Source organism: Streptomyces sp. MspMP-M5, from assembly GCF_000373585.1.
In the GTDB taxonomy this organism is placed as follows: Bacteria; Actinomycetota; Actinomycetes; order Streptomycetales; family Streptomycetaceae; genus Streptomyces.
In genome coordinates this window covers 168,691-224,517 of record NZ_KB891918.1, presented here as the reverse complement: position 1 = coordinate 224,517, position 55,827 = coordinate 168,691, and the positions used below count along the sequence as shown (strand labels likewise).

Sequence of the window (55,827 nt, the reverse complement as noted above, 5' to 3'; positions counted from 1 at the left end):
TCCGCGATGCCCGCACCCGCCCCCGCGGTGGCGAACGTGACGGTCTGCGCGAAGATCCCCGCCATCAGGAACTCTCGGTATCCGGCGGGGCTGATGCCCGCACCGGGGATGTTGATGGAGCCGCCGAACACGTAGCTGAACAGCACCACGAACATGATCGGCTGGATGAGCCCAAAAACGAGCACCTCAGGAATCCGGGCCATGCGAGTGACGTTCCGGCGGGCGATGACCAGGGAGTCGCTGATGCCGCTCACTTCGCCAGCTCCTTCCGGGTTCCCAGCCCACTCATGCCCAGGTCTCGGCTGCTCGGCGTGCGGCCGCCGCGCCGCCGCGGGCTCTCGGGGGCGGCCTCACCCGCCGCATGACCTACCGCGCCCGCGCTCATCGCACGCCCTCCTTCGTGGTCACCGTGCCGGCCTCGTCGCCGTCGCCCTCGCCGTTCGCCGCCTCCGTTTCGGCGGCGTGACCGGTCAGCGCGATGAAGACGTCGTCGAGGGTCGGGCGGCGCAGCCCGATGTCGTCGATCTCCACGGCGCGGGTGTCCAGTTCGCGGATGACCTCGGCGAGCAGCCTGGCGCCGCCGGCCACCGGGAACGTGAGCTTCCGGGTGTGCGGCTCGACCGCGCCCTCGCCCTTGGCGACCGCGCGCAACACCTCCTCCGCCACGGCCAGTTGCCCGGGCGCGTGCACCACCACCTCGATCCGCTCACCGCCGGTGCGGGCCTTGAGCTGGTCGGAGGTGCCGCGCGCGATGACCTTGCCGTGGTCGACGACGCAGATGTCGTGCGCGAGCCGGTCGGCCTCCTCCAGATACTGGGTGGTGAGCAGCAGGGTGGTACCGCCGGCGACCAGCTCCTGGATGACGTCCCAGAGCGCCTGGCGGTTGCGGGGGTCCAGGCCGGTCGTCGGCTCGTCCATGAACATCACGGGCGGGCTGACGACCAGCGCGGCGGCCAGGTCGAGCCGGCGGCGCATCCCGCCGGAGTAGGTCTTGGCGGTGCGGTCGGCGGCGTCGGCGAGGTTGAACCGCTCCAGGAGCTCGTCGGCCCGGCGCTTGGCCGCGCGCCCGCTCATCTGGTAGAGCCGCCCGACCATCACCAGGTTCTCCCGGCCCGTCAAGTACTCGTCGACGGCGGCGAATTGACCGGAGAGGCCGATGGAGCGACGCACCGCGTCGGGGTGCGCGAGGACGTCGATGCCGGCGACCCGCGCGGTGCCCCGGTCGGGCCGGAGCAGGGTCGTCAGGACCCGGACGGCGGTGGTCTTGCCGGCACCGTTCGGGCCGAGCAGTCCGAGGACGGTGCCTTCGGGAACGTCGAGGTCGACGCCGTCCAGCGCCTTCACCTCGCCGAACGTCTTCACCAGACCTTCGGCGTAAATGGCGCCTGGCATATGGGTACCCCCATGGAGTGGGTTCGGTTCCAGGTCGGTTCGATCGGGTCGGTTCGATCAGTTCCGATGGTTCGGTTGGTTCAGGTGGTTCGATCGGTTCGATCGGTTCGTTCGGGGCGATCGGTTCGGTCGGTGCAGCCGTTGCGGCGGATATGGCAGACATGCCGAATCGTACGTTTTCGAGGCTTGCTCGGCCTGGCATTCGGGAGTCCCGCGCTTCGGCACCGCCTGTGGGGTCGTGAGGGGCCGCGGACCCCGCCCCCTCAGACCGCGACCACGTCGTAACCGGCCTCGCGCAGCGCCTCGGTCACCTCGGCGCAGTGCTCGGGCCCCTTGGTCTCCAGGTGCAGTTCGACCTCGACCTCGGTGAGGCCGAGCCGGGGGTCGATGCGGACGTGTCCGACGTCGAGGACGTTGGCGTCCGCCACGGTGAGCACGCCGAGGAGGTTGGCCAGCGCCCCCGGGCGGTCGGTGAGGCGGACCCGGAACGAGAGATAGCGGCCGGCGGCGACCATGCCGTGGCGGAGGATCCGCTGCATCAGGAGCGGATCGACGTTGCCGCCGGAGAGCACCGCGACGACCGGGCCCTCGAAGGAGCGCGGCGCGGACAGCAGCGCCGCGACCGGGCTCGCGCCGGCCGGCTCCACCACCAACTTGGCCCGCTCCAGGCACAGCAGCAGGGCGCTGGACAACTCGTCCTCGGTGACCGTGCGCACCTCGTCCACCAGCTCCCGCACGATGCCGAACGGCACATCGCCGGGCCGCCCCACCTTGATCCCGTCCGCCATCGTCGCCATCGGGTCGATCGCCACCGGGCGCCCCACCGCCAGCGACGGCGGATAGCAGGCGGCGGCCGCGGCCTGCACCCCGACCACCCGCACGTCCGGCCGCAGCGCCCGGACCGCGAGGGCGATGCCCGCGGCCAGCCCGCCGCCGCCGACCCCGACGACGACGGTGCGCACCTCCGGGCACTGTTCGAGGATCTCCAGGCCGACCGTGCCCTGACCAGCGATGATGTCGCGGTGGTCGAAGGGGTGGATGAAGACCGCGCCGGTCTTGCGCGCGTACTCCTGGGCGGCGGCCAGCGTCTCGTCCACGACCTGGCCGTGCAGCCGGACCTCGGCGCCGTACTCGCGGGTCGCGGCGACCTTCGGCAGCGGGGCGCCGACCGGCATGAAGACCGTCGAGGCCACACCCAGCAGGGACGCCGCGAGGGCCACCCCCTGCGCGTGGTTGCCGGCGCTCGCCGCCACCACGCCGGCGGCCCGCTGCTCCGCCGAGAGCCCGGCGATCCGCACATACGCGCCGCGGATCTTGAACGAGCCGGTGCGCTGGAGGTTCTCGCACTTCAGGTGGACGGGAGCGCCCACCAGCCGCGACAGATAACGGCTGCCCTCCAGCACCGTGGTCCGTGACACCCCGGAGAGCAGCTTCTGCGCCTCGCGCACGTCGTCGACCGTGATCCCGGCGAGCGCCGCCGGTGCGGCGCTCGCGGAACCCGGAGGCTGGGACGGCGTATGCGGCGTGTGGTCGGCCATGCGGCCAGTCTCGCAGTTCGGCCACCGGCGGGCCTTTTCCGGCCGGATGGCGGACACCGGGGGCCGGAAGGGCCCCCGCGGCCGTACGGAAGCGGCCGTACGCGGCAGCGCCCGTACGGGCCGGGCCGGCGCCGCGTAACCTGTCTTCCCCATCCCTGCCCCCTCCATTTGAAGCGAGCCCCGGCCATGCCCACCTCTCCGGACATGACGACCCACACCGACACTGCGCTTCTCGACGCGCTGCAGCACCAAGTCGCCGTCTTCGCCCGCCGCGCCGAGCAGAGCCGGCTCGGCGGCGTCGGGCAGGCGCGCAACTCCATGGACCGCGCCGCCTATCTGCTCCTCAACCGCCTGGACCAGGAAGGCCCGATGGGCGTCAAGGCCCTGGCCTGCGGAATGGGGATCGACTCCTCGACCGTCACCCGGCAGGTCGCGCCGCTGGTCGACGCCGGGCTGGTCAGCCGCACCACCCACCCCGAGGACGGCCGCGCCGTGGTCCTCGAACTCTCCGAGCGCGGCCACGCCCGGCTGGAGGAGGTACGGGCCTCGCGGCGCGCGCTGATGGCGATGGTGACGGAGAAGTGGACCGAGGAGGAGCGCGACGCGTTCACCACGCTCCTGACGCGCTTCAACACCTCCCTCGCCGAGATCACCGCCCTGTCGCCGGCCGGGCCTCCCACGGTGTCCTGACGGGAGGACGGACGTCCGATGTCGTCCTGACGCGGCGTTCCGGGGGCGCGCGTCGTGCCGGGCCGGGCGCGCGCGTCACACCTCCTGGCACACCTCTTGACCCCGGCCCCGGACTGCCGTGCGATGGGGGGCCTAGGGCGCTTCTGACGGGCGCGGGGGCACCGGGCGCGGGGGCGCGCCGCCGTCATGGAGTCGGGGACGCCGGACGTCCGTCATCCGGGAGGGTGCGGTGGGAGAGCGACGGGGGGCGCGGGAGCGGCGCCGGGCCCGGGAGTTCGAGGCGTTCACCGCGGGCGCGGCGGGCCGGCTGCTGCACGCCGCGGCCCTGCTCACCGGCGAACCCGCGGACCGGCCGGCCCCGGTGGCCGAGGAACTGCTGCTCGTCGCGCTGGCGCGGACGTACGCCGGCTGGGACCGGCTGTGCGGCGAGGACCCCTATGAACTGGCCCGGCGGGAGCTGGCCTCGTCGTTCGCGCACACCGCGTGGCGGCACCGCCGGCCGCGGGGCGGGCTGCTCGCCCGACTGACCCCGCGCGAACGCCTGGTGCTCGTACTCCGGCTCCACGAGGACGTGGCCGAGGAGCAGACCGCGGCCCAACTCGGGCTGCCCGCCGAGCGGGTGCGCACCCTCTGCCGGCACGCCGTCGCCGAACTGCGCAGCCACGGACCACAACCGGCCGCGGCGCTGCCATGAACGCGCCTGAGGGGGACGCGACTTGGAGGGAGGCGGCATCGAGGGCCTCGGCGTGGACGGATGCCACTGGGAGGGGCGCTGCTGGGAGCGGGCAGCGCGGGGTCCGGCCGGGCGGCGCCGGTAGGGGCACGGTCCGGCCGGGCGGCGCCGTGGCCGGGTGGAGCACTCCGCCGCAGGAGAGCGGGCGGCCGGAGTGGCGGGCGCCGGACCGCAAGGAGATCGAGGCCCGGCGGATGCTGCGGGCCGGGCCGTATCCGTCCGTCCCGCCGGACCTGGCCGCGCGGGCCGCCGCCCGGGGCCGCCGGCTGCTGGTCCGGCGCCGCCTGCTGCACCGCGGCGGATCGCTGCTCGCTCTGCTGGCGCTGCTGACTCTCCTCACCTGGGCGGGAGTCGAGCAACCCTGGCGCCCACCACCGGCCCGCACCACCCCGCCCGTAGAGGGGTATTGACGGGCGTTCGTGGGGGCGGGGTGGGGCGGCCGGACGGCCCGGCGCAAGCAGCGGACGGGCCGACGAGCGCCGGACGGCCCGGTGGGCCAACCGGCCGGCAGACAGACCGGCCGGCCGCCCAACCGCCCGCCCCGAGCCACCCCCACCCGCAGCCGACTCAGCCCAGCGCCTGCGTGAGGTCGGCCAGCAGGTCGTCGGCGGACTCGATGCCGACCGAGAGGCGCACCAGGTCGGCCGGGACCTCCAGCGCCGAACCGGCCGTCGAGGCGTGCGTCATCCGCCCCGGGTGCTCGATCAGCGACTCCACGCCGCCCAGCGACTCCCCGAGGATGAACAGCTTGGCGCGGTTGCAGACCTCCACCGCCGCCTCCTCGCCGCCCGCCACCTGGAACGACACCATGCCGCCGAAGGACCGCATCTGCTTGGCGGCGATCTCGTGGCCGGGGTGCTCGGGCAGCCCCGGGTAGTAGACCCGGGTGACCTTCTCGTGGGAGGTCAGCAGCTCGGCGACGCGCGCCGCGTTGGCGCTGTGCCGGTCCATCCGGACGGCCAGCGTCTTGATGCCGCGCATCACCAGCCAGGCGTCGAACGGCCCCGCGATCGCGCCCATCGCGTTCTGGTGGTAGGCCAGCTCGTCGCCGAGGGTGTCGTCGTTGACGACCAGCGCGCCGCCGACCACGTCCGAGTGGCCGCCCATGTACTTGGTGGTGGAGTAGACCACCACGTCCGCGCCGAGGGCCAGCGGCTGCTGGAGGTAGGGGCTGGCGAAGGTGTTGTCGACCACCAGGCGGGCCCCGGCGTCCCGGGCGACCCCGGCGAGCGCCGCGATGTCGCTGATGCCGAGCAGCGGGTTGCTGGGCGTCTCCACCCAGATCGCCTTCGTACGGGGCCGCAGCGCGTCCCGGACGGCCTGCGGGTCGGAGGTGTCGGCCACCGACCACTCCACGCCCCACCGCTCGACGACCTTCGCGAACAGGCGGAAGGTGCCGCCGTAGGCGTCGTTCGGGATCACGACGTGGTCGCCCGGCGCGAGCAGGGTGCGCAGCAGGCAGTCCTCGGCGGCGAGGCCGGAGGCGAAGGCCAGGCCGCGGCGGCCGCCGTCGAGGGCGGCGAGGTTCTCCTCCAGGGCGGTGCGGGTCGGGTTGGCGCTGCGGCTGTACTCGTAGCCGCCGCGGAGCCCGCCCACGCCGTCCTGCTTGTACGTGGAAACCTGGTAGATGGGCGGTACCACCGCGCCGGTCGCCTGGTCGGGCTCCTGACCTGCGTGGATGGCAAGGGTTTCGAAGTGCTGGTGGCGCTTGTCGCGCTGATCGCTCATGTCTGCCGAGGGTAGTCGGCCACACGGTCGAACTTTCCGGAACTTATCGCTTCACTCGATAGTGGATACATACGAGAGAACGGGAGACCGCCCGGCGGCCGGCACCGGGCCCGTACACCGGGCCACCGCCGCCCCGCCACCCGGCGGCCTCCCACCCCGCCGCCCCGCCCCTCCTACCGGGACACACCACATGGACGCTCTACTGCTGCTCTTCGCCGCGATCGCGATCGGCGGTCTGGTCTTCCTGCCCTGGATGCGGCGCCGGAGGGCCGTCCAGCACGCCGAACGGGGCCTCACGGTGGCCGCCGACCCGATGGCCGGCTACGGCTTCGTGCCCCTGGAGCAGCTCGACGCGCGGCTGCCCGGCCCCGACGAGGAGCTGGCCGGGGCGCTCGCCGAGATGCGCCGTACGCACGACTGGCGACCGGCCGCCGAGCTGCTCCGGGCCACCGGGGACGACTGGGAGCTGCGCTGGCAGCGGGTGCAGACGCTGGCCGGCGCGGCCGCGTTCGAGCTCGCCGAGACGCCCCCGGACCCCGCCGCCCCCGGCGGTGTCCGCACCGGCGGCATCTGGCTGCGCACCTGGCGCGCAGAGGCCCCCAAGGACCCCGGCGGCGCGCAGACGCACGCCCAGTTCCTGGTCGTCCAGGCGCTGCGGGACCCCGGCTCGCAGGACTTCCGCATGATCCTGGAGGAGGCCCGTACGGTCTGCCGGGAGGCGGCGCTGCTGGCCCCCGGCAGCCCGATCCCGTACATCACGGAGCTGGCCGTAGCCCGCGGCCTGGGCGAGCGCCGCGCCGACTACGAAGAGCTGTGGTCCAAGGTCCGCCAGCGGGCACCGCACCACATGGGCGCGCATCTGGCGGCGCTCCCGTACTGGTCGGAGAAGTGGCACGGCTCCCGTAAGGACGCCGAGGACTTCGCCGCCCGCGCGGCCGCCGAGGCCCCGGCGAAGAGCCTGCTGCCGGCCCTGCCGCTCTTCGCGGTCTACGAGCACCTGCCCGAGGCCAACATGGTCCGCAGCCTCTTCCAGAGCGCGGTCGTCGAGCGCGCCATCGAGGGCGCCCACTTCGCCCTCCGGGAGGCCCCCGCCGACCACCCCATGGCGCCGCACGTCCGCCATCTGCTCGTCTGGTTCCTGGTCCGCGCGGAGCGCTACGCCGAGGCGATGGAACAGCTCCGCCTCGTCGACGGCCACGTGGGCGCCGTCCCCTGGTCCTACGGCCGCAGCCCCGCCGCCGAATACGCCGCCTACCGCGCCGTGGCGATCGCCGGCTGGGAACAGCTCGGCGGCACCTCGACGGGCTTCCGCCCCCAGAACTGACCCCCACCACGCGGGCCCCACGTCACACGGGCCCACGTCACACGGCACCCCACCGGCCGGAATGCCGACCGCCCCCCGAACGTTCCCCCAACAACCGCACCCGCCCCCGCACCCGCACCTCGCCCCCTCTCCTCGTCCTCCCCTCCTCACCTTCCCTCCTCGCCTTCCCTGGAGCGCCCAGATGCTGTTCTCCCGCTTCAAGAACCACCTGCCCACCCCCGAGGAAGCGCTGAAGGGACGCCCGGAGCCGGACTTCACCGTCCCCGACCGGCACACCGTCCTCGGCAACCCGCTGCTCGGCCCGTACCCGGAGGGCCTGGAGATCGCCGACTTCGGGCTGGGCTGCTTCTGGGGGGCCGAGCGGAAGTTCTGGCAGACCGAGGGCGTCTGGACCACCCTCGTCGGCTACCAGGGCGGCCAGACCCCCAACCCCACCTACGACGAGGTGTGCAGCGGCCACACCGGCCACACCGAGGCCGTCCGCGTCGTCTTCGACCCCTCGGTCGTCCCGTACACCGCACTTCTGAAGCTCTTCTGGGAGTCCCACGACCCCACCCAGGGCTTCCGCCAGGGCAACGACGTCGGCACCCAGTACCGCTCGGCGGTCTACACCCACTCCCCCGCCCAGCAACAGGCCGCCGAAGCCTCCCGCGACGCCTACCGCACCGTCCTCCACTCCTCCGGCTACGGCGACATCACCACCGAAATCCTCCCCGCCGCCCCCCGCCCCTTCTACCCGGCCGAGCCATACCACCAGCAGTACCTCGACAAAAACCCGGCGGGCTACTGCGGCCTGGGCGGGACCGGGGTCTCCTGCCCCGTCGGCGTGGCCAAGGCCGACGGCTGACGTCACGGCGTGGGCTTCGGGGCTTGCGCGGGCCTGAAAAGAGATTGAACGAGACGTCTCGTCTCTCTTAGGGTGAGGGCATGACGAACGACGAGCGCGGCAAGCGCGCCCATATCGCCATGTTCTCCATCGCCGCCTACGGGCATGTGAACCCGAGCCTCGAAGTGATCCGGGAGCTTGTCGCGCGAGGGCACCGCGTCACGTATGCGATTCCGCCCCGCTTGGCGGAGGAGGTCGCCGAGACCGGGGCCGAGCCGGTGCTGTACCGCACGATCCTGCCGTCGCCCGACAGCGACCCCTCGGCCTGGGGGACGACGCTCCTCGACAACATGGAGCCGTTCCTGGACGACGCGATCCAGGCACTGCCGCAGCTCGTCGAGGCGTATCGAGGGGACGAGCCGGACCTCGTGCTGCATGACATCACCTCGTACCCGGCGCGCGTCCTCGCTCACCGCTGGGGCGTGCCCGCGATCTCCCTCTCGCCGAACCTCGTCGCGTGGGAGGGGTACGAGGAGGAGGTCGCCGCGTCGATGTGGGCGGAAGCCAAGGCGACCGAGCGCGGCAGGGCGTACGACGAGAAGTTCACCAACTGGCTTGCGGAGAACGGGATCACGCAGCACCCCGACCCGTTCGTCGGGCGCCCCGGCCGGTCGATCGTGCTCATCCCCAAGGCGCTCCAGCCGCACGCCGACCGGGTCGACGAGAACGTCCACTCCTTCGTCGGCGCCTGCCAGGGCGACCGCACGGCACAGGGCGGCTGGGAGCGGCCCGCGGGCGCCGAGCGCGTACTGCTCGTCTCGCTCGGCTCGTCCTTCACCAAGCAACCCGGTTTCTACCGCGAGTGCATCAAGGCGTTCGGCGACCTGCCGGGCTGGCACGTCGTGCTCCAGGTAGGCAAGCACGTCACCGCCGACGAGCTGGGGGAGATACCCGGGAACGTCGAAGTGCACCACTGGGTACCGCAGTTGGAGATCCTGAAGAAGGCCGACGCCTTCATCACGCACGCCGGCGCAGGAGGCAGCCAGGAGGGCCTGGCCACCGCCACGCCCATGGTGGCCGTCCCGCAGGCCGTCGACCAGTTCGGCAACGCGGACATGCTCCAGGGACTCGGCGTGGCCCGCCACCTCCCGATGGACCAGGCGGACGCCGCCACCCTCCGCGAGGCGGTGCTCGCGCTCGTCACCGACCCGGAGGTGGGACGCCGCCTGGCGGCCATCCAGCGGGAGATGGCCACCGAGGGCGGCACCCGGAGAGCGGCCGACCTCATCGAGGCCGAGTTGCCCGCCGGGTAAGGGCGCGGGTGCCCCGCGGGCCGAGACCCCGTCGCGCTTCGTCGTCGCGCCGGCGAAGTCCCCTGCAACACGTCTCAGAGAGATCCGCATGCCTGGCTGCACGCCGCTGGTGGAACGTCAGTTCCGCCGCCCGTGGTTGCCCGATTGCCTGGCTGCCTGGTTGCCCGGCCGGGACAGGTGGGCGCGGTCGGCGGCGGCGGTGCCCTGGTCCCAGCCGGCGGCGTCGCGGATGCCGCGGAGGCGGACCGGGGCGGTGTCGGGAAAGAGCGTGCCGGTGGTCTCCTCGACGGCGAGTTCGCGGGCGGCGAGGACCGGGAGCAGCCGGTCGGGGGCAGTGGATTCGGCGGAGGCCGCGGCCGTGGCGGCGGCGGTGGCCGCGGTGAGACGGGTGCGGATGCGGTCCGCGTAGGCCACGAGGAAGGTCCGGCGGAAGTCGCGGGTGCGGAGGGAACGGCCGCGGGCGGCGGGGGCGCCACCCTGCTCCTTGAGGGCTCGGGGGCGCTCGTCGCCCGCGCGGTTCATCGCGGTGGTGGCCTGGAGGAGCAGCGAGGTGTATAGGAGTTCGGTCGCCTCCAGGTCGGGCGGGAAGCCGACGACGGTGGAGAAGGCGACGTCGGCGGCCCAGACGGCCTGGCAGCGGTTGGCGGCCGCGACGGCGTCCAGGAGCAGGGCCTTGGCCTCTTCGTAGGGGCCCTCGACGCCGATGCGGATCGCCGAGGGGCCGTCGGCGGGGCGGTTGCGCCCGGGGCCGTGGGCCTGGGTGTGGGAGTGCGCGAGGAGGGCCTCGTCGATGCTGTGACGGGCCATCAGCTCCTGGGCCTTGGCGGACAGCGCCTCGGCCTCCTCGGCGAAGGTGGTCGCCTCCGCCTTGGCGAGCAGACCGCGAATCCGGCCGAGTATCCGGGATGCCGTGGGGGTGCCGCCGGGGCCTGCTCCGCGTGCCGCGCCGGACGCCGCGGACGGGGACGGGGACGGGGGCGGCGGCAGGGGCGTGATCCGGGGCAGCCGGGCGAGCAGCCGCAGCAGGGTCAGGACGTCGTACGCGGTCTCGAAGGCGGAGGTGCGGCGGCGGGCGGCCAGGGCGTCCAGGTAGCCGGGGTCGGAGTCCCACCAGACCCGGGCGTCGAGGCGGTCCAGCTGGGCGCGCCAGCGGGGGTCCCGGGACGGCTCCGGCGCGCGCGGCCGACGGGCCTGCTCGGCGGCGATGGCGTCGACGACCAGGGCCGCCGGCGCGGCGTCCGGTGCGTCCCGCCGGACGATGCGCTCCAGGTCGGCGGGTTGCCAGCCGCCCGTCCAGCACCGCCGGACGGCCTCCGCGGCGGCGCCGACCACGGCCGCGCTCATCGCCTCCCGGCCGGGTGCCGCGGCGGCCAGCATCGAGGCGCCGGCCTCGATGGCGTCCTCCGCTGCCGGGCCGTCCGCCGCGTAGCGGACGGTGCCGAGGATCGTGCCGAGCAGTTCGGTGGCCTCGGCGGCGCGGCGGGCGTCGGGGCGGGCGCCGGCGCCCGTTCCGCCGTCGCGTCCGCGGCCCTTCCCGCTGCGCTTCCGGCCGTCGTTCCTCGCGTGCTCACTCACCCGGCCACTGTACGAAGACGGCGAACGCGAACACGAAGGGGACGGGCGCACGCGAAGGGGGCGGACGCACACGCTCACGACGGGCGGCACACCGCAGCGCTGCAGTGTGCCGCCCGTCGTGAGCGTGCCGGTGGGGCCTCGGCCCGTGGGATCAGACCGCGCTGCCCGCGACCCACTGGGACCAGGACATGTTCCATCCGTTGAGGCCGTTGTCCGGCTGGATGGCCTTGTCCGGGGAGTTGATCACCTTGACGACGTCGCCGAGCTGCGAGTGGGCGAAGAACCACGCGCCGTCGGTGGACGGGTCGTTGCCGCCCTTGACGTCCTTCAGGCCGATGCAGCCGTGGCTGGTGTTGACCTTGCCGAAGATGCCCTTGCCCCAGTAGTTGCCGTGGATGAAGGTGCCGGAGTTCGACAGCCGCATCGCGTGCGGGACGTCCGGGATGTCGTACTCGCCCTTGCCGTCGGTCTTGGTGAAGCCGACGGTGGAGCCGTTCATCCGGGTCTGCTTGAACATCTCGGAGATGACCATCGCGCCGTTGTAGGTCGGGTGCTCGGCGCTGCCCGAGGAGATCGGGATGGTCTTGATCGTCCTGCCGTCGCGGACCACCGTCATCAGGTGCGTCTTGGCGTCGACGGTGCTGACCTGGGAGTGGCCGACGGTGAAGTGGACGGTCTTGTTCTGGATGCCCTGCACGCCCGGCGACGCCTCGACGCCGCCGAGGGCGAGCTTCATCGTGACCTGGGAGTTCGGCTTCCAGTAGTCCTTGGGGCGGAAGTCCAGCCGCTTGTTGCCGAACCAGTGGCCGACGACCTGCTGGTTGCTGCTGGAGGCGACCGTGATCGCCGACTGGACGGCCTGGCGGTTCTTGACCGGCTTGTCGAAGTTGATCGACACCGGCATGCCGACGCCGACCGTCGAACCGTCCTCGGGCGTGAAGTTCCCGATGAAGCTGTTGGTCGGGGCGACGGTGGTGAAGGTCGAGTTCTCCACCGCCACGCGGCCCTGGGCGTCCACGGCGTGTGCGGTGACCTTGTAGGTGGTCGCGCGGGACAGCGCCTGGCCGGGCTTCCAGGAGGAGCCGTCGGCGGAGAGCGTGCCCTTGACGGTCTGCGGGTGGTTCTTCTCGTCCTGGTGCGCGACGACCTTCGTCATAGTGACGTCGGTGAGCTTGCCGCCACTGGCGGTCACCTTGGCGTCGTTGAGGCCGGTGTCCGTCGAGCCGTCGGGCGGGGTGATGGTGATCTTCGCCTGCGAGGCGTCCTGGGCGGCCGCCTCGTCCACCTGCTGGGAGTTCTCGTGCTGGGCGCCGTCCGGACGTCCGCCCTGACCACCCTCACCGTGGCCGGAGGCACTGCTGGCGCCGCACGCGGCGACCGTCAGCACGCCCCCGAGCAGCGCGGCGCTGGCTATGAGGCCCTTGCGGCGCTTGCGGTCCGTCATCACACGCTTCTCCATTGCTACCGATTTCGCGAAAATTCCCCGAGCGAACGGCCGACGGAACCCGGCATATCTGGACGCAGGCATTCCGGCCGACTCTCATTGGTAACGCCTTATCCGTTTCACGCACCCCATTCCTGGCAGAAATGTGGGGAAGGACACGTAATCACGGGCAAAACGGCCATCAGGGGTTTATGACATAGCGCACGCATAGTGCTGCGGAGTGCCGCATGACGGTGCGCGGGCGGGGTGAAGGCGGGGCGCGGGCGGGCGAAGACGGTGCGCGGGGCGCGCGGGAATGCCGTGTGACGTGCGGATATCACGCGAGGTGCGGATATCGAACGGCGTAGCGCGTGACGCCGGCGTCGCCGGAGCCGAATGGCGGCGACTGGACGGGATGTCCGGCCGGGCGGACGCGGGCAGTCTGCGGCCCCCGGGCGGCGGGGAGCCGTCCGGGGGCCTGGGTGGGTGTGCGGTGGGGTGCGGTGGCGGTCAGCCGTCCCCGTCCGCGTCGTCCGCGAGGTCCCACTCCGCCGCGTCCCATGCGGTGTCGGGGTCGTAGTCGGTCATCTCCTCGCTGCTCCAGGAGGCGTGCGCGAGTTCGGTGCCAGGCACCCCGGTGACCAGGTCGAAGGGGTCGATCAGATGGGCCAGGGCCTCCGCCGGGTCGTCTCTGACCGTTTCGCGTGACTGCCGGCGTTCGTCGTCGGGGAGGGCGGGGTCGCCGTCGATACGGGCGAGGGCGGCGCCGGTCAGCTCGGCGGCGTCGGTGACCTCCATGACCAGTTCGACGTGAAGCCGTACAAAGCGTGATGTCTCGCCATTGCTCATGAACGGAGGGTATGCACGTCCGGGTCCCGACTACCGCGCGACCCGCGGCGGTCACTAACATCTGCGGTCAACGGCCAATTCGCCGAACCCACAAGGGGGATCGCTTTCGTGACCGCGCGACGACCACTACTGACCGCCGCTGCCGCGGGATCGGTGCTGTTCGCCCTGTGGTTCGTACCGTCCGCCAACGCGATCGTGGGAGAGGGCGGAGCGCCGCATTCCGGCGTCCGGGCGGAATCCGCCGCGGCCGAGCGGGACCAGGCGAATGTGGCGCACTCGGCCCGTTCCGAGGGGCGCATCGGGGGCACCGCCGACAAAAGGAATTCCGCCGCGCGGGAATCCGGCGGCGGTTCCACCACGACCCGGCCCGGCGGCGAAGGGGCCGAGGACGACGGCCCGGTGCACTACCTCGCCGACACCGGCAGCCCGGACACCACGCCCTATGCGGTCGGCGGCGTGGCCTTCCTGGGGCTCGGCGCGGCGCTGGTCGGCTACTCCGTACACCGCACCCGCGACGAGACCGCCTGAGGCCGGGGCCCGGGGCCGGGAGCCGAGCCCGCCCCGGCCGGCGCGCCGCAGCCCCAGCCCGATCCGGCCGGCCGGCCAGCCAGACGGTCAGCCAGACGACCAACGGGCCAACCGGCCAGCCATTTGACGCCACGTCACCACTTCAGGATGTCACCGCGTCAGGCCAGCTCCCCCGTGACCGACTCCGCCGCCGCCACCAGCTTCCCGTCCCGGACGAAGGCGTACGCGGCCTCCAGGTCCGGTGCGAGGAAGCGGTCCTCGCCGGGGCCCTGCACACCGGCGGCGCGCAGCGCGGCCAGCACCGCGCGGGTGGCCGGGGCGGGCGACAGACCCTCGCGCAGTTCGACGGCGCGGGTCGCGGCGTAGAGCTCCACGGCGATGATCCGGGTGAGGTTGTCCACCGCGGTGCGCAGTTTGCGCGCCGCCGACCAGCCCATCGAGACGTGGTCCTCCTGCATGGCGGAGGACGGGATGGAGTCCACCGAGGCCGGTGCGGCCAGCCGCTTCAACTCGCTGACCAGCGCCGCCTGGGTGTACTGGGCGATCATCAGGCCCGAGTCGACGCCCGGGTCGCCGGCGAGGAAGGCGGGCAGCCCGTGCGAGCGGTTCTTGTCCAGCAGCCGGTCGGTGCGGCGCTCGGCGATCGAGCCGAGGTCGGCCGCGGCGATGGCCAGGAAGTCCAGCGCGTAGGCCACCGGCGCGCCGTGGAAGTTGCCGTTGGACTCCACCCGGCCGTCGGGCAGTACGACGGGGTTGTCGACGGCGGCGGCCAGCTCCCGTTCGGCGACCAGACGGGCGTGCGCGAGGGTGTCCCGGCCGGCGCCAGCGACCTGGGGGGCGCAGCGGATGGAGTAGGCGTCCTGGACGCGCGGGGCGTCGTCCTGGTGGTGGCCCGTGAGGCCGGAACCCTCCAGGAACGCCAGCATGTTGGCGGCCGAGGCGGCCTGGCCCGGGTGCGGCCGGATGGCGTGCAGCTCGGGTGCGAGGACCTTGTCGGTGCCCAGCAGCGCCTCCATGGAGAGCGCGGCGGTGAGGTCCGCGGAGGTGAACAGCCGGGCCAGGTCGGCGCAGGCCATCACCAGCATGCCGAGCATGCCGTCGGTGCCGTTGAGGAGCGCCAGCCCCTCCTTCTCGCGGAGTTCGACGGGCGCGATGCCGTGCGCGGCCAGCAGCTCGGCGGACGGGCGGACGACGCCGTCGGGGCCCTCCGCCTCGCCCTCGCCCATCAGCGTCAGCGCGCAGTGCGAGAGCGGCGCGAGGTCGCCGGAGCAGCCGAGCGAGCCGTACTCGTGGACGACCGGGGTGATGCCGGCGTTCAGGAGGGCGGCCATGGTCTCGACGACCAGCGGGCGGACGCCGGTGTGCCCGGAGGCGAGGGTCTTCAGCCGCAGGAACATCAGGGCGCGGACCACCTCGCGCTCGACCCGCGGGCCCATGCCGGCCGCGTGCGAGCGCACGATGTTGCGCTGGAGCTGGGCGCGCAGCTCGGGGCTGATGTGCCGGACGGCGAGGGCGCCGAAGCCGGTGGAGACGCCGTAGACCGGGTCGGGTTTGGCGGCGAGTTCGTCGATGAAGGCGCGCGAGGCGGCGACGGCGGTGCGGGCCTCGTCGGACAGCTCGACCCGGGCCGCGCCGCGGGCCACCGCGATGACGTCCTGTGCGGTGGTGCCGGACGTCCCCAGCACCACAGTGTGCATATCCATATTCAGGCACCCTAGAGACTGAATCGCCGGATGTCACCACCGGATTTCGGGATCACCCCTTACCGATCATCGCCCGCGCCGGCGGGCCGTACCACCCGCACCCCGCTCACCTCCGGAACCTGCGCCGCTCCGGGCCGGGTGCCGGCTCCGGCGCGTCCGCCAGCCGCACCACCGGATCGTCCGCGCCGCCGTGCCGCCCAGCCACCACCGGCCCGCCGGACTTGGCCGCCTTGGCCCGGTACTGGGCGGCGTCCGCGAGCCGGAACAGCCGGCGGGCGCTGTGCACCGGGCCGATCGGGTCGCCGGTGGAGGCGACGCCCACCGCGACGCCGTCACCCACGTCCAGCTCCGCGGCCCGCCCGCACAGCTCGCCGGCCACCTTCACCACCTCGTCGGCGGCCGGACCGACCGCCAGCAGGCAGAACTCGTCCCCGCCCAGCCGCGCCACGAGCGTCCCCGGCAGCATCGCGCCGCACAGCGACAGCACCGACCCGAAGCGCTCCAGCAGCCGGTCGCCGACCGCGTGCCCCTGCGAGTCGTTGACCTCCTTCAGCCCGTTCAGATCGCAGACCACCAGGCTGACCACCGCCCCGTCCGCCCGGTGCTGCTCCAGCGCCTCGTCCAGCCGCATGTCGACGGCGCGGCGGTTGGCCAGTCCGGTCAGCGCGTCGGTGAACGCCAGCCGGCGGGCCTCCGCCAGCCGCTCGGTCTGGGCGATCCCGGCGGCCGTGACGGCGGCCAGCACCGTCGCGAACTCGGCGTCCGCCCGCCCGAACACCGGCTCGCCGGGCCGCCGCGCCACATACAGCTCGCCCCAGGCCCGGCCGTGCAGCACGATCGGGGCCACCACGCAGCACCCCCGGCCGCGGCGCCGCAGCGCGGCCACCCGCTGGTGGTTGTAGAGACCGCCCGCGCCGCCACTCGCCTCGCCCTCGGCGACCTCCACCCAGGCGCCCGGCTCCCGGCCGCCGGCCCACTGCTCGTGCAGGAACCCGACGATCTCCGGGAACTCGTGCACCGGGTACGCCTCGCCCTCGGGGAACTCCCGCTCCCCCGGGGTGAGTTCGCCGACGTTCGCCAGCACCCGCAGCCGTCCCCGCTCGCGCTCCCACTTGGAGATCGCCGCGAAGGAGCCGCCCAGCGCCAGCCGCGCGCCCTGCGCCGCGGCCCGGGCCGAGTCGCGCAGCGCCGGCGCGGCGGCCATCGCCTGCGCCAGTTCCACCACGGCCCGCAACCGCGCGTCAGCCTCGCCCGTCACCGGAGCCTCACATTCCGTCACCGTGAACACGCTCTGTAGGACAGCGTAGGAATGTTTGACCCGATTCGCCCCTTCCGCTGGTCAGCGGCCCTCGGAAGGGGCGGGCCGGTCAACCGCCACCCGGGGGAACGGACCGAAGGTCACTCCCCCGGCCAGTCGGGATCCCGCTTCTCATTGAAGGCCGCGACGCCCTCGGCCCGGTCCCCCGAGAACGCCACGCTCCGCCAGGCACCGTCCTCCAGATCCAGCCCGGCCCGCAGGTCCAGGCCCTGACCGAGCCGCATGGCGCGCTTGGCGGCGCGCAGCCCGACCGGGGAGTTGCGGGCGATCGCCGCGGCCAGCGCCAGCGCCTCCGCGCGGTCCTGCCCGTCGGCCACCACCCGGTCCACCAGCCCCAGCTCGCCGGCCTCCGCCGCCGCCACCCGGCGCGCGGTGAACACCAGCTCGGCGGCGCGCGCCGCACCCACCCGGCGCGGCAGCAGCTGCGTCCCGCCGCCGCCAGGGATGACCCCCACCGACACCTCCGGCAGCCCCACCACCGCGGTGCCGTCCGCGACGATCAGATCGCAGGCCAGCGCCAACTCGTAGCCGCCGCCCAGTGCGAAGCCGTGCACGGCGGCGATCGTCGGCATCGGCAGCTCCAGTACGCCGGTGTACGCGGCCCGGGCGCGCGGCCGCTGCCGCATCAGATCCGCGTCGGTGAAGGAGTTCCGCTCCTTCAGATCGGCGCCCACGCAGAACGCCCGCTCATGGGTGGAGGTGAGGACCACCGCCCGCACGGACCGGTCGTCGGCCAGCGCGGCGCACGCCTCCGCCAGCGCGTCGGCCATCGCCGTCGACACCGCGTTCATCGCCTTCGGCCGGTCCAGGACCAGCTCCGCCACGAAGTCGTGGCGCCGGACGCCGACCCACTCCTCCGCGCCGAACCGCCGCATACCGTTCGTGTCGCTCATACCGCCCTCCCGATTCCGGGTTAACGATCGCTTACCCGACCGCTGAGGATCATGTCAGCTCGCGGCGGTTTACGGCAGGGGCGGCCCGGCCCCGTGCGCTCATCCGCGCCGGGTCAGCATCCACGGCTCGACGACGCCCAGACCGCGCACCGGCCGCTGCCACATCGGCTGCAGCGCGAAGCGGTACGGGGGCGGCGGGCTGCCGGTGCCCTCCTGGGCGGCCTTCTCCGCGGCCGCGGCGTCCGCCTCGGACACCGGGGCGTCACCGGTGCGCCCCAGCTCCTCCGCGAACGCCTCGTCCACCAGCACGGTGTCCTTCGGCGCTATCGAGGTCAGCCGGCTGGCCAGATTGACGGTCGTCCCGAAGACGTCGCCCATCCGCGTCGTGACCGTGCCGAACGCGATGCCGACCCGCAGCTCGGGCATCGTCTCGTCGTGGCCCATCGTCTCGATCAGCCGCAGCCCGATCTCCGCGGCGATGCCCGCGTCGTCCGCCGCGAACAGCACCTCGTCGCCGAGGGTCTTGATGAGCCGGCCGCCGTGCGCGGCGACCAGGTCGGCGGCGGTGGTCTCGAACGCCTCGACCAGCTCGCCCAGTTCCTCCTCCTCCAGCCGCCGGGTCAGCCGGGTGAAGCCGACCAGGTCGGCGAAGCCGACGGCCAGCCGACGGTTCACCATCTCCGCGTCGTCCTGGGCCTGGACGACGCGCCCGGTGGCCGCGGCGAGCTGCCGCCGCCAGACGTAGACCAGGAACTCCTCCAGCTCCGGCAGCAGCAGCTCGACCAGGGGGTACGTGATCTCCGTACGGGTCAGGCCGGAATCCTGGGGCTCGGTCAGCCCCTCCAGGAACGAGTCGATCTGCCAGTCGGCGAGCCGCGCCGTGGTCTGACCGGTGGAACGGGCGACCTGCACCGCCATCGCCTCGCTCAGCAGCCCGGCCTCGACGAGACCGGCCAGCCGGCGCAGGGCCAGCACATCGGCCTCGGTGAGGGCCTTGACCTGGCCGATGTCCGCAAAGCCCATGGCCCGCCAGAAGCGGGCCGCGAGGTCCATCGAGACGCCAGCGCTGCGGGCCGCCTGGAACGGCGTGTAGCGGCGCTCGGCCCCGAGGATGAGTTGTTCGAGCTTGACGGCGATGTTGTTCTCGCCGTTCTCCGGGCCGTCGCCGTCGCCGTTCTCATCGCTGCCGCTCTCGCCGCTGCCGCCGGTGGCTCCCTCGGTGGCGCCGTCGCTCCTCGCGGGGTCGCCCGCGGGCTCGCCCGCAGGGGCCTCCCCCACCGCCTCGCCCCCGGCGTCCGCGCCGCGCGGGGTGGCTCCCGACTCGTCGGCGGTCACCGGCCGCTCCCTGTCCGTTCCCTGCGCACGGCCCTTCCGATCTCGCTGCTCGCCCATGATCCGCTCCCTGCGACGGATCGCCTCAACGATACGGCAGGTGTGCTCTGCCTCACGTAGTCGCTGCGCTTGGTTTGGCATCCCACGCTGTGGTTACGGTGAGCTGGCCATTCCGCCGGACCCTGGCGGCTTCGGGTTGCTCGCCGTGGCGGCGGGGGGTGTGATTGTGGCCGCCCCCCGTTGTCGGCTGCGTGGTGCCGTGTCGGCTGGGGTCTCTTCGCCTACGGCTGGTGGGTGGGGTCGGAGGGGCTGCCCCGGAACCCTCCCCCAGCCTTCGGCCGGGAGGTGCCCCCACGGTGCGGGCGCATCTGCTCCGTCAGATGACGAATGCCCCGGCGTTCGCTCCAGATCCTGCGGGCGGGCTCCGGGACATCCCCTCCGACCCGGCGCCGTCGGCGACTGTCCCGCCGCCCCGGTACCGGTCGGCTAGGCGAGGCGCCCCCTGAGGTGAGGCGGCCGGGTGCAGCTCTCCGGGGCGATGGCCGTCTCTACGGCTGGCAACCACGCGGTCGCGCCGCCCTCCCTATGGCCTCGCCGCCTAGGGAGCTCGCCTATGCGTGGGCTGGCAGTCGGCTACACGGACGCGCCCCCAGGAGGCGCCCCGTAGGGGGAGAGCGACCGACCCGGACCGGACTCCCACCCTGGCGCCGCATGCGCGCTAGCGACGGGCCCGCGGGCGCCGATGACGGTACGGCTGTGGCGGGGGGACGGTCTGGTGCCAAGTGGCGGGAGAGTCGGCGACGGCGTAGGCCGGAGGGGATGTCCCGGGGTGCGCCCGCAGGATCTGGAGCGAACGCCGGGGTAATCATCAATTGACTGAGCAGATGCGCCCGCACCGAGGACGTACCCCGGGGCAGCCCCTCCGGCCCCACCCACGGCGGGAAGCCGCAAGCGCCCGCCCCCACCGAGGCTGCGGACGACGCGCGCCCTACGGCGGGAAGCCGAGGCCACCTCCGCCCCACCACAGCCGCACACGAACCGCCGGCGCCCCGCCGGCGCCCCGCCGGCGCCCCGCCGGCGGCAGCCGACAACGTGGGGCGGCCACAAACACACCTTCCGCCGCCACGGCGAGCAACCCAAGGCCGCCAGGGTCCGGCGGAATGGGAACCCGCCGCCACCACAACGTGGGAAGAAAAAGCCTACGCCGGGCGCAGATGCACGATGTCCCCGGCGTCCACCGGCTGTTGGACCCCGTCCGCCGTGGCCAGCACGAGTCGTCCGTCCGCGTCGAGCGCGACCGCCTCGCCCTCGATCGAGCGGTCGCCCGGCAGCAACGCCCGCACCTTCCGCCCCAGCGTCGCGCACCCCGCCGCATACGCCCCCTGCAGCCGGCACCCCGCCGGGTCCCCGTCCGCCGCCTGCCATTCGCCGTACCACTCCTCCAGGGAGCGGAGCACGGCCCGCAGCAGCGGGTCCCGGTCGGTGTTGGCGGCGCCCGCGAGGGCGAGCGACCCGGCGGTGGGGACGGGGAGTTCGTCGGCGGTGAGCGAGACGTTGAGGCCGATGCCGAGGACGACGCCGTCGCCGGCGCGTTCGGCGAGGATGCCGCCGGCCTTCCGTTCCGCGCCGTCCACCGTGACCAGCAGGTCGTTGGGCCACTTCAGCGAGGTGTCGACGCCGGCGGTGCGGGCGAGCGCGGCGGCCGTGGCCACCCCGGCGAGCAGCGGCAGCCAGCCCCAGCGCGCCGGCGGCACGGCCGGCGTGAGGTAGACGGAGACGAAGAGGCCGGAGCGCGGCGGCGCCGACCAGCGGCGGTCCAGCCGGCCGCGGGCGGCGGACTGCTCCTCGGCGACGAGGACGGTCCCTTCGCGCAGCCCGCCGGCCGCCGCCCGCTCGGCGAGGTCGGTGTTGGTGGACCCGGTGGCGGGAACGACGTCCAGTGAGGACCAGAGCGAGCCGGGGCGGACGAGGGCCCGGCGCAGCGCAGTGGCGTTCAGCGGCGGGCGGCCCAGATCGCTCCAGCGACCGGCTTCTTTGTCCCGGTTTTCCGGTGGTTGAGGCGTCATGGCCCCAGCCTAGGTGTGGTCAACGACGCAGTGCCGGAGAGCAGTCCCGCCGATACGCTACGAGTCGGTAGCCACACCCGTACCTCCCTCGGTTACGAGTGCCAGTCCAGGACGAGCAGGAGCCGCATCCCGATGTCCGAACCGGAAGCAAACATCCACACCACCGCGGGCAAATTGGCGGATCTGCAGCGGCGGATCGATGAAGCCACCCATGCCGGCTCCGCCCGCGCGGTGGAAAAGCAGCACGCCAAGGGGAAGTTGACGGCGCGTGAGCGTATCGATCTCCTCCTGGACGAGGGCTCGTTCGTCGAGCTCGACGAGTTCGCCCGGCACCGGTCGACGAATTTCGGGATCGAGAAGAACCGGCCGTACGGAGACGGTGTCGTCACGGGATACGGGACCGTCGACGGACGGCCGGTGTGCGTGTATTCGCAGGATTTCACCATCTTCGGCGGCTCACTGGGCGAGGTCTACGGCGAGAAGATCGTCAAGGTGATGGACTTCGCGCTGAAGAACGGCTGCCCGGTCATCGGGATCAATGACGGCGGCGGGGCGCGCATTCAGGAGGGCGTGGCCGCGCTCGGGCTGTTCGCGGAGATTTTCCGGCGGAATGTGCATGCGTCGGGTGTGGTGCCGCAGATTTCCCTGATCGTGGGGCCGTGCGCGGGCGGTGCGGTGTATTCGCCGGCCATCACGGATTTCACGGTGATGGTCGACCAGACGTCGCACATGTTCATCACCGGCCCGGACGTCATCAAGACGGTGACGGGCGAGGACGTCGGCTTCGAGGAGCTGGGCGGGGCCCGTACGCACAACACCACCTCGGGTGTGGCGCACCACATGGCGGGCGACGAGAAGGACGCCATCGAGTACGTCAAGGGGCTGCTGTCGTACCTGCCGTCCAACAACCTCTCCGATCCGCCGGCCTTCCCGGAGGAGGCGGACCTGGCGGTCTCCGACGCCGACCACGAGCTGGACACCCTGATCCCGGACTCGGCCAACCAGCCCTACGACATGCACACCGCGATCGAGCATGTGCTGGACGACGGTGAATTCCTGGAGACCCAGGCGCTGTTCGCGCCGAACATCCTCACCGGGTTCGGGCGGGTCGAGGGCCATTCGGTCGGCGTGGTGGCGAACCAGCCGATGCAGTTCGCCGGCTGCCTGGACATCAAGGCGAGCGAGAAGGCCGCGCGGTTCGTGCGGACCTGCGACGCGTTCAACATCCCGGTGCTGACGTTCGTCGACGTCCCGGGCTTCCTGCCGGGGACGGACCAGGAGTACGACGGGATCATCCGGCGCGGCGCCAAGCTGATCTACGCCTACGCGGAGGCGACGGTTCCGCTGATCACCGTGATCACCCGGAAGGCGTTCGGCGGCGCGTACGACGTCATGGGCTCCAAGCACCTGGGCGCCGACCTGAATCTCGCCTGGCCGACCGCGCAGATCGCGGTGATGGGCGCGCAGGGCGCGGTGAACATCCTGCACCGCCGGACGCTGGCGGCGATCGAGGACCCGGCCGCGCTGGAGACGCGCCGCCAGGAGCTGATCCAGGAGTACGAGGACACCCTGCTGAACCCGTACGTCGCGGCCGAGCGGGGCTATGTCGACGCGGTGATCATGCCGTCCGAGACCCGGCGGCACATCGTCCGCGGGCTGCGCACGCTGCGCAACAAGCGGGAGGCGCTGCCGCCGAAGAAGCACGGCAACATCCCGCTGTAGTCCCGCCACAGGGCCGTAGGAGGTCGGTTGACGATGATCAAGGTCGTACGGGGCAATCCCACACCCGAGGAGTTGGCCGCCGCGCTGGCGGTGGTGCAGGCCCGGGCGGCGGCGGTGGCCGCCGGCGTCGCCCCGGAGGAGCGCGGGCACAGCGGCGAGTGGTCGGATCCGGCGGCGACGGTTCCGCGCCGGTCCCGGATGCCCCACCCGGGACCGCGGGCCTGGCGGACCAGCTTCTGGCCGCGGTGACCTGGCGGAATCGGTCGGTGCACGATGCACTGACTAGTCCTTCGTGAGGCGGCGCCTGAGTACGCGTACTCAGGCGCCGTCGCCGTGAGGGGCGGGAGGATCGAGGCCATGCTGTGGTCCGATCCGCCCGACGAACCGCCCGAGGAGCTGCGCGAGGTGCAGGCGAAGCTCCGTCGGATGGGCTTCGTGCTGGCCACGGCGATCATGGTCGGGACGCTGGTGCTCCTGATGCGCTGACGCCGCTCGGGGTTCCCACGGTTCCCACCCCCTCCTCCCCATGGCCCTCATCACCCCCCGCAACCACAGCGTCCCAAATTGCCTCTTTCTCTCTCGACAGTGCAATTCGGGCAAGCGGCCGCGCGGTGACCGGCCGGACCGCGGTGCCGCGGTGGAGGGGAGACCATGAACAGGCCGCTCAGACACATAGCCGTCTTCTGCGGGGTGCTGATACTCGCCCTGCTGGTCCGGGTGACCTGGGTGCAGTTCGTGCAGGCGGACCAGCTCGCGAACGACACCAACAACCGGCGGGTCAAGATCGAGGCGTACTCGTATCCGCTCGGCAACATCATCGTGGACGGCAAACCGATCACCGGGTCCACGGAGACCAGCGGTGACTTCAAGTACAAGCGCACCTACACCGACGGCGCCATGTACGCGCCGATCACCGGCTACGCCCGGCAGGCGGCGGGCGAGACCATGCTGGAGGGCGTCTACCGCAAGGTGCTCAGCGGCAAGGACGACCGGCTGTTCTTCAACCGGGCGCGCGGGATGCTGACCGGTGAGAAGCCGCGCGGCGGGGACGTCCTGACCACCATCAGCGAGAAGGCGCAGAAGGCCGCGTACAAGGGGCTGACCGATCTGCACGCGACCGGCGCGGTGGTCGCCCTCGACCCGCGCAGCGGCAAGATCCTGGCGATGGCGAGCACGCCGTCCTACGACCCGTCGAGCTTCGCGGGGCTGACCGGCGCGGAGGGCAAGAAGTACCTCGCCCTGGAGGGCGACAAGTCCAAGCCGATGAACAACCGGGCGCTGCGCGAGATCTACCCGCCCGGCTCGACCTTCAAGGTGCTCACCGCGGCCGCCGCCCTGGAGCACGGCACGGTCACCGACATCAACGCCTCCTCCGGCGCGCCCGCCCCGTACACCCTGCCGCAGACCCGCACCCAGGTCCCCAACGACATCAAGTCGGCGCCCTGCGACAAGGCGTCGCTGAAGACCGGTATGCAGTGGTCCTGCAACAACGTCTTCCTGGACGCCGCGCACAAGCTCGGGACGGACAGAATGCGGGAGACGGCGGAGAAGTTCGGCTTCAACGAGGAGCTGTTCGTCCCGGTCCGTGCCGCGAAGAGCGGTTATCCCGCCAAGCTCGACCAGCCGAAGACCGCGCTGACCGGTATGGGCCAGGGCGATCTCACCAGCACCCCGCTCCAGATGGCGATGGTCGCCGCCGGTATCGCCAACAACGGCAAGGTGATGAAGCCGTACATGGTCGAGGAACTGCGCGGCCCGGATCTTTCCACGATCGAGAAGTTCGACCCGGAGCCGCTGCATCCGAAGGACCCGCAGGCGGTTTCCGAGGGCACCGCGAAGAAGGTGCAGGAAATGATGGAGTACACCGTCTCGGACGGCACCGCGTCGAAGGCGAAGATCGACGGGGTGACGGTCGGCGGCAAGACCGGGACCGCGCAGCACGGCGTGAATGTGGATGACGAGCGGCCATACGCCTGGTTCGTCTCCTACGCGAAGCTGCCCGACGGGAGTTCGCCGGTGGCGGTGGCGGTCTTCGTCGACCCGAAGGACATGGACATTCCGCGTGCGGACATCGCCGGCGGCTCGCTGGGCGGCCCGATCGCGAAGTCGGTGATGCAGGCGGTGCTGAACAAGTAGCGGTAAGTAGGGGGAGCCCGGACGCGGCGGACGTCAGTGGGCCGGGGGTCGGGTCGGCCCCCGGCCCGCTCGCGTCCGCCGCGTCCGTACGATGGCGGACATGACCGACGCTTCCCGCCGCCGCCTCGTCCTCGCCTCCCAGTCCCCGGCCCGTCTCGGTCTGCTCCGGCAGGCCGGACTGGCGCCCGAGGTCCTGGTGAGCGGGGTCGACGAGGACGCGCTCACCGCCGCCACCCCGGAGGAGCTGGCCCGCGTGCTGGCCGAGGCGAAGGCCGCCGCGGTGGCGGCCCGGCCGGAGGCCACGGGCGCGCTGGTCGTCGGCTGCGACTCGGTGCTGGAGCTGGACGGGCGGGCGCTCGGCAAGCCGGCGGACGCCGAGGACGCCACGGCCCGCTGGAAGTCGATGCGCGGCCGGTCCGGGATCCTGCGCACCGGCCACTGCGTGATCGACACCGTGTCGGGCCGGCGGGTCTCCGCCACCGCCTCCACCACGGTCCGGTTCGGCGAGCCCAGCGACGCCGAGATCGCCGCCTACGTGGCGAGCGGCGAACCGCTGTACGTGGCGGGCGCGTTCACCCTCGACGGCCGCTCGGCGCCGTTCATCGACGGCATCGACGGCGACCCAGGCAATGTCATCGGCCTCTCGCTGCCGCTGTTCCGCCGTCTGCTCGCCGACCTGGGCGTGACGATCACCGACCTGTGGGCGTGAGGGGCCGGCGGGTCGGCGGTTGAGGCCGAACGGAGCCCGCTGCGGCGGGAGTTCGCCCGGTGCGTGCGGGTCGGGCCCGCCCCGCCCCGGCCGGGCTCAGGCCGGCGCGCCGTCCCTCGTCGGCCCCTCGGCCGGCCTCCCGGTCGGTTCCGGGGCCTGGTCCCCGTAGGCGATCAGGGCGAAGACCAGGAGCGCGAGCGGTACGGCCATGGCGGCGAACGCGGGCCAGCCGACCAGGCCGACGGAGAGTGCGCCGACGACGCCCTGCACCACCGCGCAGCAGATCAGCGCGATCCGCGCCAGGCGGCCGGGCGCCCGGTCGCGCAGTGCGCCGTACGCCAGCAGCGCGGCGCAGCAGAGCAGGAAGAGGGCGAGGACCGCGCCGCCGGCCCAGGCACCGGTGGACATGGCGCCCGGCCGCAGCCCGGCCAGGGACATCTGCTGCCGGTCGACCACGATGCTCAGGATCCAGTTCAGCAGCAGGACCCCGGCCGCTTCCAGGGCCAGGAGCACCGCCGCCACCAGGGCCGCCGGTCTGCGTGCCGCCACCACCTCGCCCACCCCACTTCCGCCGTCATGCGCGGTCGTGCGCCGCCCTGCGCCGCCGCGCGCCGTCGTTACGAGCCATTCCCAGCAGTACGAGCCGTTACCAGGAGTACAGAAGGCGTCAGGCACGCTACTAACGGGTAATGGTCACGGCAAGGGGTCTGCACCACCGCGTTCGACCCCCCTCCGGCATGCCCCCGACCGCCGCGCCCACCCGAAAACTTTCACTCGCCCATTCGTAGGGACTCCACAAAGAATTGACGGTCCGCCGGGCGTCCGCAGTTCGAGACCTAGGCCACACCGTGCCGCGCGCCGGAGCCCCGGAATCCGGGCCTACCCTGGGATTCCAACGGACTTTGGTCCCTCACCACCGCCGCGTGCACGCTCCGTGTGGGCAAGCTCACCCCTGGGAACGGGTCGGCACGTGGTGTCGCCAGTCCCTAAACTCGCTGCGTTCAGTGTGTTGCGGCGTAGCGCCAAGGAAGGACCCATCGTGCGCAAGGTGCTCATCGCCAACCGTGGCGAAATCGCTGTCCGCGTTGCCCGTGCATGCCGGGATGCCGGGATCGGGAGCGTAGCGGTCTACGCCGACCCGGACCGGGACGCTCTGCACGTCCGTGCCGCGGACGAGGCATACGCCCTGGGCGGTGACACCCCTGCCACCAGCTACCTGGACATCGCCAAGGTCCTCCAGGCGGCCGCCGATTCCGGCGCGGACGCCATCCACCCCGGCTATGGCTTCCTCTCCGAGAACGCCGAGTTCGCGCAGGCCGTGCTCGACGCCGGCCTGACCTGGATCGGCCCGCCGCCGCACGCCATCCGCGACCTCGGTGACAAGGTCGCGGCCCGGCACATCGCCCAGCGGGCCGGTGCCCCGCTGGTCGCCGGCACCCCGGACCCGGTCTCCGGCGCCGACGAGGTCGTCGCGTTCGCCCAGGAGCACGGCCTGCCGATCGCGATCAAGGCGGCGTTCGGCGGCGGCGGCCGCGGCCTGAAGGTCGCCCGCACCCTGGAAGAGGTCCCCGAGCTCTACGACTCCGCGGTCCGCGAGGCGGTCGCCGCCTTCGGCCGCGGCGAGTGCTTCGTCGAGCGCTACCTCGACCGCCCGCGGCACGTCGAGACCCAGTGCCTGGCCGACAAGCACGGCAACGTCGTGGTCGTCTCCACCCGTGACTGCTCGCTCCAGCGCCGCCACCAGAAGCTCGTCGAGGAGGCCCCCGCGCCGTTCCTGAGCGACGAGCAGAACGCCGAGCTGTACCGCGCCTCGAAGGCCATCCTCAAGGAGGCCGGCTACGAGGGCGCCGGCACCTGCGAGTTCCTCGTGGGCCAGGACGGCACCATCTCCTTCCTGGAGGTCAACACCCGCCTCCAGGTGGAGCACCCGGTCACCGAGGAGGTCACCGGCCTGGACCTGGTCCGCGAGATGTTCCGGATCGCCGACGGCGAGGAACTGGGCTACGACGACCCGGCGGTGCGCGGCCACTCCTTCGAGTTCCGCATCAACGGCGAGGACCCGGGCCGCAACTTCCTCCCGGCGCCCGGCACGGTCACCAGGTTCGACGCGCCGGCGGGCCCGGGCGTCCGCCTGGACGCGGGCGTGGAGGCCGGCTCGGTCATCGGCCCGGCCTGGGACTCCCTGCTGGCCAAGCTGATCGTCACCGGCGCCACCCGCGAGCAGGCCCTCCAGCGGGCCGCCCGGGCGCTGAACGAGTTCCAGGTGGAGGGCATGGCCACCGCCATCCCGTTCCACCGCACGGTCGTCAAGGACCCGGCGTTCGCCCCCGAACTGGCCGGTTCCGCCGAGCCGTTCACCGTCCACACCCGGTGGATCGAGACCGAGTTCGTCAACGAGATCCCGCCGTTCACCGCGCCCGGTGGCGAGGAGGGCGAGACGGACACCCGCGAGACCGTCGTGGTCGAGGTCGGCGGCAAGCGGCTGGAGGTCTCGCTGCCGGCGTCGCTCGGCATGCCGCTGGCGCGGGCCGCGGTCGCCGGGGGTGCCAAGCCCAAGCGCAAGGCCACCAAGAAGAGCGGCAGCGCGGTCTCCGGTGACACCCTGGCCTCCCCGATGCAGGGCACCATCGTCAAGGTCGCCGTCGAGGAGGGCCAGCAGGTCGCCGAGGGCGAACTGGTCGTCGTCCTGGAGGCGATGAAGATGGAGCAGCCGATCAACGCGCACCGCTCGGGCACCGTCAAGGGCCTGACCGCCGAGGTGGGCGCGGCGCTCACCTCCGGCGCGGTGATCTGCGAGATCAAGGACTGAACGAGAGCAGGGACCGATCGGCCCTCGGGCCGTCATAAAGGGGCGGGCTCCCGGTACACCGCGTACCGGGGCCCGCCCCTTTGCTGCGTCTTCCTTCGTCGCCCGTCTTCCGTCGTCGCCGGCGACGGCCGCTACGACTTGCCCACGACCTCCTCGGGGAACAGCAGCGTCCGGCTCATCCACTGGAGCGCGGCGGGCAGTTCACGTCGCCAGGTGGCGAAGTTGTGGCTGCCGTGGTCGAGGACGATCGCGTCCGCCTTCATGGGCGGGCGGACCGCGGCCAGGAACGCCCGTGCCGCCGGGTAGTTCTTCTCGCCGCTGCGGCTGGTGCCGATCAGGACGTTGACCTCGGGGGCCGGCAGGTGCGCCAGCCGCCACATCAGGTCGTGCTCCTCGCGCCGCCGGCCGCGGTCCTTGCCGTCGCCGAAGAGGTTGCCGGTGGTGGGGTCGTTGGTGATCTTGTAGTCGGGCGAGAGGGCGGCCGCGGCGGTGTAGGTGCGCGGGTGGCGCATGGCGAGCTGGAGGGCGCAGCTGCCGCCGGAGGAGTAGCCGAGCAGGCCCCAGGCGCCCGGGTCGTGGCCCACCCGGTAGTGCGACTTCAGGGCGTCCGGGACGTCCTGCGCGAAGAACGTCTCGGTCTGCGGGCCGCCGGGGACGTCGACGCACTCGGTGTCGCGCGGCGGCGCGATGGTGGGCCGCATCATCACGATGACCGTCGGCTGGAGGGTGCCGTTGCGGACCAGCTTGGTGGCGGTCTCCGGCAGCCGCAGGTGCTGGCCGAGCAGGAATATCCCGCCCGGGTAGCCGCTGAGCGCCACGACGACGGGGAATCTCTGGCGGGCGTACTGCTGCTGGAAGTACTGCGGCGGCAGATAGACGTACGCGGCGTCGGCGACCTTGGTCCGCTTGCCCACGATCCGCACGGTCTCGACCTTGCCGTTCTTCTCCGGCGGGCCCTTGGGCACCCCGTGGACCTTGTCCAGGCCCTCCGGTCCGGACGCCTGCACCAGCCCCTTCGACGGGTCGCCGGCGGGCCCGGCGCTGCCCTCGTCGCCCCATTTGCCGACGGCGGCGGGCGCCCCGTCGTACATGCCGAGGAGTTCGTGCCAGGAGGCGTAGAACTGGAAGTTGGTGTTCACCACCAGGCCGAGCGCGGCCACGATGGCCAGCTGGGTGCCGGCGAGCGCGCCGAGCCGCCCCAGCACCGCGCGCGGCCCGCGCCCGGAGAACCGCGGCCAGATCCAGACGGTGAGCCCCACACAGGCCACGGCGAGGGTGATCACGGCGTACAGCAGCGGCCGGCTGGTCAGTCCCATGCGATGTTCCCCAGACGTTCCCGGACGGCTCCCGGACGACCCCGGAAGCCCCTTTGCGCCTGGTTTGATGACCACCGGAAGGGCGGCGTTGCGGCCTTTCCCAGGAGTTCGCCGGCCCGACGGCACCGGTACGCCGCCCGGTCACCGGCCGGCCGCCGGGCGTCCACCGGGGGCCGGGGCCCACGCCCCCGCCCGCCCGCCGGCACCGCGATGGCATGCTGGACGCGGGATCGAGGAAGGACGGCGGATGGCGACCGACACGGCAGGGCGGCGGCGGGCGGGGCGGGCTGCCGCGGCGGCGGGGCCGGAGGCCGCGGGGGCGGCCGAGGTGCGCCCCATGCGGGCCGATGCGCGCCGGAACTACGAGCGGCTGCTGGCCGAGGCCCGGACGGCGTTCACGGAGCACGGCACGGACACCTCGCTGGAGGACATCGCGCGCCGGGCCGGCGTCGGCATCGGCACCCTCTACCGCCACTTCCCCCACCGCACCGCCCTGATGGGTGCGGTCTTCCAGGGCGAGGTGGAGGCGCTGCTCGGCTACGCCCGGGAGCTGGCGGACGCCCCGCAGCCGTGCACCGCGCTGGTGGACTGGCTGCGCGCGCTGATCACGCACGCCGGCACCTACCGGGGCCTGTCGCGGGCGCTGATGACGGCGTCGGCGGACGAGAGTTCGGGGATGGCGCGGTGCCGCGTCCCGCTGAGCGAGGCGGGGGCAGCGCTGCTGACCCGGGCCCAGCAGGCCGGGGCGGTGCGCCGGGGCGTCGCCATCGGCGATCTGCTCCAGCTCACCAACGGCATCGCGCTGGCCGCCGAGGAGTCCCCGGACGATCCGGAGCTGGCCGACCGGCTGCTGACGCTGACCCTGCGCGGACTGAAGCCGGACCCGGCGGACCGGGATACGGAGGCGTAGGACCTGGCGCGTCAGGCCCCCGCCCGCCGTGCGGCGCCCGGCCGGGCCCGGTGCGGCGGCACCGGGCCGGACGACGCCACGGGCCCATCCGCCGGCGCCCGTGCCCGCGGCCGGTTCAGCGGCGCCGGGGCGCCAGGTCGGCCACCCGGCCGTCCCCGAGCGAGCCCGCCGAGCGCAGCTGCGGAGCCCCGGGCGCGGCGCCCGGGTGGTTGCGGCGCTGGCCCGGCAGCGGCACGTCCCGCCGTGGGTTCCGGCGCTCCGGCGGGGCGGCGTCCATGCCCGGCTGGGCCGGTGCCGCTCCGGTGAGCGAGCCGCTGGCGACGGCGATCTGGACGCCCTGGTCGGCCAGTGCCTGCAACTCGGTGGCGGCCCGGTCGTCGTGGGCGGGCGGTTCGTCGGTCACGAGCCGGGTGATGACGTCCGTCGGCACGGTCTGGAACATGGTGTCGGAGCCGAGCTTGGTGTGGTCGGCGAGCACCACCACCTCCCCCGCGGCCTGCACCAGCGCCCGGTCGACGCTGGCGGAGAGCATGTTGGAGGTGGAGAGCCCGCGTTCGGCGGTCAGGCCGCTGCCCGACAGGAAGGCGCGGGAGACCCGCAGCCCCTGGAGGGACTGTTCGGCACCGCTGCCGACCAGCGCGTAGTTGGAACCGCGCAGGGTCCCGCCGGTCATCACCACCTCCACGCGGTTGGCGTGGGCCAGGGCCTGGGCGACGAGGAGGGAGTTGGTGACGACGGTCAGGCCGGGGACCCTGGCCAGCCGGCGGGCGAGTTCCTGGGTGGTGGTCCCGGCGCCGACGACGATGGCCTCGCCCTCCTCGACGAAGCCGGCCGCGAGATCGGCGATGGCCGTCTTCTCGGCGGTCGCGAGGTGGGACTTCTGCGGGAAGCCGGACTCCCTGGTGAAACCTCCTGGTAGGACCGCACCGCCGTGCCGGCGGTCGAGCAGTCCCTCTGCCTCCAGCGCCCGCACGTCGCGCCGTACGGTCACTTCGGAGGTCTGGACGACACGGGCGAGCTCACGGAGCGAAACCGCTCCGTTTGCGCGCACCATTTCAAGGATCAGTTGGCGACGTTCTGCAGCGAACACGAAACTGACAGTAACGCCAACGACCGTCTGTTTTCAGCACGTTGCACCAATTAACGGAAGTTGTTCACACGGCGTCGCTTCACGTGGTATGCGGCATGCACATGCCTCGATCCCCGTTACCGTGCGTGTTCAAACCCGCTCGTTGCCTGGTCAGTTGCAGTGTTGGACGACCGACCGCGGACCCCGGTCCGAGGTGTCCGGTCATGCCCGTGAAGGACCGTTTCACCCCAAGTGCCCACCGTGGGCACAAATATTCCATGGTCCGGCTTGCGGGGCACCGGTCAGGCGCCGGCCGTCTTCCGGGTGTGCAGCTGCCGGGCGACCTCGGCGATCGATCCGGACAGCGACGGGTAGACGGTGAAGGCACTGGCGATCTGCTCGACCGTCAGGTTGTTGTCGACCGCGATCGAGATCGGGTGGATCAGCTCGCTCGCCCGCGGCGAGACCACCACACCGCCGACGACGATGCCGGTGCCGGGCCGGCAGAACAGCTTCACGAAGCCGTCCCGGATGCCCTGCATCTTGGCGCGCGGGTTGCGCAGCAGCGGCAGCTTCACCGCCCGGGCGTCGATCACGCCGTTGTCGACGTCGGCCTGGGAGTAGCCGACGGTGGCGATCTCGGGGTCGGTGAAGACGTTGGCGGAGACCGTCTTGAGGTTGAGCGGGGTGACCGCGTCACCGAGGAAGTGGTACATCGCGATCCGGCCCTGCATCGCGGCGACCGACGCCAGCGCGAGGACGCCGGTGCAGTCGCCCGCGGCGTAGACGCCGGGGGCGGTGGTGCGGGAGACCTTGTCGGTCCAGATGTGCCCGGAGTCCTTCAGCTTGACCCCGGCGCCCTCCAGGCCGATCCCCTCGGTGTTCGGGATGGAGCCCACCGCCATCAGGCAGTGCGTGCCGGAGATCGTCCGGCCGTCGGCGAGGGTGACCTCGACGCGGTCGCCCACCCGCTTGGCGGACTGCGCCCGGGAGCGCGCCATGACGTTCATCCCGCGGCGGCGGAAGACGTCCTCCAGCACGGCGGCGGCGTCCGGGTCCTCGCCCGGCAGCACCCGGTCGCGGGAGGAGACCAGGGTGACCCGGGACCCCAGCGCCTGGTACGCGCCGGCGAACTCGGCACCGGTGACGCCCGATCCGACGACGATGAGCTCCTCGGGCAGCTCGGTGAGGTCGTAGACCTGCGTCCAGTTCAGGATCCGCTCGCCGTCCGGCTGGGCGTCGGGGATCTCGCGCGGGTGGGCGCCGGTGGCGATCAGCACGGCGTCGGCGATCAGGCCCTCGGTGGAGCCGTCGGCGGCGGTGACCGTGACCTTGCGCGAGCCGTCCGGCGCCTGGCCCGGCTCCAGCCGGCCGCGGCCGCGCAGCACCCGGCCGCCGGCGCGGGTGACCGAGGCGGTGATGTCGTGGGACTGGGCCAGCGCCAGCCGCTTGACCCGTCGGTTGACCTTGCCGAGGTCGACCCCGACCACCCGCGCCGGACGCTCCTTGAACGGGGTGTCGTCCTCGACGATGATGCCCAGCTCCTCGTAGGAGGAGTCGAACGTCGTCATCACCTCGGCCGTGGCGATGAGGGTCTTCGAGGGGACGCAGTCGGTCAGCACCGACGCCCCGCCCAGACCGTCGCAGTCGACGACGGTCACCTCCGCGCCGAGCGAGGCCGCCACCAGGGCCGCTTCGTATCCGCCGGGTCCACCACCGATGATCACGATCCGAGTCACGTACTCCATTGTCCCGCACGCCCGACGGTGGCTCTCCCCCGGGGGCGCGGAGAGTGCCGGACGGGCGCCGGGCGTGTGCTCTCGCCAGCCGGTCGTACGAACCTCCGGTACCACGAGCCCAACGGGGAACCTCCCGTACCCTCGGAAGCATGTCGCTCTACGCCGCGTACGCCGGCAACCTCGACGCGCGGCTGATGTCCCGCCGCGCACCGCACTCGCCGCTGCGCGGCACCGGCTGGCTGAACGGCTGGCGGCTCACGTTCGGCGGGGAGCAGATGGGGTGGGAGGGCGCCCTGGCGACGGTCGTGGAGGACCCCGGGTCCCAGCTCTTCGTCGCGCTCTACGACATCGCCCCGATGGACGAGGAGTCGATGGACCGCTGGGAGGGCGTCGGCCTGGGCATCTACCGACGGATGCGGGTCCGGGCGCACACCCTCGACGGCGACGAGGCCGCCTGGATCTACGTCCTCAACGGCTACGAGGGCGGCCTCCCCTCGGCCCGCTATCTGGGCGAGATCGCCGATGCCGCCGAGTCCGCCGGCGCCCCGCACGACTACGTCATGGAGATCCGCAAGCGCCCGTGCTGACGCGGCCGCTCCGGCCCGGCCGCGACCGCGCCCGGAAGCCGTTTGGCAAAAGCCACAAGTCAACGCCCACAGGCCCGTGGGCAGCGACATCTACGCGCGTAGGGGATTACCGGCTACCCTCGTCCGCGTGAACGCATCTGTTACCCCGGACATCGACCCGAAGGGCGCCGCGGCCGCCGCGGCGGCCCGCCTCCGCGAGCTCACCGGCGCCGAGACCCACGACGTCGCCCTGGTCATGGGGTCGGGCTGGGCCCCGGCCGCCGAGGCCCTGGGCGCCCCCGAGCACGAGTTCCCGGTCACCGAGCTGCCCGGCTTCCCGCCGCCGGTCGTCGCCGGCCACGGCGGCAAGATCCGCTCGTACAAGATCGGTGAGAAGCGCGCCCTGGTCTTCCTGGGCCGCACCCACTACTACGAGGGCCGTGGGGTCGCCGCGGTCGCGCACGGCGTCCGCTCCGCCGTCGCCGCCGGCTGCAAGACCGTGGTGCTCACCAACGGCTGCGGCGGCCTGCGCGACGGCATGCGCCCCGGCCAGCCGGTCCTGATCAGCGACCACCTCAACCTCACCGCCACCTCCCCGATCGCCGGCGCCAACTTCGTCGACCTGACCGACCTGTACTCGCCGCGGCTGCGCGCGCTGTGCAAGGAGGTCGACGCGAGCCTGGAGGAGGGCGTCTACGCCCAGCTCCCCGGCCCGCACTACGAGACCCCGGCCGAGATCCGGATGCTCCGCACCATGGGCGCCGACCTCGTCGGCATGTCCACCGTCCTGGAGGCGATCGCCGCCCGCGAGGCCGGCGCCGAGGTCCTGGGCATCTCGCTGGTGACGAACCTCGCCGCCGGCATGACGGGCGAGCCGCTGAACCACGAGGAGGTGCTCCAGGCGGGCCGCGACTCCGCGATCGCGATGGGCACGCTGCTCGGCCAGGTCCTCAGCAAGATCTAGCCGCTTCCGACGGAACCGGCCCGGGCGGGGCCGGCCCGTCCCGCATCCTCCACACCGCACCCCCCACACCGCATCCACAGGCAGGAGCATCACGTGGCTACCGTTCCCGCGGAGCTGATCAGCCGGGCACAGGCGTGGCTGGCCGAGGACCCCGACCCGGAGACCCGGGACGAGCTGGCCGGCCTCATCGAGGCGGGCCGGCACGAGGAGCTGGCGGCGCGGTTCGCCGGCACCCTCCAGTTCGGCACCGCCGGGCTGCGCGGCGAGCTGGGCGCCGGCCCGATGCGGATGAACCGCTCGGTGGTCATCCGGGCCGCGGCCGGCCTCGCCGCGTACCTGAAGGGCAGCGGGCAGGACGGGGGCCTCGTGGTCGTCGGCTACGACGCCCGCTACAAGAGCGCCGACTTCGCGCGGGACACCGCGGCGGTGATGGTCGGCGCGGGCCTGCGCGCCGCGCTCCTGCCCCGCCCGCTGCCGACCCCCGTCCTGGCCTTCGCCGTCCGGCACCTGGGCGCGGTGGCCGGCGTCGAGGTGACCGCCAGCCACAACCCGCCGCGGGACAACGGCTACAAGGTCTACCTCGGCGACGGCTCCCAGATCGTCCCGCCCGCGGACGGCGAGATCGCCGACCGGATCGCCGCGGTCCGCTCCCTGGCCGACGTCCCCCGCCCGGAGACCGGCTGGGAAACCCTGGACGACTCCGTCCTCGCCGCCTACCTGGAGCGCACCGACGCCGTCCTCACCCCCGGCTCCCCCCGCTCCGTCGACGTCGTCTACACCCCCATGCACGGCGTCGGCGGCGACACCTTCACCGCCGCGTTCGCCCGCGCCGGCTTCCCGGCCCCGACGGTCGTCGCCGAACAGGCCGAGCCGGACCCGGACTTCCCCACGGTCGCCTTCCCCAACCCGGAGGAGCCGGGCGCGATGGACCTCGCGTTCGCCACCGCCCGAACGGCCGAACCGGACATCGTCATCGCCAACGACCCGGACGCGGACCGCTGCGCCGTCGCCGTCCCCGCCCCCGGGACGCCGGAGGGCTGGCGGATGCTGCGCGGTGACGAGGTCGGCGCGCTGCTCGCCGCGCACCTGGTCCGCAAGGGCGCGACGGGCACGTTCGCGACGACGATCGTCTCCTCCCAGCTCATGTCCCGTATCGCGGCCGGCGCACAAGGGGCCGGGTACGAGGAGACACTGACCGGCTTCAAGTGGCTGGCCCGGGTGGACGGCCTGCGCTACGCCTACGAGGAGGCGCTGGGCTACTGCGTCGACCCCGAGGGCGTCCGCGACAAGGACGGCATCACCGCCGCCCTGCTCATCACCGAACTGGCCGCCGAGCTCAAGCAGTCCGGCCGCGCCCTCTCCGACCTCCTCGACGAACTGGCCGTGGAGTTCGGCCTGCACGCCACCGACCAGCTCTCGGTGCGGGTCACGGACCTCTCCCTGATCGCCGACGCGATGCGCCGCCTGCGCGCCGAGCCGCCGACGGCCCTGGCGGGCCTGGAGGTCACCCGCGCGGACGACCTCAACGAAGGCAGCGCCGCCCTCCCCCCGACCGACGGGCTGCGCTACTACCTGGCGGGCGCCCCGGCGGACGGCATCGAGGCGGCCCGCGTCGTGGTCCGCCCCAGCGGCACCGAGCCCAAGCTCAAGTGCTACCTGGAGGTCGTCGTACCGGTGGCCGACGCCAACGGCCTGCCGACCGCCCGCACCAAGGCGACCGCCACCCTGACGGCCATCAAGAAGGACCTGTCGGCGGCGGCAGGAATCTGACGCCCGGTCAGACGATTGCGTGACGAGGGCCGGACTCCCGACGGGGGTCCGGCCCTCGCCTGTTGTCCAGACGCACGACGGCCGCACCTGTCGCCATCCCCCTGCAAGTGGCCAGGGGTACCGTTCTGTTGTCGCCATGCAGAACGGAGTTATGCATGTCACCCCCTGATGACGACCACATCGGTGCGCGCATTGCCGACCACCGCAAGCTGCGCCAACTGACACAAGCGGGCCTCGCGCAGCGCGCCTATGTCTCACGCGGCACGATCGCGAAGGTGGAGGCGGGGCTGACACCCGCCACCCCCGCCATCGTTGCCGCCGTCGCGAGAGTCCTCGAAGTCGACGTCGCGGTGCTCAACGGCCAGCCGTATATGTCAGAGATGCGGCAGGACCGTCTCGACCGGATGATCGCCCCGCTTTCCGATGCGCTGGACCTGTACGACCTCGGGCCAGACCCCGATATCACCCCCAGGCCCGTGGCGGTGTTGGAGGCCGAAGTAGACGCACTGTGCGCCGGCGCCTGCGCCACGGAATACAGGGGGGTTGGTTCAAAACTACCCGGGCTTTTGGGCGAGTTGACGACAGCATTCGGCCTGCTTCCCATCGGTAGTGACCGCCAACGCGTGGCATCCGCCCTGAGCTGGTCCTATTGGGTCGCCTACGAATTCGCCTACAGACTGGGCTACCACCAACTCGCTTCCATCTCGCTGGAGCGAATGGGATGGATGGCGGAACAAGCGCAAGATCCCCTGTTGCTCGCCATCCGGCTGAACAAGCGCAGCAGCATGCTTCTGCGCAGGGGAAACAACCAGATGGCGCTGAAGGTTCTCGAACGCGGCCACCACCTGGTCAAGCAGCACGACGACAGTGCGTCGATACCGGCCTTGGCCGTCTCCGGGAGCCTGCATCTGGCCGGTGCAATCGCCGCGGCCCAGGCCAGGAACGAGAACGCTGTCGAGGGCTATTTGGAGATGGCGCGACAAGCCGCCACACAGATCGGCCGGGACGTGCCCCGCACGTACTGGGCTTCGTTCGGCACAACGAACGTTGCCCACTTTGAAGTCGCCACCGCTGTGGAGTTGGGAAAGCTGGGCGACGCGGTCAAGGCCGCTCGACAGCTGCATTTTCCCGCCGAACACCCCCGCATGAGGGTAGGTCGGTATTACATCGAAATGGCGCGCGCGTACGCGCAGATGGGCAAGGCGGAGGCAGCCGAGAAGTCCTTGCACCGCGCAAGGGAGGTTGCGCCCCAGCAGGCTCGGTATCACCCGCTGATGCGGGAGACGATCGCCGTACTGGTGCGTCGGCAGCGCCGGGCGCCACAGGGGCTGGCATCGCTGGCCGCTTGGATCGGCATGTAGCCCGGAGCCGTTGACGTGTACCCCTGGTTACGGCCCGAGTGTTCCTCGTTCGGGAACACTCGGGCCTTCACATGTCGGCAAGCTGTTACGCGCAAGACCCCCGCGGCCGCGTCGCGTGCGACCCGGGGGCGCGGCCCATCAACCGTCTGGGGGTTGACGAACATGACCCAACATATCCGAACGCTCTTCGAACCGCTCTTGCGCTGGTTACTGCCCGGCCGGGGCTGCCATCGCGCCGTCCCCACCCGCCCTCGTGCGGCGGGCGCGAATGCCTTGCAGCGCGAGCGGCACCGGACACTGTGGCTGGCCGTACACGGCATCGACGCCCGGCCCCGCCGGATTCACGGTGTGAAGGTGGCGGCGTGACCAACTCCATGGACACCGCCCGGCTGTTGCCGTGGGCCAGCCCGGACGGGAAGCCGTGCTATCTCCTCGGCGGAACCGGCACCGGGTACGTCTCCCGCCTCGCCGACAAGGTGGAGGCGGAGCAGATGCACGCGGCGGCCGAACTCATCGAGGACGCCGGAGACATCCTCGCCGCCCGGTCATGGACACCCGGCGAAATCCACCTACTGGCCGTCGAGTTGAACGACCACCTGGCCAAGGTGCACCGGGTGGCGGAGAGCCGGGGCGCCCGCCTGCTCCTGCTGGAAAACGATCCCGACACGGACGACGAGGACGATTCAGGTCGAGGAATTCCTGCTGCGTCGACCATGCACCTCAAACTCGCGCAAGTTCGTGCAAGTTCGGTGTGGCGCGGGATGAGGTGGGGGCAAGCTCGCACACAGAGATCATCTTCAGTGAACGAGGAGATCACCGTGACACTGCACATGCTCGGGAAAGACCCCAACTCCCAAGAGGGCAAGTCCGCGACCGTCTACTACGACGACGTGAAGGACCGATACTTGGTCCAGGGCCTGAAGGTACTCGACGACGAACGGCTGTCACAGATGGACCTCCCGGACCACGAGGCCGTCGTAGAGATTCCGAAGTACATGGTCAAGTTCTTCCCGGAGGTGAACGATGGCGGAGGAGCCGACGTTTGAGGAGTTGTTCCAGCAGGCCAAGCACTCCGCCGTGCACCTGGAGATGCGGGATGGCTATATGCGATCCGACCCGGATTTCGTCTCCTGGTCGCAGGACCCTCGCAGCATTCCGGCGAAGCGTGACCCGGACTCGCGTCCGTGGCTGTCGCTGATGAAGGAGATCACAAGCCGCGGCGTTTCCGTTCGCCGCGCTCGAATCTTCTCGGAGCCGATGAGCGACTACGTCCGCTTCGAACACCATCTGACGCCCAGCAATGTGGGGGCCGGTGAACAGGTTCGCTGGTTGCCACGCCGCAGGGCATCTGATCTGGCGCTCCCCGGCAACGACTTCTGGCTGTTTGACGACAGCCTCGTGCTGTTTCTGCACTTCACGGGGGACGGCGAGCTGTCCCCGGAGGGCGATGAGGAACGTACGGCCACCCCTTCAGTAGTGCGCCTCTGCTCCACGGCCTTCGAGGCTGTGTGGGACAGAGCGATCCCGCACGAGGAATACACGCCGGTGTGAACCGCTGACTAGGCTCACCAGCTGTGTCCCAACCGTCGCCGCCATCCAGCGTTCGGCAGGCCAGGGAGGCGCTCGGGAAGCGTCTCCGAGAGATCCGTATGGACTCCGGCCTGACGGCTCGCGCCCTGGCGGCGGCGGCAGGGTGGCACGAGTCGAAGAGTTCCCGACTAGAAAACGGCAAGACCCCGCCGTCCAATGAGGACATTCGGGTCTGGACGCGCATCTGCCACGCAGAAGACCAGGCCGCGGACCTCATCGCAACGGCTCGCGGCATCGAGGGCATGTACGTCGAGTGGCGCCGCTTGGAGAGCGCCGGGCTGAAGCGTGTCCAAGAGTCCGTGCTCCCGCTGTTCGAGCGCACCCGCTGGTTCCGCTTCTACCAGTCTCAGGTCATCCCCGGCCTGCTCCAGACCCAGGACTACACCAGGGCGATCCTCCATACGGTCGTCGCGCTGCGAGACGTCCCCGACGATGTCGAGGATGCCGCGTCAGCTCGCATGAGTCGCCAACGAGTGCTTCACACCGGTGGACGCCGGTTCAGCTTCCTCATCGAGGAATGGGTCCTTCGCTCGGTCATCGGCAGCCCGGCCACGATGGTCAACCAGCTCGGGCATCTCCTTGGCATGACTGCCACTCCCTCGCTGAGTCTTGGCGTTATCCCCATGGGTGTCGTACGGGGTAACGCATGGCCGAGCGAATCCTTCTCCATGTACGACGGCAAGCGGGTCTCCTGCGAACTGGTATCTGCCAGCCTGACCGTGACGCAACCGAGCGAAATCGCCGAGTACGCCAGGACATTCACCGAACTCGCCGGCATCGCCGTCTACGGAGCGCCCGCCAGGAAGCTCATCACCTCGGCGATCGATGCCCTCGGGTGAAGGCGCGCAAGTTCGTAGAAGCTCGTTGAGCCTGGGTTTCCATCCTCCGTACCTTCGGGACAACGAGGCCCCGGCTGCGGAAACCTGGACAGTCGAGCAGCCGGGGCGGGTGACCACCCGCAGGGAATCCCCTGCGGCCTACGGGGTCATGCCCTCGACAGTACGGCGGCGTGGCCCCTCGCGAAAGAGGAGGTTGATCGATGAGCGTCGAAGCCGTCGAGACGTACCAGACGCGCACTCCCGACGCCGCAGGCTGGCGCGGGATCCCGTTCCGCCACCCGGACGGCATGGAAGCGGACGGCGGCAAGCACGACGGCGGGCCCATGCCTCCGGAGGCACCGCGCGACCCGCAGCCCAGTGGCGGAGACAGCGACCGGAAGTAGCTCACGCACACGTCACGTGATCAAGCCCCGCCCGGTTGCCGACGGAACCCGGTTGTCCACAGACAGACAGGGGCAGCCGGGCGGGGAACCGACGCCGGGAGGGCGGTGCCGCGCCCTACAGCGCCACCATCACCGCCAACCCCACCGCCCCCGCCAGGGCCGGGGCGAGGATCGCGTACGACCAGCGGATCTGGGGGGCGCCCTGGGCGGTTTCCCGGCCGGTCGCGCGTTCCTTGATCTCGTGGAGTTCGGCGAGGGTCTGGTCGGCCATTGCCTTCGGGGCCGGGCCGGCGTCAGCGTGGAGGCCGAAGCGGGGGCGGTTCGCGCCCGGGCCGCGGGACGCCTGGCGGGCCGCCTTCTTGCGCTGGCGGAGGGAGACCGGGACGGCCCAGAGCTGGTACTTGCCACCGCCGTTCACGAAGACCTCGGCCGAGAAGCGCGCACGCAGGTCCTCGACGGCGGCCCAGGGCAGGGTGATCGTCCGGAACGGGTTGCGCACCAGCAGCCGGTCCTCGTTCGCCCGGACCAGCGGGCGGAGGGAGAAGGCGGCGACCAGGGGCACCACGAGGAGCAGCGCGAAGGCCGCGGTGAGCTTGGTGTGGACGGTGCCGCGCAGCAGCGCGTCGCCGCCGAGCCACAGGCCGAGCAGGATGAGCAGCACGCCGCCGGCGAGGGCCGCCGGCGGGCGGTAGCTGCGTTCCGCGTACTGCGGGCGGGACGAGGTGGACGGTTCCGGGCGCGTCATGCCGCCGATTCTGCCCGACCGTCCGGATGCCGGACATTGCGTTACGGCATCGATGCGATCGATGCGGGGGCGCGAGCCGCCCGCCGCCCGCCCCGCGGATACGGCCCTCCGAGACGGCCCTCCGAGCGGCCCTACGCGTCCCGGGGCAGCAGGTCGGCGTAGACGATGATGTTGTCCGGGCGGTGGCCGTCGCGGAGGTCGCCGCCGCAGGTGATCAGGCGGAGTTCGGGGCGCGTGGTGTTCCCGTAGACCTGCCGGGTGGGGAAGTGCGCCTTGTCCACCTGCTGGAGGGCGCGGACGGCGAAGGCGGCGGTGGTGCCGTCCGCCCGGTCCACGAGGATCCGGTCCCCGGGCCTGATCCGGGCGACGTCCTTCATGACGGCGGGGCCCTCGGCGGTGTCGTAGTGGCCGATGAGCACGGCGGGGCCGGTCTCGCCGGGGGTGACGCCCCCCTCGTACCAGCCGATGCGGTCGGCGTCCCGGACGGACGGCACCTCGACCGTGCCGTCCGCGGCGAGGCCGAGATGCAGGACGGGACCGGTGTCGAGGCCCGCGGCCGGGATCCGTACGCGGACGGGTGCGGCGGCGGGCATCGGGGACGCCGTCGCGGTCTTCGAAGGCGCGGCGGGGACGGCCTGCGAGGCGATGTGGACGGGCGGCACGCCGTTGGCGGGCCCGTCCTCCTCCGTCAGGCCGATGACGAGCAGCGTGCCGCCGAGCGCCAGCGCGAGCAGGCAGGCCGCCAGAGCCCGGCGGCCTGCCCGGCGCCCCTGCGGGCCACGGCTCACCCCTGCGAACCCGCGTCCTGGCGGCGGCGCAGCACCGCGATCGCGATGCCCGCGGCGCCGGCCGAGGCGAAGGCGCCGCCCGCGAGGACCAGGGTGTGGCCGGAGTCACCGACACCCTCGGCACCGGCCGCGACCGAACCGTTGGGCACGACCTTGGTCTGGCCGCCGGTGGCCTTGACGTCGGAGACGGTGGCCTTGACGTCCGAGACGGTGGCGGCGGTCGCGGTGGCAGTCCCGGCGGTCGCGGTGGCGGGCTTGGCGCCCGTGCCGGTCACCTTGCCCACCGGGATCGAGCAGCCCTGCGGGGCCGTGGTGGCCATGCAGTCCTTGCGGTGGCCGGTGTGCTGGGCGCCGGCGGGCTTGGCGCCGCCCGACTTGCCGCCGCCCGGCTCGGCGGACCGGGGCAGGGCGTACGTCTTGGTGCCCTGGGGGCCGGTGACCTGGAGCTTGGGGGCGCTGCCGTCGGCGCCGAGGAGGCGCAGGGTCATCCCGTCCAGGGAGGCGGTGCGGTGTCCCCGGTCGAGGAGGTCGATGACCCGGACGATGTAGGTGTCGCCGGGCTTCCACTGGGGGCCGACGTAGCGGATCCACGCCTCGGGGCCGCCGGCGGCCGGGTCGTTCCGGAGGACGGCCACATAGCCCTTGCCTATGTAGACGGGCTGCCCGGCGTAGCGGTCGGAGGCCGGCAGCTTGGCGGCGGGCTTGACGGGGGCGGGGGCGGTCTTGGCCGGGGCTGCCGTGGCGTCCGTCCCGACGGCGGCGGGGGTGCCGCCGTCGGCCCCGGTCTGGGCGGCGAACGCCCCGGAGGCCGGACCGAGGACGGCGGCCGCGACCGCGGCGGAGGTCGCGGCGACGCGAAGGGCCCGGCCCCGGCGCGAGAACATGGAGGACATCGGCAACTCCCCGTTTGCTATGTCGGGTTGGGCGAAGAGAGCGCGGACCGCCCCGGTGACCCTGGTCGTCGATCCCTCGGGCAGCGCGACAGAAGAAACACTAGTGATCTTGCTTGATGGTGTTCCCACGGGGCAGTAACAGATTGCCCACAGAAACCCATCCGTCCGGTTTCTTCCCCTTCACGACCCTCCCCCCCTGGCGGCAGGAACGGCGAAATCCAGGGGGTGACAGGAAGCTACGCGCGTAGATATGCTCCCCTCGTGACCATGCCCACCACTGTTCCCGCATACGGCAAAGAGGCCGCGGGGCGCCTGGTATCGATGGCGGACGTGACCGCCTCGGACGGGGCGCTGCGCCGCTTCCTGCACGGACTCCCCGGCGTCGACGCGGTAGGGCTCCAGGCCCGCGCCGCCACGCTCGGCACCCGCTCGATCAAGACCTCGGCGAAGGCGTACGCCATCGACCTCGCCATCTCGATGATCGACCTGACGACGCTCGAAGGCGCGGACACCCCCGGCAAGGTCCGGGCGCTGTGCGCCAAGGGCGTCCACCCCGACCCCACCGACCGCACCACCCCCAAGGTCGCCGCGATCTGCGTCTACCCGGACATGGTCGGAGTCGCCAAGGAGGCGCTGGGCGACTCCGGCATCCACGTCGCCTCGGTCGCCACGGCCTTCCCGGCCGGCCGGGCCGCGCTGCCGGTCAAGCTGGCCGACACCCGGGACGCGGTGGCCGCCGGCGCCGACGAGATCGACATGGTGATCGACCGGGGCGCCTTCCTCTCCGGCCGCTACCTGGAGGTCTTCGAGGAGATCAAGGCCGTGAAGGAGGCGTGCGCCCGGCCCGACGGGAGCGCCGCACACCTGAAGGTCATCTTCGAGACCGGCGAGCTGCAGACCTACGACAACGTCCGCCGGGTCTCCTGGCTGGCGATGCTGGCCGGCGCCGACTTCATCAAGACCTCCACGGGCAAGGTGGCGGTGAACGCCACGCCCCCGGTCACGCTGCTGATGCTGGAGGCAGTGCGGGACTTCGCCGCCGCGACCGGCGTGCAGGTCGGCGTCAAGCCGGCCGGCGGCATCCGGACGACCAAGGACGCGCTCAAGTACCTGGTGATGGTCAACGAGACGCTGGGCGAGGAGTGGCTGACCGCCGACTGGTTCCGCTTCGGCGCGTCCAGCCTCCTCAACGATCTGCTGATGCAGCGTCAGAAGCTCAGCACCGGCCGGTACTCCGGCCCCGACTACGTCACGGTGGACTGACCATGACCTTTGACTACGCACCGGCGCCGGAGTCGCGCTCCGTCGTGGACCTCGCGCCCTCCTACGGGCTCTTCATCGACGGCGAGTTCGCCGACGGCGCGGGCGGCGGTCTGCGCAAGACCGTCTCGCCGGCCACCGAGGAGGTGCTGGCCGAGTACACCCAGGGCACCGAAGAGGACGTCGACCGGGCCGTGCAGGCCGCCCGCAAGGCGTTCGAGAAGTGGTCGGCGCTGCCCGGCGCCGAGCGCGCCAAGTACCTCTTCCGGATCGCCCGGATCATCCAGGAGCGCTCGCGCGAGCTGGCCGTCCTGGAGACGCTGGACAACGGCAAGCCGATCCGCGAGTCGCGGGACGCCGACCTGCCGCTGGTGGCCGCGCACTTCTTCTACTACGCGGGCTGGGCGGACAAGCTCGGCCACGCGGGCTTCGGTCCGGACCCGAAGCCGCTGGGCGTCGCCGGCCAGGTCATCCCCTGGAACTTCCCGCTGCTGATGCTGGCGTGGAAGGTCGCCCCGGCGCTGGCCTGCGGCAACACCGTCGTGCTGAAGCCGGCGGAGACCACGCCGCTGTCGGCCCTCTTCTTCGCGGACATCTGCCGCCAGGCCGGGCTCCCCAAGGGCGTCGTCAACATCGTCACCGGTGACGGCTCGACCGGCGCGGCGCTGGTGGCCCACCCCGGCATCGACAAGGTCGCCTTCACCGGCTCCACCGAGGTGGGCAAGGCGATCGCCCGCACGGTCGCCGGTACGGACAAGAAGCTCACCCTCGAACTGGGCGGCAAGGCGGCCAACATCGTCTTCGACGATGCGCCGATCGACCAGGCCGTCGAGGGCATCGTCAACGGGATCTTCTTCAACCAGGGGCACGTGTGCTGCGCGGGCTCCCGGCTGCTGGTCCAGGAGTCGGTCCAGGACGAGCTGCTGGACGCGCTCAAGCGCCGGATGGCGACCCTGCGGGTCGGCGACCCGCTGGACAAGAACACCGACATCGGCGCGATCAACTCCGCCGAGCAGCTGTCCCGGATCACCGAGCTGACCGCGGCGGGCGAGGCCGAGGGCGCCGAGCGCTGGTCCCCGGCCTGTGAACTGCCGGGCTCCGGCTACTGGTTCGCCCCGACGCTGTTCACCGGCGTCACCCAGGCGCACCGGATCGCCCGCGAGGAGATCTTCGGCCCGGTGCTGTCGGTGCTGACCTTCCGCACGCCGGAGGAGGCGGTGGCCAAGGCCAACAACACGCCGTACGGCCTGTCGGCGGGCATCTGGACGGAGAAGGGCTCCCGGATGCTGTGGATGGCGAACCAGCTGCGCGCGGGCGTCATCTGGTCCAACACGTTCAACAAGTTCGACCCGGCCTCGCCGTTCGGCGGTTACAAGGAGTCGGGCTTCGGTCGCGAGGGCGGCCGGCACGGTCTGGAGGCGTACCTCAGTGTCTGATCGTTTGAGCGTTCTCAAGACCTACAAGCTGTACGTGGGCGGGAAGTTCCCGCGTTCCGAGAGCGGCCGGGTGTACGCAGTGACCACAGCAACATCAGCCGCTGACGCGGCGGGAAAGAACGGCCGGTGGCTGGCCAACGCCCCGCTGGCCTCCCGCAAGGACGCGCGGGACGCGGTGGTCGCCGCCCGCAAGGCGTTCGGCGGCTGGTCGGGCGCCACGGCGTACAACCGCGGGCAGATCCTCTACCGCGTCGCGGAGATGCTGGAGGGCCGCCGGGAGCAGTTCGCCGCCGAGGTGGCGGACGCCGAGGGGCTGTCGAAGGCCAAGGCCGCGGCGCAGGTGGACGCGGCGATCGACCGCTGGGTCTGGTACGCGGGCTGGTCCGACAAGGTCGCCCAGATCGCCGGGTCGTCGAACCCGGTCGCGGGCCCGTACTTCAACCTCTCCGCGCCCGAGCCGACCGGCGTGGTGGCCGTGCTGGCGCCCCAGGAGTCGTCGTTCCTGGGCCTGGTCTCGGTGCTCGCCCCGGTGATCGTCACCGGCAACACGGCGGTGGTCGTGGCGTCCGAGCGGGCCCCGCTGCCGGCGCTGTCGCTGGCCGAGGTGCTGGCCACCTCGGACCTGCCGGGCGGGGTGGTCAACCTCCTCTCCGGCCGTACGGCGGAGCTCGGCGCGCCGCTCGCCGCCCACCAGGACGTCAACGCCCTGGACCTGACGGGCGCCGGCGCCGACCTGGCGAAGGAGCTGGAGACCGCGGCGGCCGACAACCTCAAGCGGGTGCTGCGCCCACGGGCTGCCGACTGGTCCGCCGACCCGGGCACCGACCGGCTGCTGGCCTTCCTGGAGACCAAGACGGTCTGGCACCCGATGGGGGTCTGACGTCCTGCCGGCCCCCGTCCGGGCCGGCAGGACGAACGGCGCGGGACCTCGCCCTCGGGGCGGGTCCCGCGCCGTCGTGCGTCCAACGGGGCGGCGGCGGTCCGTCAGCCGGGCAGTACCCGCATCGCGGTGCCGGTCACCGGCAGGGTCCGCAGCGAACCGCCCTTGGTGACCGGGTCCGTGACCTGCTTGGTGCTCACCGACTTGAAGTCGGCGACCTGGGTGCCGACGCCGTTGTCCAGCGGATCGACGCCGGTGTGCGACATCGGGTCCAGCTTGAGGTTCTTGACGGGGGCCAGGCCGCGGCCCGTGGAGTCCGTCATCGCGCGGGCCAGCGCCTGGCCCACGACGCCGTCGTCCGCCGCGGGCTTCTCCTTGGCCGTGCCGGCCGGCACGGGGGCGGCCGCGCTCGCCGCCGCCGCACCGCCCGAGAGTGCGGCGCCGGCCGCGGAGATCACCAGCCCGGCGCGCAGCAGACCGCGGGGGACGCGGCTGGGCCTGGGACGTGCGTGGGAGGGCATCTGTGCCACCTGCCTGTGGTTCGGGAGCGGAGCGGATGCGCGGGTGCGCCACCGGCCGCGCGGGCCGGATTCCGTCCATCTGGGTAATCGTTCGACTGCGTAGAGTAGTTGAGCGGTGGCGGGGGTTCCACCTCGCGCGCCAGGGGTACCTCCCACGGCGCAATGCCCGACAATGAGTGCCCGTGAACTCCCATTCGCCCGCCCGGCCGTCCTCGCCCGCCCGCGTCCTCCTGCTGACGGGCCCGTCCGGCTCCGGGAAGACCTCCCTGGCCGCCGTCACCGGCCTGCCGGTCCTCAATCTCGACGACTTCTACAAGGACGGCACGGACCCGTCGCTGCCCCAACTGCCCGACGGCGGCGGCGCGGACTGGGACTCGCCGCTCTCCTGGGACGCGGACGCCGCGGTCGCGGCCATCGAGGAGCTGTGCCGCGCGGGGCGGACCACGGTGCCGTCGTACGACATCGCGGCCAGTGCCCGGACCGGCGCCGCGGAGCTGGCGCTCGACGGGGCGCCGCTGTTCATCGCGGAGGGCGTCTTCGCCGCCGACGTCATCGGGCGGTGCCGGGAGGCGGGTCTGCTGGCGGACGCGCTGTGCCTGCGCGGGCGGCCCACCACCACCTTCCGGCGGCGGCTGGCGCGGGACCTGCGGGAGGGCCGCAAACCGGCGGTGTATCTGGTGCGGCGGGGTCTGCGGCTGCTGCGCGACGAGCGGACGATCGTGGCCCGGCTCACCGCGCTGGGCGCCCATCCGTGCGCGCGGCCGGAGGCGCTGGACCGGATAGCGACGGCACGGACGGCGGGACTGGCGGGGGCCGCGGTGCGGTCCTGAGCCCCGGCCCGGCCCGGTGCCGCACACGGACGAGCGGGCTCGGACAGACCCCCCGGCCGCCCGAACCCGCTCGCTTCCCCGTGTTCCCCCGTTTGCCCCCGTGTTCCCCGTACCCCCCTCGGGCTCTCCCCCCGGATCCCCCTCGGGCCTTGCTCCCCCGTTTACTCCCGTCCTCAGGCGACCAGTGCGCCGAAGGACTCCTCCTCGTCACGGCCGAAGCTGAGGACCTCGTCCTCGCGCAGTCGGCGCAGCGAGCGCCAGATGCTGGACTTCACCGTGCCGACACTGATGTTGAGGATGTCCGCGATCTCCGGGTCCGTACGGCCCTCGTAGTAGCGCAGCACCAGCATGGTGCGCTGCGTCTCGGGCAGCCGGGCCAGCGCCTGCCACAGGACGGCGCGCAGCTCGGTGCCGCGCATGGCGTCCGCGTCGGCGGCGGTCTCGGGCAGTTCCTCGGTCGGGTACTCGTTGAGCCTGCGCCGGCGCCAGGCGCTGATGTGCAGGTTCGTCATGGTGCGGCGCAGATAGCCGCCGAGCGCGGCCTTGTCGCTGATCCGGTCCCAGGCCCGGTAGGTCGAGAACAGTGCGCTCTGGAGCAGGTCCTCGGCCTCGTAGCGGTCACCGGTCAGGTGGTAGGCGGTGGCGTACAGGGAGGCGCGGCGCTCCTGGACGTAGGCGGTGAAGGCCGCTTCGGCCTCGGCCGCCTCCGTCGCGGTGCGCCGGTCCCCCGTCTCCCTGTACTCCGCTCCCCCGTCGGCGCTCTCCTGGCCCCCGTTTCCCCCGTTGGGCCCCTTGGGCACCACCACCGCGTCAACGGCCACCATGTAGGGCGGCCGCTGACGCCCGGTGCCGCGGGAGCACCCCCGCCCTCCCGCAGCGCCGGACTTCTCGCGCCCGATGTCGTGGAGGCGCGTGACGACTGCGCCGGAAGTCGTGCCGTGCAGAGTGTTCATCGCGCTGCCCCCCGTCGGTCGAGCCAGTTCGTTCGGTGTGTCCCGGTCGGGATCCCGCCTCGGCGGTGTTGATCTCTCCCGGCTGACCAAAAGACTGCCAAGCCAGTTTCATCGCGTTGTCCGTCGTCTGTCACAGACGTGTCACAGGGCCTGTGGCGGTCCGGCGTGGCTGCGTCACCCGGTCCGAGCCCGTCCGAGCCCGTCCGGCCCGGCACGTGGCGGCACCCGGAGGCCACCGGTCGTTCTCCCCGCGTCCCATGCGCCAGAATGGCGGACGTGCCTTTCCTGTTGCTGATCGAGGACGACGACGCCATCCGCACGGCCCTCGAACTCTCGCTGTCCCGCCAGGGTCACCGTGTGATGACCGCGGCGACGGGCGAGGACGGCCTGAAGCTGCTGCGCGAGCAGCGGCCGGACCTGATCGTGCTGGACGTCATGCTGCCGGGTATCGACGGTTTCGAGGTGTGCCGGCGGATCCGCCGGACGGACCAGCTGCCGATCATCCTGCTCACCGCGCGCAGCGACGACATCGACGTGGTGGTGGGGCTGGAGTCCGGTGCGGACGACTATGTCGTCAAGCCGGTGCAGGGCCGGGTGCTGGACGCCCGGATCCGGGCGGTGCTGCGGCGCGGGGAGCGGGAGTCCAGCGATTCGGCGACGTTCGGCTCGCTGATGATCGACCGGTCGGCGATGACCGTCACCAAGGACGGCAAGGATCTGCAACTGACCCCGACCGAGCTGCGGTTGCTGCTGGAGCTGAGCCGGCGGCCCGGTCAGGCGCTGTCCCGGCAGCAGCTGCTGCGGCTGGTGTGGGAGCACGACTACCTCGGTGACTCGCGGCTGGTGGACGCCTGTGTGCAGCGGCTGCGCGCGAAGGTGGAGGACGTGCCGTCCTCGCCGACGCTGATCCGTACGGTCCGCGGCGTCGGCTACCGACTGGACGCGCCCCAGTGACGGCAGGCACCCCGCAGGGCGGCGGGACCGGGGAGGAGCACGGGCAGGGGCAGGGCGGTACGCCGGTCGGCGGCCGGCTGGTGCGGCTGCTGCGCCGGGCCGCGGGTCTGCTGCGGCTGACGAGTCTGCGGCTGCGGCTGGTCGTGGTGTTCGCGCTGGTGGCCCTGACCGCGGCGGTCTCGGCGTCCGGGATCGCGTACTGGCTCAACCGCAACACCGTCCTGGACCGTACGCAGAACGCCGCCCTGAAGGACTTCCGCAAGTCCCTGGAGGACAACACCCGCACGCTGCCGCTGCGTCCGCGGTGCGCCGAACTCCAGGACGCGGCACGGCAGATGGCGGCCGGTCCGCAGAACTACACGGTGCTGCTGATCGGCGTGGACCGCGAGGGCAAGGAGTGCGCGGCCACCACCGACAAGGACCTGCTGACGCTCGCGGTGGTCCCGCAGTCGCTGCGCAACGCCGTCGACCAGGTGCGCCCGGTCGACGAGAACAACCACGCCGCGCACCACCTGTACTGGCAGCGCAAGGAGGTCGGGGACGTCCCGTACCTCGTCGCCGGGGCGAAGGTGATCGGCGGCGGGCCGACCGGCTACATGATGAAGTCGCTGTCCACCGAGCGGCAGGACCTGACGTCGCTGGGCTGGTCGCTGGGGATCGCCACCGCGCTGGCGCTGGTCGGCTCGGCGCTGCTGGCGCAGGCCGCCGCGACGACCGTGCTGCGGCCGGTGCAGCGGCTCGGTTTCGCGGCGCGGCAGCTGGGCGAGGGACGGCTGGACACCCGGCTGCGGGTGACCGGCAGCGACGAACTGGCGGATCTGTCGCGCACGTTCAACCGCGCCGCGGAGCAGCTCCAGCAGCGGGTCGAGGAGCTGAGCGGGCGGGAGGCGGCGTCCCGCCGGTTCGTCGCCGACATGTCGCACGAGCTGCGGACGCCGCTGACGGCGATCACCGCGGTCACCGAGGTGCTGGAGGAGGAGGCGGACTCCCTCGACCCGATGATCGCGCCGGCCGTGCAGCTGGTGGTCAGCGAGACCCGGCGGCTGAACGACCTGGTGGAGAACCTCATGGAGGTCACCCGCTTCGACGCGGGGACGGCCCGGCTGGTGCTGGACGACGTCGACGTGGCCGACCAGGTGACCGCCTGCATCGACGCCCGGGCGTGGCTGGACGCGGTGGAGCTGGACGCCGACCGCGGCACGATGGCCCGTCTGGACCCGCGCCGGCTGGACGTGATCCTGGCGAACCTGATCGGCAACGCCCTCAAGCACGGCGGTTCGCCGGTGCGGGTGTCGGTCCGCACGGAGCCGACGGAGGGCGCGCCCGAGGAGGCCGGGGCCGGGTCGCCGGACGAGTCCGCGGCCGGGGCACCGGCCGGCGGCGAGCTGGTGATCCGGGTGCGGGACCACGGCCCCGGCATCCCCGAGGAGGTGCTGCCGCACGTCTTCGACCGCTTCTACAAGGCGAGCGCGTCCCGGCCGCGCTCCGAGGGCAGCGGCCTGGGCCTGTCGATCGCGCAGGAGAACGCGCACATCCACGGCGGCCGGATCAGCGCCGCCAACGACCCCGAGGGCGGCGCGGTGTTCACCCTGCGCCTGCCGCGGGACGCCTCCCGGCTGGCCGACGGCGACGGGCCGTCCACAGGCGGCGAGCGGCCCGGGGACGAGGGCGCGGAGGGCCGGCGATGATCCGCCGCGGTCGGGCGCGGTCCGCCGCGCGGCGCGCCGCGGCGGTGGCCGTCCTGGCGCTGGCCGCGGCGGGCTGCGGGATCCGCGGCACGTCCGTCCCGGTCGACGCGGGCGACGCGCCGTCGCGGGTGAGCTGCCAGGCGCCGAGGCCGGACGCCTCGGCGGCGCAGCGGGCCACGGTGTATCTGGTGTGCGGCTCGTCGCTGGCCACGGTGGAGCGGGCGGTGGGGCGGCCGCAGGGGACGCCGGGGGCCGCGGTCCGGCTGCCGGCCGCCCGGACGCTGCTGGCCGAGCTGCAGAAGCCGCCGACGGCCGAGGAGGCCCGGGCCGGGTTCAGTACCGCGGTGCCCAGGGCGCTGCGGGTGGACGGGCCGCGGGCCGGGGACGCGCCGGAGGCGCTGCGGCTGTCCGTCGAGCCGGACGACCTGCCGTCGTTCGCGCTGGCGCAGCTGGTGTGCACCTTCGGCCGGAGCGCCGCGCTGGGCCGTACCGGGGGCGCGCTGCTGGGCGGCCCGGACGACGGGGCGCCGCACCGCTACGACTGCTCGCCGGACGTGCAGGCCAACCCCGACGTCGCCGAGCGCGCGGGCTGGGGCCTGTGGTGAACCTCCCGCCCCTGAGCGCTTCCGTGCACGACGGGCGCGACGGGGCGGAACCGCGGCCCCCGCTACCGGCGTCCTGGCCAGTGTGCAGCGTCATGGCCCCGGCAGCCCCGGCAGTACCGTCGCCCCCCGTTTGCGCGCCACCGGGGTTCTCCTCCTCGTGGCGCATCTGCTGATCGTCGGCTGGCTGACGCTGCGTCCCCGTACGGTGCCGTGGGTTCCGGCCGCGAATCTGGAGCCGCTGGCGTCGATCCACGCCCAGCTGGTGCGGGGCGGCTGGCCGGCGGTGTGGCACCTGGGGGCGCCGGTGCTGCTGCTGGCGCCGCTGGGGGTGCTGCTGCCGCTGGCCGGCGGGCGACTGAACGTTTCCCCGCTAGGTTCGATGGCCCGTACGGTCTTCGCCGGCGCGATGGTCTCGCTGACGATCGAGCTGCTGCAGACCGCCGTGCCGGGCCAGGTGCCGGACGTCGACTCGGTGCTGCTGAACACGCTCGGGGTGGCGCTGGCGCATCTGCTGATCGTCCCCGGGGCCCGGTCGCGGCTCCGCCGGCAGGACGAGCGGCTCAGGGGTGCGACCCCGAGAATCCCCAGGGTCGGTCTGACCCCGCAGGCTGACGTTTTCTCCGGCGGCCGGACCTACTTTTGAGGCATCGGGGCAGCCGCCCCGGATCGTCGAGAAGGAGTAGCCCGTCATGGCCGCCGCACTGGTCCGACCCGTCAAGAACCGCATGATCGCCGGTGTCTGCGCCGGCCTCGCCCGCCGCTTCGGGACGTCCCCGGCGACGATGCGAGTGATCTTCCTGCTCTCCTGCCTGCTGCCCGGTCCGCAGTTCCTGGTCTATCTGGCGCTGTGGATACTCCTCCCCTCGGAGGATCGGTCGCACGACGCCGCGGCCTGGTAGGCGCGCGCCCGGCCCCGGACACGGCGATGCCCCGACCCGTACGGGATACCGCGTACGGACCGGGGCGGACCTGGGGTGTCCCCTGAGGGACGGCGCGGGCCTGGTCAGCGGATGGGGAGCTTGACCGCCTCGGCGGGCAGGCCACCGAGCAGCGGCGCGTTGCCCCGGCTGTTCATGTGGGCCTTGGGGACGACGCCCCCACCGCCGCCGTTGCTGGTGGCCCCGGAGATGGTCCGGGTGGCGTCCTTCACGGGCAGGCTGTGCAGCACGCCGTTGGTGTCGATCGAGTTGCCCACCGGGGCGGCGGAGGCCGTGCCGGCGGCGGTGGCGGCGATGGCGGCGCCGAGCGCGACGGCACCGAGAGTCTTGACCGTTCCCTGCTTCATTGCATTACGTCCTCGTGCTGGGGGCTTGACCGGCTAGGAAACCTAGTGATTCCGCCGCCGCGGCCGCAAACACCCCCAGGGTGTGGGGAAACGGCCGGTGGACAATCCACCGGCCGTTGCGCTAGGCACCGTCAAGATCTTGCTTACTGCCCGTCAGACTCCGTGCTGGCAGCGGGAGTTGCGGCCGACTGGCGAAAGAGCCATTCCGAGCGCAATTCCGCATATCCGGGCTTGATGACGTCATTGATCATGGCCAGACGTTCATCGAAAGGAAGGAAAGCAGACTTCATACCATTGACCGTGAACCACTGGAGATCGTCGAGGGTGTAGCGGAACGTCCGGACCAGGTGCTCGAATTCGCGGGACATGGTCGTGTCGCTCATCAGGCGGTTGTCGGTGTTGACCGTGCAGCGGAACTGCAGCCGACGCAGCAGCCCGATGGGGTGCTCCGCGTACGAGGCGGCGGCCCCGGTCTGGAGGTTGGAGGTCGGGCACAGCTCCAGCGGGATGCGCTTGTCCCGGACGTAGGACGCTAGCCGCCCGAGGGTGACCGACCCGTCCTCGGCGACCTCGATGTCGTCGATGATGCGGACGCCGTGGCCGAGCCGGTCGGCGCCGCACCACTGGAGCGCCTGCCAGATGGACGGCAGGCCGAATGCCTCGCCGGCGTGGATGGTGAAGTGGTTGTTCTCCCGCTTGAGGTACTCGAAGGCGTCGAGGTGGCGGGTGGGAGGGTAGCCGGCCTCGGCGCCCGCGATGTCGAAGCCGACCACGCCCAGGTCGCGGTAGCGGTTGGCGAGTTCGGCGATCTCCAGGGCGCGGGCGGCGTGCCGCATCGCGGTGAGCAGGGCGCCGACGCGGATCCGGTGGCCGTTGGCGCGGGCCCGCCGCTCGCCCTCCCGGAAGCCCTCGTTGACGGCCTCGACGACCTCTTCGAGGCTCAGGCCGGCCTCCAGGTGCTGCTCCGGCGCGTAGCGGACCTCGGCGTAGACGACGCCGTCCGCCGCCAGGTCCTCGGCGCACTCGGCGGCGACCCGGAAGAGCGCCTCGCGGGTCTGCATGACGGCGCAGGTGTGCGCGAAGGTCTCCAGATAGCGTTCCAGCGAGCCGGAGTCGGCGGCCTCGCGGAACCAGACCCCGAGCTTCTCGGGGTCGGTCTCCGGGAGTCCGCTGTAGCCGGTGTCACGGGCCAGATCGACGACGGTGCCGGGGCGCAGCCCGCCGTCGAGGTGGTCGTGGAGCAGCACCTTGGGTGCGCGGCGGATCTGTTCTGCGGTCGGGAGGTTGCTGAACTCGCTCGTCATTTCCGCACTGTAGACCCTACGCGCGTAGATCTCACCGAACGATACGTAACAGTGACCCGTCCGCAGGGTGGACAGCACGCCGCGTTCTGCCATCGTTCTCGTCGTGACTCCTCCGATGGCTCAGCAAGCGCTGCCGGTGCGCGAGGCCCGGCTGGGAAAACCGCTGGGAGCGGGCGGCACGGACCGGACGGTGAACGCCGTCGCCCTCCTTCTCCCCGGGTGCGGACCGAACGGGCTGCGCCGGCCGTCGCCGGTACCGGCCCTGGCCGTCCGCCCGCTGGCCGCCCGGCTGGCGCGGGCCGGCCGCCCGGAGGGCCTGGCCGCCCACGTGGTGCACTACCGCTGCCGCGGCTGGAACGGCACCGCGGCGCACCCGGCGCAGGACGCCGCCTGGGCCGTCGACGAGGTGGTCCGCCGCTACGGCGACGTCCCGGTCGCGCTGGTCGGCACCGGTATGGGCGCCCGCGCCGCCCTGCACGCCGCCGGCCACCCGGCCGTCCACGCCGTACTGGGCCTGGCGCCCTGGCTCGCCGATCCGTGCCAGTACGGCACCGCCCCCGACCCCGTGAAG

55 protein-coding genes (2 of these 55 cut by a window edge) are annotated in these 55,827 nt (G+C 72.4%); 32 read left to right on the top strand and 23 right to left on the bottom strand.

All coding sequences use genetic code 11. The features are described 5' to 3' along the window. The 3 genes from B073_RS0130080 to ilvA form a co-directional block, all read right to left on the bottom strand. On the bottom strand, positions 1–254 hold the beginning of the coding sequence (locus B073_RS0130080; protein ID WP_018541797.1) for an ABC transporter permease. 550 nt of this gene lie to the left of the window's left edge; the window shows 254 of its 804 coding nt (coding positions 1–254); the start codon lies at positions 252–254; its stop codon lies off the left edge, out of view. A 127-nt stretch (positions 255–381) separates the two neighbouring features. Next, positions 382–1,392 carry a daunorubicin resistance protein DrrA family ABC transporter ATP-binding protein gene (locus B073_RS0130075; protein ID WP_018541796.1) on the bottom strand — a complete coding sequence of 337 codons (1,011 nt, stop codon included), beginning with the start codon at positions 1,390–1,392 and terminating at the stop codon, positions 382–384. Positions 1,393–1,655: 263 nt separating this feature from the next. Further along, positions 1,656–2,930 carry a threonine ammonia-lyase gene (gene ilvA / locus B073_RS0130070; RefSeq protein WP_018541795.1) on the bottom strand — a complete coding sequence of 425 codons (1,275 nt, stop codon included), beginning with the start codon at positions 2,928–2,930 and terminating at the stop codon, positions 1,656–1,658. 186 nt (positions 2,931–3,116) lie between these two features. Between ilvA and B073_RS0130065 the strand changes: the two genes are divergently transcribed. The 3 genes from B073_RS0130065 (at position 3,117) to B073_RS0130055 (ending at position 4,763) form a co-directional block, all read left to right on the top strand. Continuing rightward, complete coding sequence (locus B073_RS0130065; protein WP_018541794.1) at positions 3,117–3,620, top strand: MarR family winged helix-turn-helix transcriptional regulator; 504 nt, start codon at positions 3,117–3,119, stop codon at positions 3,618–3,620. Positions 3,621–3,849: 229 nt separating this feature from the next. Then, positions 3,850–4,314, top strand: a complete 465-nt coding sequence (locus B073_RS0130060) for a sigma factor-like helix-turn-helix DNA-binding protein (protein WP_018541793.1) — start codon at positions 3,850–3,852, stop codon at positions 4,312–4,314. Positions 4,315–4,463: 149 nt separating this feature from the next. After that, positions 4,464–4,763, top strand: coding sequence for a hypothetical protein (locus B073_RS0130055; RefSeq protein WP_018541792.1), 300 nt, complete (start codon positions 4,464–4,466; stop codon positions 4,761–4,763). A gap of 157 nt (positions 4,764–4,920) precedes the next feature. Here B073_RS0130055 and B073_RS0130050 read toward each other — a convergent pair whose 3' ends face one another. After that, positions 4,921–6,081, bottom strand: coding sequence for a cystathionine gamma-synthase (locus B073_RS0130050; RefSeq protein ID WP_018541791.1), 1,161 nt, complete (start codon positions 6,079–6,081; stop codon positions 4,921–4,923). 190 nt (positions 6,082–6,271) lie between these two features. Between B073_RS0130050 and B073_RS0130045 the strand changes: the two genes are divergently transcribed. The 3 genes from B073_RS0130045 (at position 6,272) to mgt (ending at position 9,544) form a co-directional block, all read left to right on the top strand. Continuing rightward, positions 6,272–7,405, top strand: a complete 1,134-nt coding sequence (locus B073_RS0130045; protein WP_018541790.1) for a hypothetical protein — start codon at positions 6,272–6,274, stop codon at positions 7,403–7,405. 181 nt (positions 7,406–7,586) lie between these two features. After that, positions 7,587–8,252 (top strand): peptide-methionine (S)-S-oxide reductase MsrA, encoded by a 666-nt coding sequence (msrA, locus tag B073_RS0130040; RefSeq protein WP_018541789.1) that lies wholly within the window; start codon positions 7,587–7,589, stop codon positions 8,250–8,252. Positions 8,253–8,332: 80 nt separating this feature from the next. After that, a complete protein-coding gene (gene mgt, locus B073_RS0130035) occupies positions 8,333–9,544 on the top strand; it encodes a macrolide-inactivating glycosyltransferase (RefSeq protein ID WP_018541788.1) in 1,212 nt (403 codons plus the stop codon). A gap of 117 nt (positions 9,545–9,661) precedes the next feature. Here the strand turns inward: mgt and B073_RS0130030 are convergent, their stop codons facing one another. From B073_RS0130030 to B073_RS0130020, 3 genes are all read right to left on the bottom strand, one after another. Further along, on the bottom strand, positions 9,662–11,119 hold the full coding sequence (locus B073_RS0130030; protein ID WP_018541787.1) for a DUF2786 domain-containing protein: 1,458 nt from the start codon (positions 11,117–11,119) through the stop codon (positions 9,662–9,664). Between the two features lie 151 nt (positions 11,120–11,270). Further along, positions 11,271–12,563 (bottom strand): L,D-transpeptidase, encoded by a 1,293-nt coding sequence (locus B073_RS0130025; RefSeq protein ID WP_018541786.1) that lies wholly within the window; start codon positions 12,561–12,563, stop codon positions 11,271–11,273. 489 nt (positions 12,564–13,052) lie between these two features. Further along, the gene (locus B073_RS0130020) at positions 13,053–13,391 is read right to left on the bottom strand and encodes a hypothetical protein (protein ID WP_037813082.1); all 339 of its coding nucleotides are present in this window, start codon (positions 13,389–13,391) and stop codon (positions 13,053–13,055) included. A 108-nt stretch (positions 13,392–13,499) separates the two neighbouring features. Here B073_RS0130020 and B073_RS0130015 point away from each other — a divergent pair, with 108 nt between their 5' ends. Beyond that, positions 13,500–13,919: a hypothetical protein gene (locus B073_RS0130015; RefSeq protein ID WP_026247861.1), complete on the top strand. Its 420-nt coding sequence runs from the start codon at positions 13,500–13,502 to the stop codon at positions 13,917–13,919. 158 nt (positions 13,920–14,077) lie between these two features. On the opposite strand, the gene hutH is transcribed toward B073_RS0130015, so the two are convergent. The 5 genes from hutH to B073_RS0129990 form a co-directional block, all read right to left on the bottom strand. After that, positions 14,078–15,622 (bottom strand): histidine ammonia-lyase, encoded by a 1,545-nt coding sequence (hutH, locus tag B073_RS0130010; protein ID WP_051094248.1) that lies wholly within the window; start codon positions 15,620–15,622, stop codon positions 14,078–14,080. A 106-nt stretch (positions 15,623–15,728) separates the two neighbouring features. Beyond that, complete coding sequence (locus tag B073_RS0130005) at positions 15,729–16,826, bottom strand: GGDEF domain-containing protein (protein WP_051094264.1); 1,098 nt, start codon at positions 16,824–16,826, stop codon at positions 15,729–15,731. 194 nt (positions 16,827–17,020) lie between these two features. Next, positions 17,021–17,833, bottom strand: coding sequence for an enoyl-CoA hydratase/isomerase family protein (locus B073_RS0130000; RefSeq protein WP_018541781.1), 813 nt, complete (start codon positions 17,831–17,833; stop codon positions 17,021–17,023). A 99-nt stretch (positions 17,834–17,932) separates the two neighbouring features. Continuing rightward, positions 17,933–19,168 (bottom strand): adenylate/guanylate cyclase domain-containing protein, encoded by a 1,236-nt coding sequence (locus B073_RS0129995; RefSeq protein WP_018541780.1) that lies wholly within the window; start codon positions 19,166–19,168, stop codon positions 17,933–17,935. Positions 19,169–20,364: 1,196 nt separating this feature from the next. Continuing rightward, positions 20,365–21,231 carry a biotin--[acetyl-CoA-carboxylase] ligase gene (locus tag B073_RS0129990; protein ID WP_018541779.1) on the bottom strand — a complete coding sequence of 289 codons (867 nt, stop codon included), beginning with the start codon at positions 21,229–21,231 and terminating at the stop codon, positions 20,365–20,367. Between the two features lie 132 nt (positions 21,232–21,363). On the opposite strand from B073_RS0129990, the gene B073_RS0129985 reads away from it, so the two are divergent. From B073_RS0129985 to B073_RS0129965, 5 genes are all read left to right on the top strand, one after another. Beyond that, positions 21,364–22,953, top strand: coding sequence for an acyl-CoA carboxylase subunit beta (locus B073_RS0129985; RefSeq protein ID WP_018541778.1), 1,590 nt, complete (start codon positions 21,364–21,366; stop codon positions 22,951–22,953). 33 nt (positions 22,954–22,986) lie between these two features. After that, the gene (locus B073_RS0129980) at positions 22,987–23,202 is read left to right on the top strand and encodes an acyl-CoA carboxylase epsilon subunit (RefSeq protein ID WP_018541777.1); all 216 of its coding nucleotides are present in this window, start codon (positions 22,987–22,989) and stop codon (positions 23,200–23,202) included. A gap of 108 nt (positions 23,203–23,310) precedes the next feature. Further along, the gene (gene mmpB, locus B073_RS48870) at positions 23,311–23,439 is read left to right on the top strand and encodes a morphogenic membrane protein MmpB (RefSeq protein ID WP_018541776.1); all 129 of its coding nucleotides are present in this window, start codon (positions 23,311–23,313) and stop codon (positions 23,437–23,439) included. Positions 23,440–23,604: 165 nt separating this feature from the next. Further along, positions 23,605–25,089: a peptidoglycan D,D-transpeptidase FtsI family protein gene (locus tag B073_RS0129970; protein WP_026247860.1), complete on the top strand. Its 1,485-nt coding sequence runs from the start codon at positions 23,605–23,607 to the stop codon at positions 25,087–25,089. Positions 25,090–25,189: 100 nt separating this feature from the next. Continuing rightward, positions 25,190–25,798 (top strand): Maf family protein, encoded by a 609-nt coding sequence (locus B073_RS0129965; protein ID WP_018541774.1) that lies wholly within the window; start codon positions 25,190–25,192, stop codon positions 25,796–25,798. A 96-nt stretch (positions 25,799–25,894) separates the two neighbouring features. Here the strand turns inward: B073_RS0129965 and B073_RS0129960 are convergent, their stop codons facing one another. Further along, entirely contained in the window at positions 25,895–26,359 is a 465-nt protein-coding gene (locus tag B073_RS0129960) for a hypothetical protein (protein ID WP_018541773.1), read from the bottom strand. Positions 26,360–26,837: 478 nt separating this feature from the next. Between B073_RS0129960 and B073_RS0129955 the strand changes: the two genes are divergently transcribed. Further along, a complete protein-coding gene (locus B073_RS0129955; RefSeq protein ID WP_018541772.1) occupies positions 26,838–28,607 on the top strand; it encodes an acetyl/propionyl/methylcrotonyl-CoA carboxylase subunit alpha in 1,770 nt (589 codons plus the stop codon). Between the two features lie 131 nt (positions 28,608–28,738). On the opposite strand, the gene B073_RS0129950 is transcribed toward B073_RS0129955, so the two are convergent. Then, positions 28,739–29,923 carry an alpha/beta hydrolase gene (locus tag B073_RS0129950; protein ID WP_018541771.1) on the bottom strand — a complete coding sequence of 395 codons (1,185 nt, stop codon included), beginning with the start codon at positions 29,921–29,923 and terminating at the stop codon, positions 28,739–28,741. Between the two features lie 247 nt (positions 29,924–30,170). Here B073_RS0129950 and B073_RS0129945 point away from each other — a divergent pair, with 247 nt between their 5' ends. Continuing rightward, positions 30,171–30,833, top strand: a complete 663-nt coding sequence (locus B073_RS0129945) for a TetR/AcrR family transcriptional regulator (RefSeq protein ID WP_018541770.1) — start codon at positions 30,171–30,173, stop codon at positions 30,831–30,833. A 115-nt stretch (positions 30,834–30,948) separates the two neighbouring features. On the opposite strand, the gene B073_RS0129940 is transcribed toward B073_RS0129945, so the two are convergent. Then, the gene (locus B073_RS0129940; RefSeq protein WP_078508242.1) at positions 30,949–31,923 is read right to left on the bottom strand and encodes a DeoR/GlpR family DNA-binding transcription regulator; all 975 of its coding nucleotides are present in this window, start codon (positions 31,921–31,923) and stop codon (positions 30,949–30,951) included. 281 nt (positions 31,924–32,204) lie between these two features. After that, complete coding sequence (locus tag B073_RS0129935; RefSeq protein WP_018541768.1) at positions 32,205–33,650, bottom strand: NAD(P)H-quinone dehydrogenase; 1,446 nt, start codon at positions 33,648–33,650, stop codon at positions 32,205–32,207. A 140-nt stretch (positions 33,651–33,790) separates the two neighbouring features. Between B073_RS0129935 and B073_RS0129930 the strand changes: the two genes are divergently transcribed. The 8 genes from B073_RS0129930 (at position 33,791) to B073_RS0129890 (ending at position 41,114) form a co-directional block, all read left to right on the top strand. Further along, positions 33,791–34,228, top strand: a complete 438-nt coding sequence (locus tag B073_RS0129930; protein ID WP_018541767.1) for a gamma-glutamylcyclotransferase — start codon at positions 33,791–33,793, stop codon at positions 34,226–34,228. Positions 34,229–34,355: 127 nt separating this feature from the next. Continuing rightward, entirely contained in the window at positions 34,356–35,171 is an 816-nt protein-coding gene (locus B073_RS0129925; RefSeq protein WP_018541766.1) for a purine-nucleoside phosphorylase, read from the top strand. 93 nt (positions 35,172–35,264) lie between these two features. Continuing rightward, entirely contained in the window at positions 35,265–36,941 is a 1,677-nt protein-coding gene (locus B073_RS0129920) for a phospho-sugar mutase (protein ID WP_018541765.1), read from the top strand. Positions 36,942–37,096: 155 nt separating this feature from the next. Next, positions 37,097–38,302: a helix-turn-helix domain-containing protein gene (locus B073_RS0129915; protein ID WP_018541764.1), complete on the top strand. Its 1,206-nt coding sequence runs from the start codon at positions 37,097–37,099 to the stop codon at positions 38,300–38,302. A 362-nt stretch (positions 38,303–38,664) separates the two neighbouring features. Continuing rightward, entirely contained in the window at positions 38,665–39,348 is a 684-nt protein-coding gene (locus B073_RS49110; RefSeq protein ID WP_018541763.1) for a hypothetical protein, read from the top strand. Continuing rightward, positions 39,326–39,853, top strand: a complete 528-nt coding sequence (locus tag B073_RS0129900) for a DUF6879 family protein (RefSeq protein WP_018541762.1) — start codon at positions 39,326–39,328, stop codon at positions 39,851–39,853. Before B073_RS49110 ends, B073_RS0129900 begins: the two co-directional genes overlap by 23 nt. Before the next feature lie 23 nt (positions 39,854–39,876). Then, positions 39,877–40,731, top strand: a complete 855-nt coding sequence (locus tag B073_RS0129895) for a helix-turn-helix domain-containing protein (RefSeq protein ID WP_026247859.1) — start codon at positions 39,877–39,879, stop codon at positions 40,729–40,731. 200 nt (positions 40,732–40,931) lie between these two features. Further along, a complete protein-coding gene (locus B073_RS0129890) occupies positions 40,932–41,114 on the top strand; it encodes a hypothetical protein (RefSeq protein ID WP_018541760.1) in 183 nt (60 codons plus the stop codon). A 115-nt stretch (positions 41,115–41,229) separates the two neighbouring features. Here B073_RS0129890 and B073_RS0129885 read toward each other — a convergent pair whose 3' ends face one another. The 3 genes from B073_RS0129885 to B073_RS0129875 form a co-directional block, all read right to left on the bottom strand. Continuing rightward, positions 41,230–41,859, bottom strand: coding sequence for a PH domain-containing protein (locus tag B073_RS0129885; protein ID WP_018541759.1), 630 nt, complete (start codon positions 41,857–41,859; stop codon positions 41,230–41,232). Between the two features lie 131 nt (positions 41,860–41,990). After that, a complete protein-coding gene (locus tag B073_RS0129880; protein ID WP_018541758.1) occupies positions 41,991–42,647 on the bottom strand; it encodes a class F sortase in 657 nt (218 codons plus the stop codon). Then, positions 42,644–43,540, bottom strand: coding sequence for a hypothetical protein (locus B073_RS0129875; protein WP_026247858.1), 897 nt, complete (start codon positions 43,538–43,540; stop codon positions 42,644–42,646). Before B073_RS0129875 ends, B073_RS0129880 begins: the two co-directional genes overlap by 4 nt. Before the next feature lie 267 nt (positions 43,541–43,807). On the opposite strand from B073_RS0129875, the gene deoC reads away from it, so the two are divergent. Genes deoC through B073_RS0129860 form a run of 3 tightly spaced genes read left to right on the top strand, consistent with a single transcriptional unit; the run spans position 43,808 to position 47,116 of the window. Next, positions 43,808–44,803 (top strand): deoxyribose-phosphate aldolase, encoded by a 996-nt coding sequence (gene deoC / locus B073_RS0129870; protein ID WP_199788213.1) that lies wholly within the window; start codon positions 43,808–43,810, stop codon positions 44,801–44,803. Positions 44,804–44,805: 2 nt separating this feature from the next. After that, positions 44,806–46,236, top strand: coding sequence for an aldehyde dehydrogenase family protein (locus B073_RS0129865; protein ID WP_018541756.1), 1,431 nt, complete (start codon positions 44,806–44,808; stop codon positions 46,234–46,236). Next, the gene (locus B073_RS0129860) at positions 46,229–47,116 is read left to right on the top strand and encodes an aldehyde dehydrogenase family protein (RefSeq protein WP_026247856.1); all 888 of its coding nucleotides are present in this window, start codon (positions 46,229–46,231) and stop codon (positions 47,114–47,116) included. The genes B073_RS0129865 and B073_RS0129860 overlap by 8 nt, the downstream gene beginning before the upstream one ends. A gap of 104 nt (positions 47,117–47,220) precedes the next feature. Here B073_RS0129860 and B073_RS0129855 read toward each other — a convergent pair whose 3' ends face one another. Beyond that, positions 47,221–47,637, bottom strand: a complete 417-nt coding sequence (locus B073_RS0129855; RefSeq protein WP_018541754.1) for a hypothetical protein — start codon at positions 47,635–47,637, stop codon at positions 47,221–47,223. Positions 47,638–47,819: 182 nt separating this feature from the next. Here B073_RS0129855 and B073_RS0129850 point away from each other — a divergent pair, with 182 nt between their 5' ends. After that, the gene (locus tag B073_RS0129850; RefSeq protein WP_018541753.1) at positions 47,820–48,467 is read left to right on the top strand and encodes a uridine kinase family protein; all 648 of its coding nucleotides are present in this window, start codon (positions 47,820–47,822) and stop codon (positions 48,465–48,467) included. A gap of 173 nt (positions 48,468–48,640) precedes the next feature. On the opposite strand, the gene B073_RS0129845 is transcribed toward B073_RS0129850, so the two are convergent. Further along, on the bottom strand, positions 48,641–49,420 hold the full coding sequence (locus tag B073_RS0129845) for a SigE family RNA polymerase sigma factor (protein WP_018541752.1): 780 nt from the start codon (positions 49,418–49,420) through the stop codon (positions 48,641–48,643). A 276-nt stretch (positions 49,421–49,696) separates the two neighbouring features. Here B073_RS0129845 and afsQ1 point away from each other — a divergent pair, with 276 nt between their 5' ends. From afsQ1 to B073_RS0129820, 5 genes are all read left to right on the top strand, one after another. Next, positions 49,697–50,374, top strand: a complete 678-nt coding sequence (gene afsQ1, locus B073_RS0129840) for a two-component system response regulator AfsQ1 (protein ID WP_199788211.1) — start codon at positions 49,697–49,699, stop codon at positions 50,372–50,374. After that, on the top strand, positions 50,371–52,062 hold the full coding sequence (locus B073_RS0129835) for an ATP-binding protein (protein WP_018541750.1): 1,692 nt from the start codon (positions 50,371–50,373) through the stop codon (positions 52,060–52,062). The genes afsQ1 and B073_RS0129835 overlap by 4 nt, the downstream gene beginning before the upstream one ends. Next, the gene (locus B073_RS0129830) at positions 52,059–52,667 is read left to right on the top strand and encodes a hypothetical protein (protein WP_018541749.1); all 609 of its coding nucleotides are present in this window, start codon (positions 52,059–52,061) and stop codon (positions 52,665–52,667) included. The genes B073_RS0129835 and B073_RS0129830 overlap by 4 nt, the downstream gene beginning before the upstream one ends. Before the next feature lie 130 nt (positions 52,668–52,797). Then, positions 52,798–53,310 carry a VanZ family protein gene (locus B073_RS0129825; protein WP_202487792.1) on the top strand — a complete coding sequence of 171 codons (513 nt, stop codon included), beginning with the start codon at positions 52,798–52,800 and terminating at the stop codon, positions 53,308–53,310. 46 nt (positions 53,311–53,356) lie between these two features. After that, on the top strand, positions 53,357–53,566 hold the full coding sequence (locus B073_RS0129820) for a PspC domain-containing protein (RefSeq protein WP_018541747.1): 210 nt from the start codon (positions 53,357–53,359) through the stop codon (positions 53,564–53,566). Between the two features lie 104 nt (positions 53,567–53,670). On the opposite strand, the gene B073_RS0129815 is transcribed toward B073_RS0129820, so the two are convergent. After that, complete coding sequence (locus B073_RS0129815; protein ID WP_018541746.1) at positions 53,671–53,952, bottom strand: hypothetical protein; 282 nt, start codon at positions 53,950–53,952, stop codon at positions 53,671–53,673. Positions 53,953–54,095: 143 nt separating this feature from the next. Then, positions 54,096–55,256 (bottom strand): adenosine deaminase, encoded by a 1,161-nt coding sequence (locus tag B073_RS0129810; protein ID WP_018541745.1) that lies wholly within the window; start codon positions 55,254–55,256, stop codon positions 54,096–54,098. Positions 55,257–55,371: 115 nt separating this feature from the next. Here B073_RS0129810 and B073_RS0129805 point away from each other — a divergent pair, with 115 nt between their 5' ends. Next, positions 55,372–55,827 carry the 5' portion of an alpha/beta hydrolase gene (locus tag B073_RS0129805; RefSeq protein ID WP_018541744.1) on the top strand. 312 nt of this gene lie beyond the right edge of the window, so the window shows 456 of its 768 coding nt (coding positions 1–456); the start codon lies at positions 55,372–55,374; the stop codon falls past the right edge of the window.

Excerpts from the sequence above, each read along its gene's own strand:
- B073_RS0129875 (WP_026247858.1), bottom strand. The coding sequence starts at position 43,540 with ATGTCCTCCATGTTCTCGCGCCGGGGCCGGGCCCTTCGCGTCGCCGCG.
- B073_RS0129810 (WP_018541745.1), bottom strand. The coding sequence starts at position 55,256 with ATGACGAGCGAGTTCAGCAACCTCCCGACCGCAGAACAGATCCGCCGC.
- B073_RS0129990 (WP_018541779.1), bottom strand. The coding sequence starts at position 21,231 with ATGACGCCTCAACCACCGGAAAACCGGGACAAAGAAGCCGGTCGCTGG.
- B073_RS0129815 (WP_018541746.1), bottom strand. The coding sequence starts at position 53,952 with ATGAAGCAGGGAACGGTCAAGACTCTCGGTGCCGTCGCGCTCGGCGCC.
- B073_RS0129900 (WP_018541762.1), top strand. The coding sequence starts at position 39,326 with ATGGCGGAGGAGCCGACGTTTGAGGAGTTGTTCCAGCAGGCCAAGCAC.
- B073_RS0129845 (WP_018541752.1), bottom strand. The coding sequence starts at position 49,420 with ATGAACACTCTGCACGGCACGACTTCCGGCGCAGTCGTCACGCGCCTC.
- B073_RS0129865 (WP_018541756.1), top strand. The coding sequence starts at position 44,806 with ATGACCTTTGACTACGCACCGGCGCCGGAGTCGCGCTCCGTCGTGGAC.
- B073_RS0129965 (WP_018541774.1), top strand. The coding sequence starts at position 25,190 with ATGACCGACGCTTCCCGCCGCCGCCTCGTCCTCGCCTCCCAGTCCCCG.
- B073_RS0130065 (WP_018541794.1), top strand. The coding sequence starts at position 3,117 with ATGCCCACCTCTCCGGACATGACGACCCACACCGACACTGCGCTTCTC.
- B073_RS0130005 (WP_051094264.1), bottom strand. The coding sequence starts at position 16,826 with ATGGCCGCCGCGCCGGCGCTGCGCGACTCGGCCCGGGCCGCGGCGCAG.
- B073_RS0129890 (WP_018541760.1), top strand. The coding sequence starts at position 40,932 with ATGAGCGTCGAAGCCGTCGAGACGTACCAGACGCGCACTCCCGACGCC.
- B073_RS0129915 (WP_018541764.1), top strand. The coding sequence starts at position 37,097 with ATGTCACCCCCTGATGACGACCACATCGGTGCGCGCATTGCCGACCAC.
- hutH (WP_051094248.1), bottom strand. The coding sequence starts at position 15,622 with ATGGATATGCACACTGTGGTGCTGGGGACGTCCGGCACCACCGCACAG.
- B073_RS0129980 (WP_018541777.1), top strand. The coding sequence starts at position 22,987 with ATGATCAAGGTCGTACGGGGCAATCCCACACCCGAGGAGTTGGCCGCC.
- B073_RS0130020 (WP_037813082.1), bottom strand. The coding sequence starts at position 13,391 with ATGAGCAATGGCGAGACATCACGCTTTGTACGGCTTCACGTCGAACTG.
- ilvA (WP_018541795.1), bottom strand. The coding sequence starts at position 2,930 with ATGGCCGACCACACGCCGCATACGCCGTCCCAGCCTCCGGGTTCCGCG.
- B073_RS0129930 (WP_018541767.1), top strand. The coding sequence starts at position 33,791 with ATGTCGCTCTACGCCGCGTACGCCGGCAACCTCGACGCGCGGCTGATG.
- B073_RS0130050 (WP_018541791.1), bottom strand. The coding sequence starts at position 6,081 with ATGAGCGATCAGCGCGACAAGCGCCACCAGCACTTCGAAACCCTTGCC.
- B073_RS0129950 (WP_018541771.1), bottom strand. The coding sequence starts at position 29,923 with ATGGGACTGACCAGCCGGCCGCTGCTGTACGCCGTGATCACCCTCGCC.
- B073_RS0130045 (WP_018541790.1), top strand. The coding sequence starts at position 6,272 with ATGGACGCTCTACTGCTGCTCTTCGCCGCGATCGCGATCGGCGGTCTG.
- B073_RS0129935 (WP_018541768.1), bottom strand. The coding sequence starts at position 33,650 with ATGGAGTACGTGACTCGGATCGTGATCATCGGTGGTGGACCCGGCGGA.
- B073_RS0130000 (WP_018541781.1), bottom strand. The coding sequence starts at position 17,833 with ATGAGCGACACGAACGGTATGCGGCGGTTCGGCGCGGAGGAGTGGGTC.
- B073_RS0130075 (WP_018541796.1), bottom strand. The coding sequence starts at position 1,392 with ATGCCAGGCGCCATTTACGCCGAAGGTCTGGTGAAGACGTTCGGCGAG.
- mgt (WP_018541788.1), top strand. The coding sequence starts at position 8,333 with ATGACGAACGACGAGCGCGGCAAGCGCGCCCATATCGCCATGTTCTCC.
- B073_RS0129830 (WP_018541749.1), top strand. The coding sequence starts at position 52,059 with ATGATCCGCCGCGGTCGGGCGCGGTCCGCCGCGCGGCGCGCCGCGGCG.
- B073_RS0129820 (WP_018541747.1), top strand. The coding sequence starts at position 53,357 with ATGGCCGCCGCACTGGTCCGACCCGTCAAGAACCGCATGATCGCCGGT.
- B073_RS0129855 (WP_018541754.1), bottom strand. The coding sequence starts at position 47,637 with ATGCCCTCCCACGCACGTCCCAGGCCCAGCCGCGTCCCCCGCGGTCTG.
- mmpB (WP_018541776.1), top strand. The coding sequence starts at position 23,311 with ATGCTGTGGTCCGATCCGCCCGACGAACCGCCCGAGGAGCTGCGCGAG.
- deoC (WP_199788213.1), top strand. The coding sequence starts at position 43,808 with ATGCCCACCACTGTTCCCGCATACGGCAAAGAGGCCGCGGGGCGCCTG.
- B073_RS0130025 (WP_018541786.1), bottom strand. The coding sequence starts at position 12,563 with ATGACGGACCGCAAGCGCCGCAAGGGCCTCATAGCCAGCGCCGCGCTG.
- B073_RS0129945 (WP_018541770.1), top strand. The coding sequence starts at position 30,171 with ATGGCGACCGACACGGCAGGGCGGCGGCGGGCGGGGCGGGCTGCCGCG.
- B073_RS0129885 (WP_018541759.1), bottom strand. The coding sequence starts at position 41,859 with ATGACGCGCCCGGAACCGTCCACCTCGTCCCGCCCGCAGTACGCGGAA.
- B073_RS0129985 (WP_018541778.1), top strand. The coding sequence starts at position 21,364 with ATGTCCGAACCGGAAGCAAACATCCACACCACCGCGGGCAAATTGGCG.
- B073_RS0129970 (WP_026247860.1), top strand. The coding sequence starts at position 23,605 with ATGAACAGGCCGCTCAGACACATAGCCGTCTTCTGCGGGGTGCTGATA.
- msrA (WP_018541789.1), top strand. The coding sequence starts at position 7,587 with ATGCTGTTCTCCCGCTTCAAGAACCACCTGCCCACCCCCGAGGAAGCG.